The organism is Campylobacter sp. BCW_4319 (assembly GCF_001764435.1).
GTDB classification, from domain to species: domain Bacteria; phylum Campylobacterota; class Campylobacteria; order Campylobacterales; family Campylobacteraceae; genus Campylobacter_D; species Campylobacter_D jejuni.
Genome location: NZ_MKAQ01000008.1, coordinates 1 through 57,671 on the forward strand (window position 1 = coordinate 1; position 57,671 = coordinate 57,671).

The 57,671-nt window shown below is 31.5% G+C and carries 54 protein-coding genes, 2 tRNA genes, 3 rRNA genes and 1 pseudogene (1 of these 60 running past the window's edge); 13 read left to right on the top strand and 47 right to left on the bottom strand.

The window, feature by feature from the left end:
• Window positions 1-151: 151 nt before the first annotated feature.
• The 12 genes and pseudogenes from rrf to AJN56_RS01595 all read right to left on the bottom strand — a co-directional run bounded on the left by rrf (window position 152) and on the right by AJN56_RS01595 (window position 13,997).
• Window positions 152-268 (bottom strand): 5S ribosomal RNA (gene rrf, locus AJN56_RS01545).
• A 274-nt stretch (window positions 269-542) separates the two neighbouring features.
• Window positions 543-3,586, bottom strand: a 23S ribosomal RNA gene (locus tag AJN56_RS01550).
• Between the two features lie 473 nt (window positions 3,587-4,059).
• A tRNA-Ile gene (locus AJN56_RS01555) sits at window positions 4,060-4,136 on the bottom strand.
• Window positions 4,137-4,144: 8 nt separating this feature from the next.
• A tRNA-Ala gene (locus AJN56_RS01560) sits at window positions 4,145-4,220 on the bottom strand.
• 102 nt (window positions 4,221-4,322) lie between these two features.
• Window positions 4,323-5,835 (bottom strand): 16S ribosomal RNA (locus AJN56_RS01565).
• Together the 16S, 23S and 5S rRNA genes with 2 tRNA genes alongside form the textbook arrangement of a ribosomal RNA operon.
• 510 nt (window positions 5,836-6,345) lie before the next feature.
• Window positions 6,346-6,474, bottom strand: coding sequence for a hypothetical protein (locus AJN56_RS08845; RefSeq protein WP_254969475.1), 129 nt, complete (start codon window positions 6,472-6,474; stop codon window positions 6,346-6,348).
• A gap of 33 nt (window positions 6,475-6,507) precedes the next feature.
• Window positions 6,508-8,034 (bottom strand): ShlB/FhaC/HecB family hemolysin secretion/activation protein, encoded by a 1,527-nt coding sequence (locus AJN56_RS01570; protein ID WP_070246363.1) that lies wholly within the window; start codon window positions 8,032-8,034, stop codon window positions 6,508-6,510.
• Between the two features lie 112 nt (window positions 8,035-8,146).
• Entirely contained in the window at window positions 8,147-9,058 is a 912-nt protein-coding gene (locus AJN56_RS01575) for a hypothetical protein (protein WP_079460644.1), read from the bottom strand.
• A gap of 499 nt (window positions 9,059-9,557) precedes the next feature.
• Entirely contained in the window at window positions 9,558-11,003 is a 1,446-nt protein-coding gene (locus tag AJN56_RS01580) for a hypothetical protein (protein WP_009882410.1), read from the bottom strand.
• Window positions 10,972-11,406, bottom strand: coding sequence for a filamentous hemagglutinin N-terminal domain-containing protein (locus AJN56_RS01585; RefSeq protein WP_002854810.1), 435 nt, complete (start codon window positions 11,404-11,406; stop codon window positions 10,972-10,974). Before AJN56_RS01585 ends, AJN56_RS01580 begins: the two co-directional genes overlap by 32 nt.
• 11 nt (window positions 11,407-11,417) lie before the next feature.
• On the bottom strand, window positions 11,418-13,346 hold the full coding sequence (locus tag AJN56_RS01590; protein WP_002869375.1) for a hypothetical protein: 1,929 nt from the start codon (window positions 13,344-13,346) through the stop codon (window positions 11,418-11,420).
• Window positions 13,276-13,997: pseudogene (locus tag AJN56_RS01595) on the bottom strand (hypothetical protein). The gene AJN56_RS01590 and the pseudogene AJN56_RS01595 overlap by 71 nt, the downstream one beginning before the upstream one ends.
• A 332-nt stretch (window positions 13,998-14,329) precedes the next feature.
• On the opposite strand from AJN56_RS01595, the gene AJN56_RS01600 reads away from it, so the two are divergent.
• A complete protein-coding gene (locus AJN56_RS01600; protein ID WP_002867836.1) occupies window positions 14,330-15,085 on the top strand; it encodes a basic amino acid ABC transporter substrate-binding protein in 756 nt (251 codons plus the stop codon).
• A gap of 23 nt (window positions 15,086-15,108) precedes the next feature.
• Here AJN56_RS01600 and AJN56_RS01605 read toward each other — a convergent pair whose 3' ends face one another.
• The 7 genes from AJN56_RS01605 to AJN56_RS01635 are packed head-to-tail and all read right to left on the bottom strand — an operon-like array spanning window position 15,109 to window position 21,541.
• Window positions 15,109-15,747, bottom strand: a complete 639-nt coding sequence (locus AJN56_RS01605; protein ID WP_002781807.1) for an HAD family hydrolase — start codon at window positions 15,745-15,747, stop codon at window positions 15,109-15,111.
• Window positions 15,744-16,733, bottom strand: a complete 990-nt coding sequence (locus AJN56_RS01610) for an ABC transporter ATP-binding protein (protein ID WP_002776579.1) — start codon at window positions 16,731-16,733, stop codon at window positions 15,744-15,746. Before AJN56_RS01610 ends, AJN56_RS01605 begins: the two co-directional genes overlap by 4 nt.
• Before the next feature lie 3 nt (window positions 16,734-16,736).
• Entirely contained in the window at window positions 16,737-17,516 is a 780-nt protein-coding gene (locus AJN56_RS01615) for an ABC transporter permease (protein WP_002781812.1), read from the bottom strand.
• Window positions 17,517-18,356, bottom strand: coding sequence for an ABC transporter permease (locus AJN56_RS01620; protein WP_002869026.1), 840 nt, complete (start codon window positions 18,354-18,356; stop codon window positions 17,517-17,519).
• Entirely contained in the window at window positions 18,353-19,162 is an 810-nt protein-coding gene (locus AJN56_RS01625; RefSeq protein WP_072224772.1) for an alkaline phosphatase family protein, read from the bottom strand. The genes AJN56_RS01620 and AJN56_RS01625 overlap by 4 nt, the downstream gene beginning before the upstream one ends.
• Complete coding sequence (locus tag AJN56_RS01630) at window positions 19,159-20,484, bottom strand: esterase-like activity of phytase family protein (RefSeq protein ID WP_002869028.1); 1,326 nt, start codon at window positions 20,482-20,484, stop codon at window positions 19,159-19,161. The genes AJN56_RS01625 and AJN56_RS01630 overlap by 4 nt, the downstream gene beginning before the upstream one ends.
• A gap of 10 nt (window positions 20,485-20,494) precedes the next feature.
• A complete protein-coding gene (locus AJN56_RS01635; RefSeq protein ID WP_002869029.1) occupies window positions 20,495-21,541 on the bottom strand; it encodes an ABC transporter substrate-binding protein in 1,047 nt (348 codons plus the stop codon).
• A gap of 116 nt (window positions 21,542-21,657) precedes the next feature.
• Here AJN56_RS01635 and corA point away from each other — a divergent pair, with 116 nt between their 5' ends.
• Entirely contained in the window at window positions 21,658-22,641 is a 984-nt protein-coding gene (corA, locus tag AJN56_RS01640; protein WP_002869030.1) for a magnesium/cobalt transporter CorA, read from the top strand.
• A gap of 20 nt (window positions 22,642-22,661) precedes the next feature.
• Window positions 22,662-23,204 (top strand): molybdopterin adenylyltransferase, encoded by a 543-nt coding sequence (mog, locus tag AJN56_RS01645; protein WP_002842823.1) that lies wholly within the window; start codon window positions 22,662-22,664, stop codon window positions 23,202-23,204.
• On the opposite strand, the gene AJN56_RS01650 is transcribed toward mog, so the two are convergent.
• The gene (locus AJN56_RS01650) at window positions 23,201-23,386 is read right to left on the bottom strand and encodes a hypothetical protein (protein ID WP_002825403.1); all 186 of its coding nucleotides are present in this window, start codon (window positions 23,384-23,386) and stop codon (window positions 23,201-23,203) included. The two genes, mog and AJN56_RS01650, sit on opposite strands and share 4 nt — an antisense overlap.
• A 127-nt stretch (window positions 23,387-23,513) precedes the next feature.
• On the opposite strand from AJN56_RS01650, the gene AJN56_RS01655 reads away from it, so the two are divergent.
• Genes AJN56_RS01655 through AJN56_RS01675 form a run of 5 tightly spaced genes read left to right on the top strand, consistent with a single transcriptional unit; the run spans window position 23,514 to window position 27,452 of the window.
• Window positions 23,514-24,701, top strand: a complete 1,188-nt coding sequence (locus tag AJN56_RS01655; RefSeq protein ID WP_002857133.1) for a M48 family metallopeptidase — start codon at window positions 23,514-23,516, stop codon at window positions 24,699-24,701.
• Complete coding sequence (locus AJN56_RS01660) at window positions 24,698-25,513, top strand: HemK/PrmC family methyltransferase (RefSeq protein ID WP_002855085.1); 816 nt, start codon at window positions 24,698-24,700, stop codon at window positions 25,511-25,513. The genes AJN56_RS01655 and AJN56_RS01660 overlap by 4 nt, the downstream gene beginning before the upstream one ends.
• 12 nt (window positions 25,514-25,525) lie before the next feature.
• Window positions 25,526-25,996: a DUF4149 domain-containing protein gene (locus AJN56_RS01665; RefSeq protein WP_002869031.1), complete on the top strand. Its 471-nt coding sequence runs from the start codon at window positions 25,526-25,528 to the stop codon at window positions 25,994-25,996.
• Window positions 25,997-26,034: 38 nt separating this feature from the next.
• On the top strand, window positions 26,035-26,784 hold the full coding sequence (gene flaC / locus AJN56_RS01670; protein ID WP_002854849.1) for a flagellin C: 750 nt from the start codon (window positions 26,035-26,037) through the stop codon (window positions 26,782-26,784).
• 35 nt (window positions 26,785-26,819) lie between these two features.
• Complete coding sequence (locus AJN56_RS01675; RefSeq protein ID WP_002855231.1) at window positions 26,820-27,452, top strand: YggS family pyridoxal phosphate-dependent enzyme; 633 nt, start codon at window positions 26,820-26,822, stop codon at window positions 27,450-27,452.
• A 12-nt stretch (window positions 27,453-27,464) separates the two neighbouring features.
• Here AJN56_RS01675 and dnaE read toward each other — a convergent pair whose 3' ends face one another.
• The gene (gene dnaE, locus AJN56_RS01680; protein WP_002856846.1) at window positions 27,465-31,067 is read right to left on the bottom strand and encodes a DNA polymerase III subunit alpha; all 3,603 of its coding nucleotides are present in this window, start codon (window positions 31,065-31,067) and stop codon (window positions 27,465-27,467) included.
• A gap of 192 nt (window positions 31,068-31,259) precedes the next feature.
• On the opposite strand from dnaE, the gene AJN56_RS08575 reads away from it, so the two are divergent.
• Window positions 31,260-31,502: a SelT/SelW/SelH family (seleno)protein gene (locus tag AJN56_RS08575; RefSeq protein ID WP_257406500.1), complete on the top strand. Its 243-nt coding sequence runs from the start codon at window positions 31,260-31,262 to the stop codon at window positions 31,500-31,502.
• A gap of 12 nt (window positions 31,503-31,514) precedes the next feature.
• Here the strand turns inward: AJN56_RS08575 and AJN56_RS01685 are convergent, their stop codons facing one another.
• From AJN56_RS01685 to AJN56_RS01770, 18 genes are all read right to left on the bottom strand, one after another.
• Window positions 31,515-31,844 (bottom strand): ArsC/Spx/MgsR family protein, encoded by a 330-nt coding sequence (locus AJN56_RS01685; RefSeq protein ID WP_002854966.1) that lies wholly within the window; start codon window positions 31,842-31,844, stop codon window positions 31,515-31,517.
• Entirely contained in the window at window positions 31,841-33,181 is a 1,341-nt protein-coding gene (locus AJN56_RS01690; RefSeq protein WP_002857190.1) for a class II 3-deoxy-7-phosphoheptulonate synthase, read from the bottom strand. The genes AJN56_RS01685 and AJN56_RS01690 overlap by 4 nt, the downstream gene beginning before the upstream one ends.
• Window positions 33,182-33,204: 23 nt before the next feature.
• Window positions 33,205-33,618 carry a hydroxyisourate hydrolase gene (gene uraH / locus AJN56_RS01695; RefSeq protein ID WP_002852246.1) on the bottom strand — a complete coding sequence of 138 codons (414 nt, stop codon included), beginning with the start codon at window positions 33,616-33,618 and terminating at the stop codon, window positions 33,205-33,207.
• A gap of 132 nt (window positions 33,619-33,750) precedes the next feature.
• A complete protein-coding gene (gene rplS, locus AJN56_RS01700) occupies window positions 33,751-34,107 on the bottom strand; it encodes a 50S ribosomal protein L19 (RefSeq protein WP_002854824.1) in 357 nt (118 codons plus the stop codon).
• A gap of 10 nt (window positions 34,108-34,117) precedes the next feature.
• Window positions 34,118-34,822, bottom strand: a complete 705-nt coding sequence (gene trmD / locus AJN56_RS01705; RefSeq protein WP_002868040.1) for a tRNA (guanosine(37)-N1)-methyltransferase TrmD — start codon at window positions 34,820-34,822, stop codon at window positions 34,118-34,120.
• Window positions 34,819-35,358 carry a ribosome maturation factor RimM gene (gene rimM, locus AJN56_RS01710; RefSeq protein WP_002855099.1) on the bottom strand — a complete coding sequence of 180 codons (540 nt, stop codon included), beginning with the start codon at window positions 35,356-35,358 and terminating at the stop codon, window positions 34,819-34,821. The genes trmD and rimM overlap by 4 nt, the downstream gene beginning before the upstream one ends.
• Window positions 35,351-35,593, bottom strand: coding sequence for a KH domain-containing protein (locus tag AJN56_RS01715; RefSeq protein WP_002852144.1), 243 nt, complete (start codon window positions 35,591-35,593; stop codon window positions 35,351-35,353). The genes rimM and AJN56_RS01715 overlap by 8 nt, the downstream gene beginning before the upstream one ends.
• A 2-nt stretch (window positions 35,594-35,595) precedes the next feature.
• Window positions 35,596-35,823: a 30S ribosomal protein S16 gene (rpsP, locus tag AJN56_RS01720; RefSeq protein ID WP_002852274.1), complete on the bottom strand. Its 228-nt coding sequence runs from the start codon at window positions 35,821-35,823 to the stop codon at window positions 35,596-35,598.
• A gap of 64 nt (window positions 35,824-35,887) precedes the next feature.
• The gene (gene ffh, locus AJN56_RS01725) at window positions 35,888-37,225 is read right to left on the bottom strand and encodes a signal recognition particle protein (protein WP_002854913.1); all 1,338 of its coding nucleotides are present in this window, start codon (window positions 37,223-37,225) and stop codon (window positions 35,888-35,890) included.
• Between the two features lie 67 nt (window positions 37,226-37,292).
• Complete coding sequence (locus AJN56_RS01730; protein WP_070246365.1) at window positions 37,293-38,045, bottom strand: RluA family pseudouridine synthase; 753 nt, start codon at window positions 38,043-38,045, stop codon at window positions 37,293-37,295.
• Window positions 38,026-39,183, bottom strand: coding sequence for a lipid IV(A) 3-deoxy-D-manno-octulosonic acid transferase (waaA, locus tag AJN56_RS01735; RefSeq protein ID WP_002854826.1), 1,158 nt, complete (start codon window positions 39,181-39,183; stop codon window positions 38,026-38,028). The genes AJN56_RS01730 and waaA overlap by 20 nt, the downstream gene beginning before the upstream one ends.
• Window positions 39,180-39,896 carry a zinc ribbon domain-containing protein gene (locus AJN56_RS01740; RefSeq protein ID WP_002856929.1) on the bottom strand — a complete coding sequence of 239 codons (717 nt, stop codon included), beginning with the start codon at window positions 39,894-39,896 and terminating at the stop codon, window positions 39,180-39,182. Before AJN56_RS01740 ends, waaA begins: the two co-directional genes overlap by 4 nt.
• Window positions 39,897-39,905: 9 nt before the next feature.
• Entirely contained in the window at window positions 39,906-40,631 is a 726-nt protein-coding gene (locus tag AJN56_RS01745; RefSeq protein WP_002854814.1) for a Nif3-like dinuclear metal center hexameric protein, read from the bottom strand.
• Window positions 40,618-41,481, bottom strand: a complete 864-nt coding sequence (gene glyQ / locus AJN56_RS01750) for a glycine--tRNA ligase subunit alpha (protein ID WP_002852069.1) — start codon at window positions 41,479-41,481, stop codon at window positions 40,618-40,620. The genes AJN56_RS01745 and glyQ overlap by 14 nt, the downstream gene beginning before the upstream one ends.
• An 11-nt stretch (window positions 41,482-41,492) precedes the next feature.
• A complete protein-coding gene (locus AJN56_RS01755; RefSeq protein WP_002852251.1) occupies window positions 41,493-42,029 on the bottom strand; it encodes a DUF3972 domain-containing protein in 537 nt (178 codons plus the stop codon).
• Window positions 42,030-42,038: 9 nt separating this feature from the next.
• Window positions 42,039-42,533 (bottom strand): 5-(carboxyamino)imidazole ribonucleotide mutase, encoded by a 495-nt coding sequence (gene purE / locus AJN56_RS01760; protein ID WP_070246367.1) that lies wholly within the window; start codon window positions 42,531-42,533, stop codon window positions 42,039-42,041.
• Window positions 42,534-43,787, bottom strand: coding sequence for a peptidase U32 family protein (locus AJN56_RS01765; RefSeq protein WP_002869033.1), 1,254 nt, complete (start codon window positions 43,785-43,787; stop codon window positions 42,534-42,536).
• Window positions 43,784-44,479, bottom strand: coding sequence for a hypothetical protein (locus AJN56_RS01770; protein WP_002858514.1), 696 nt, complete (start codon window positions 44,477-44,479; stop codon window positions 43,784-43,786). The genes AJN56_RS01765 and AJN56_RS01770 overlap by 4 nt, the downstream gene beginning before the upstream one ends.
• Window positions 44,480-44,681: 202 nt before the next feature.
• Between AJN56_RS01770 and glnA the strand changes: the two genes are divergently transcribed.
• Window positions 44,682-46,112 carry a type I glutamate--ammonia ligase gene (gene glnA, locus AJN56_RS01775; RefSeq protein ID WP_002854995.1) on the top strand — a complete coding sequence of 477 codons (1,431 nt, stop codon included), beginning with the start codon at window positions 44,682-44,684 and terminating at the stop codon, window positions 46,110-46,112.
• A 66-nt stretch (window positions 46,113-46,178) separates the two neighbouring features.
• Here the strand turns inward: glnA and flgG are convergent, their stop codons facing one another.
• The 5 genes from flgG to AJN56_RS01800 form a co-directional block, all read right to left on the bottom strand.
• The gene (gene flgG / locus AJN56_RS01780; protein ID WP_002852142.1) at window positions 46,179-46,970 is read right to left on the bottom strand and encodes a flagellar basal-body rod protein FlgG; all 792 of its coding nucleotides are present in this window, start codon (window positions 46,968-46,970) and stop codon (window positions 46,179-46,181) included.
• Window positions 46,971-46,998: 28 nt separating this feature from the next.
• A complete protein-coding gene (locus AJN56_RS01785; RefSeq protein WP_002868838.1) occupies window positions 46,999-47,811 on the bottom strand; it encodes a flagellar hook-basal body protein in 813 nt (270 codons plus the stop codon).
• A gap of 155 nt (window positions 47,812-47,966) precedes the next feature.
• Entirely contained in the window at window positions 47,967-49,079 is a 1,113-nt protein-coding gene (ftsZ, locus tag AJN56_RS01790; RefSeq protein WP_002852071.1) for a cell division protein FtsZ, read from the bottom strand.
• Between the two features lie 15 nt (window positions 49,080-49,094).
• Entirely contained in the window at window positions 49,095-50,483 is a 1,389-nt protein-coding gene (gene ftsA, locus AJN56_RS01795) for a cell division protein FtsA (protein ID WP_010790823.1), read from the bottom strand.
• Window positions 50,480-51,970 carry a peptidylprolyl isomerase gene (locus tag AJN56_RS01800; protein WP_009882372.1) on the bottom strand — a complete coding sequence of 497 codons (1,491 nt, stop codon included), beginning with the start codon at window positions 51,968-51,970 and terminating at the stop codon, window positions 50,480-50,482. The genes ftsA and AJN56_RS01800 overlap by 4 nt, the downstream gene beginning before the upstream one ends.
• Window positions 51,971-52,128: 158 nt before the next feature.
• Here AJN56_RS01800 and rsmH point away from each other — a divergent pair, with 158 nt between their 5' ends.
• On the top strand, window positions 52,129-53,067 hold the full coding sequence (gene rsmH, locus AJN56_RS01805) for a 16S rRNA (cytosine(1402)-N(4))-methyltransferase RsmH (protein WP_079263990.1): 939 nt from the start codon (window positions 52,129-52,131) through the stop codon (window positions 53,065-53,067).
• Window positions 53,067-54,005 (top strand): hypothetical protein, encoded by a 939-nt coding sequence (locus AJN56_RS01810; RefSeq protein WP_002854858.1) that lies wholly within the window; start codon window positions 53,067-53,069, stop codon window positions 54,003-54,005. Before rsmH ends, AJN56_RS01810 begins: the two co-directional genes overlap by 1 nt.
• Here the strand turns inward: AJN56_RS01810 and AJN56_RS01815 are convergent.
• From AJN56_RS01815 to pta, 3 genes are all read right to left on the bottom strand, one after another.
• Window positions 53,993-54,484 carry a hypothetical protein gene (locus AJN56_RS01815; protein WP_002857178.1) on the bottom strand — a complete coding sequence of 164 codons (492 nt, stop codon included), beginning with the start codon at window positions 54,482-54,484 and terminating at the stop codon, window positions 53,993-53,995. The two genes, AJN56_RS01810 and AJN56_RS01815, sit on opposite strands and share 13 nt — an antisense overlap.
• A 70-nt stretch (window positions 54,485-54,554) precedes the next feature.
• Window positions 54,555-55,742, bottom strand: coding sequence for an acetate kinase (locus tag AJN56_RS01820; RefSeq protein ID WP_002868841.1), 1,188 nt, complete (start codon window positions 55,740-55,742; stop codon window positions 54,555-54,557).
• 13 nt (window positions 55,743-55,755) lie between these two features.
• Entirely contained in the window at window positions 55,756-57,261 is a 1,506-nt protein-coding gene (gene pta, locus AJN56_RS01825; RefSeq protein ID WP_079263991.1) for a phosphate acetyltransferase, read from the bottom strand.
• A gap of 89 nt (window positions 57,262-57,350) precedes the next feature.
• Here pta and flgH point away from each other — a divergent pair, with 89 nt between their 5' ends.
• Window positions 57,351-57,671: the 5' end (the start) of a flagellar basal body L-ring protein FlgH gene (flgH, locus tag AJN56_RS01830; protein WP_002864738.1), read on the top strand. It continues 378 nt past the right edge of the window; only the first 321 of its 699 coding nucleotides appear in the window; the start codon lies at window positions 57,351-57,353; its stop codon lies beyond the right edge, outside the window.

A 57,671-nucleotide genomic window follows, 5' to 3' on the forward strand; every position in this document is an offset into this window, starting at 1 on the left:
TTCCAAACCCCTAAAAACACCCTATTCTCTCTAAAAACCCTAACCAGTAACAAACTCTTTTTTTAAACACGATTCTAAGCACCATCTAAAACAACAATAAAAATAAACATAGGATTTATATATATAAAGTAAGTAATGAAGACATTTAACAAGTCCGCAATGAGCTACTTTCCCCCTGCCAGTAAGGCGTAGTATCATCACCCACGATGTGCTTAGCTTCTTGGTTCGGGATGGAGCAAGGCGTTTCCACATCTGTATAATCACGGACATTGTTATTTAAATATTCTTTGAAAGATTGAATTTAAGAATAAAGCTTAATCTTTTTATTTCTTTACTTTTTTCTTTATTCTCTTTCTTCTTTTGTTTTTCTTTATTTTTTTCTTATCTTTTATCTTTGATAAGTTTTTATATAGAATACTTAAAAAACAATGTTAAGAGCAAGTTCTAATACAAACTCTACTTGAAAGATTTCTATTAAACTCTAAATATTATCTATATTCAAAGCTTTCTTAAAAACCTTAACAAGGAAGTGATGCTTTATTAAAGATAAGCCAAACGCTCTATTAGTACTGGTCAGCTAAAGGACTTTCATCCATTACACACCCAGCCTATCAAACTAGTAGTCTTCTAGAGAGCTTAGAGAAGATTCATCTTAGAGTTGGCTTCACGCTTAGATGCTTTCAGCGTTTATCCTTTCCAAACTTAGCTACGCTGCGATGCTCTTGGCAGAACAACAGCTACACCAGTGGTTTGTTCAACCCGGTCCTCTCGTACTAGGGTCAAATCTCTTCAATCTTCTTACGCCCACGGCAGATAGGGACCGAACTGTCTCACGACGTTCTGAACCCAGCTCGCGTACCGCTTTAAATGGCGAACAGCCATACCCTTGGGACCTGCTCCAGCCCCAGGATGCGATGAGCCGACATCGAGGTGCCAAACCTCCCCGTCGATGTGAGCTCTTGGGGGAGATCAGCCTGTTATCCCCGGGGTACCTTTTATCCTTTGAGCGATGGCCCTTCCACACAGAACCACCGGATCACTAAGACCGACTTTCGTCTCTGCTTGACTTGTATGTCTTGCAGTTAAGCTGGCTTATACCTTTATACTCTATGAACGATTTCCAACCGTTCTGAGCCAACCTTTGTAAGCCTCCGTTATTATTTGGGAGGCGACCGCCCCAGTCAAACTACCCACCAGACATTGTCCCACTTGAGGATAACTCAAGCTGGTTAGCTACCCAAATAAGAAAGAGTGGTATCTCAACAATGGCTCCTATACAACTGGCGTCATATACTCAAAGCCTCCCACCTATCCTGCACATTCTTATCCAAATAGCAGTGTCAAGCTGTAGTAAAGGTCCACGGGGTCTTTCCGTCTTGCCGCGGGTAGGAGGAATTTTCACCTCCACTACAATTTCACTGGATCCCTCTTTGAGACAGCTCCCATCTCGTTACGCCATTCATGCAGGTCGGTATTTAACCGACAAGGAATTTCGCTACCTTAGGACCGTTATAGTTACGGCCGCCGTTTACTCGGGCTTCGATCAAGAGCTTCGCTAATGCTAACCCCATCAATTAACCTTCGAGCACCGGGCAGGCGTCACACCCTATACATCCTCTTACGAGTTAGCAGAGTGCTGTGTTTTTGGTAAACAGTCGGGAGGGACTCTTTGTTGTAAGTTTCTTCGCTTTCGGAGTAAATCCTAGTACGAAGCTAACCACACCTTATACCGAAGATACGGTGCTATTTTGCAGAGTTCCTTAAAGAGAGTTCTTCCACGCGCCTTAGAATACTCATCCCACCCACCTGTGTCGGTTTACGGTACGGGCAACATTAGCTAAACTTAGAAACTTTTCTTGGCTCGACGGCATCAGGGGTTCTTCTATCCATCCGAAGACTTCAAAAAGCCTTTCAGTTCTCGGAGTATTGTTATACGGATTTGCCTGTATAACCTCCTACGACCTTAGACTAGCACTTCCATCCGCTAGCCCCCTTAGCCCTAAGCGTCCTTCCATCGCACACTAATGTTGGTATTGGAATATTAACCAATTTGCCATCGTCTACCCCTTTCGGACTCGACTTAGGACCCGACTAACCCTACGATGACGAGCATCGCGTAGGAAACCTTGGGTTTACGGCGTTAATGATTCTCACATTAATTATCGCTACTCATGCCTGCATGCTCACTTCTATTCGCTCCAGCACTCCTTACCGGTATACCTTCGACGCAAATAGAACGCTCTCCTACCACTTGCACACAACTTAAACTACTTAACTTTAGCCTAAGAATATTTTTACTGATTTTACTAAGTTTTATTTCTATCTTTACTCTATAAAAATCAGTAAAAATATAACTTAGTTTCTCATATTCTAAACTTAAATAATCTAAGTTGTGCGCAAGTCTACAGCTTCGGTACTTACTTTAGCCCCGTTATATTTTCCGCGCAAAATCACTAGACCAGTGAGCTATTACGCTTTCTTTAAAGGATGGCTGCTTCTAAGCCAACCTCCTGGTTGTTTAAGTAACTTCACATCGTTTTCCACTTAAGTAAGATTTAGGGACCTTAGCTGGTAGTCTGGGTTGTTTCCCTCTTGACGACGGATTTTATCACTCGCCGCCTGACTGCTGTGATTACATATAAGGTATTCGGAGTTTGATAGGGTTTGGTACATTGGTGTATGCCCTAGCCCATTCAGTGCTCTACCCCCTTATATTACGACACAACGCTATACCTAAATATATTTCGGAGAGAACCAGCTATCACGAAGTTTGATTGGCCTTTCACCCCTATCCACAAGTCATCCCGGGGCTTTTCAACGCCTATGGGTTCAGTCCTCCACTAGTTCTTACACTAGCTTCAACTTGCTCATGGATAGATCACTTCGTTTCGGGTCTGCAGCATCTGACTAAGCGCCCTATTCAGACTCGCTTTCGCTACGGCTTCGCGTTTGCTTAACCTTGCCAGACACCACAACTCGCAGGCTCATTATGCAAAAGGCAGTCCATCACACTGTATTGCTACATAGTGCTCTGAATGATTGTAAGCAAATGGTTTCAGGTTCTATTTCACTCTGATCACCTCAGTTCTTTTCACCTTTCCCTCACGGTACTTGTGCACTATCGATCTGGTATTAGTATTTAGGGTTGGATCGTGGTCGACCCGGATTCAGACAGGATTCCTCGTGTCCCGCCCTACTCAGGATACTGCTAGCTAAGCTTTGTTTTTCGCATACGGGACTATCACCCTCTATGGCTATACTTTCCAGAATGTTCTGCTAAACTCAGCTCTTGCACATTGCAGTCCTACAACCCCCAGTGCAAGCACTGGGTTTGCCCTCTTGCGCTTTCGCTCGCCGCTACTGACGCAATCTCTATTGATTTCTTTTCCTGAGGGTACTAAGATGTTTCAATTCCCCTCGTTCGCTCCTATATAGGTAATGTATATCTCTATACATTGGGTTGCCCCATTCGGAAATCTACGGATCAAAGCTTCTTGACAGCTCCCCGTAGCTTATCGCAGTCTAGTACGTCCTTCATCGCCTTTACCAGTCAAGGCATCCACCATTCGCTCTTAGTAGCTTACCTTTTTTACCTTTTATTATTGATTCTAAAACGCATCACTTCCTTGTTAAAGTTTTTATGATAAGACTTCTTTATCTTAAGACGGAAAGCATTCAAACACTTAATATAAAACTAAATGATTTAGTCTCAACTAAGCTGTGAGTTTGAAACTTGTCTTTAGTAGTAATAACTAAAGAAAAGATAAATAGGTTTTATCCTTTAACAAGTCCTGTAAAATTGTTTTTATTAAAACTTGCTTGTGACTCTTAACAATGATAATTAAAAAGAACATTAGGTTTAAAACCTAAAGGAAGTATATATATTAATATAATCATTATAAATATAAATACATAATGTATATGTTATTTATATCTATCTAAAGTATATTCTTTTATAGCTAAAGATAAAAATAAATCTAAGTATTTAGAGTTTATATATTTAATCTACTTTATATACTTGCTTTAGATTTTAAAGCTTCTTTATTCAAATCTTTTTTATGGTGGGCCTAACAAGACTTGAACTTGTGACCTCACCCTTATCAGGGGTGCACTCTAACCAGCTGAGCTATAGGCCCTTAATAAATGGTGGAGAATAGCGGGATCGAACCGCTGACCTCCTGCGTGCAAAGCAGGCGCTCTCCCAGCTGAGCTAATTCCCCATAAACAATTAGCTTTATCATCAATCTTTGAAATCTAAACAAGAATCAATTGAGTTTATATATTGAAGTAATAGTTGTGAGACTTATTACTTTGTACTCTAGAAAGGAGGTGATCCAACCGCAGGTTCTCCTACGGTTACCTTGTTACGACTTCACCCCAGTCGCTGATTCCACTGTGGACGGTAACTAGTTTAGTATTCCGGCTTCGAGTGAAATCAACTCCCATGGTGTGACGGGCGGTGAGTACAAGACCCGGGAACGTATTCACCGTAGCATGGCTGATCTACGATTACTAGCGATTCCGGCTTCATGCTCTCGAGTTGCAGAGAACAATCCGAACTGGGACATATTTTATAGATTTGCTCCACCTCGCGGTATTGCGTCTCATTGTATATGCCATTGTAGCACGTGTGTCGCCCTGGGCATAAGGGCCATGATGACTTGACGTCGTCCACACCTTCCTCCTCCTTACGAAGGCAGTCTATTTAGAGTGCTCGGCCGAACCGTTAGCAACTAAATACGTGGGTTGCGCTCGTTGCGGGACTTAACCCAACATCTCACGACACGAGCTGACGACAGCCGTGCAGCACCTGTCTCTAAGTTCTAGCAAGCTAGCACCCTCATATCTCTATAAGGTTCTTAGGATATCAAGCCCAGGTAAGGTTCTTCGCGTATCTTCGAATTAAACCACATGCTCCACCGCTTGTGCGGGTCCCCGTCTATTCCTTTGAGTTTTAATCTTGCGACCGTACTCCCCAGGCGGTACACTTAATGCGTTAGCTGCATTACTGAGATGACTAGCATCCCAACAACTAGTGTACATCGTTTAGGGCGTGGACTACCAGGGTATCTAATCCTGTTTGCTCCCCACGCTTTCGCGCCTTAGCGTCAGTTGAGTTCCAGCAGATCGCCTTCGCAATGGGTATTCTTGGTGATATCTACGGATTTTACCCCTACACCACCAATTCCATCTACCTCTCCCTCACTCTAGACTATCAGTTTCCCAAGCAGTTTAATGGTTAAGCCATTAGATTTCACAAGAGACTTGATAATCCGCCTACGCGCCCTTTACGCCCAGTGATTCCGAGTAACGCTTGCACCCTCCGTATTACCGCGGCTGCTGGCACGGAGTTAGCCGGTGCTTATTCCTTAGGTACCGTCAGAATTCTTCCCTAAGAAAAGGAGTTTACGCTCCGAAAAGTGTCATCCTCCACGCGGCGTTGCTGCGTCAGGGTTTCCCCCATTGCGCAATATTCCCTACTGCTGCCTCCCGTAGGAGTCTGGACCGTGTCTCAGTTCCAGTGTGACTGATCATCCTCTCAGACCAGTTAAGCGTCATAGCCTTGGTAAGCCATTACCTTACCAACTAGCTGATACTATATAGTCTCATCCTACACCGAAAAACTTTCCCTACTCAACTTGTGTTAAGCAGGAGTATAGAGTATTAGCAGTCGTTTCCAACTGTTGTCCTCTTGTGTAGGGCAGATTAACTATACCTTACTCACCCGTGCGCCACTAATCCACTTCTAGCAAGCTAAAAGCTTCATCGTTCGACTTGCATGTATTAGGCACGCCGCCAGCGTTCACTCTGAGCCAGGATCAAACTCTCCATAAAAATTATAGATAGTTTAATCTTTTTCTTCAAAGAAAAAGTTATGAAAGATTAAAAGAAAAGCTTTTAATCTTTTTAATTATTAGATTGAATAGATTTTACATAATTGCTTATGCCTAAATCTTTATCTGGCTCAATCGATCACTTATTTAGATTTCAAAGATTGACTAATAAGATTTGAATAACAATACTAATTTAAAAGAACAAAACAAAAAATCATTTTTAAAAGAAAAGTTTTTAAATTAAAAAACAAGATTTATAAAAAAGCTTTTAGTTTATAAAATAAAAACCAAAAGAGTTAATTTATAAAATCTACTAAGCTAGTGAAACTTTATAATTTAAAAGATTTTAAGTCCTTTTTTTCAAAAAAGGAAATGAAAGTATAACCAATTAAACTTAAAAGGGGATTAAATAAAGGATTAAATAGTATAAATATTTGTGTAAGTATTTATATAAGTATTTGGTGGGTTGAAAAATGGGGGGGGGGTAGAAATTTCTCCAATCACCCCAAAGTTAAAAGTATTTTCCTAGGCTTACATAAACTCTTGATCGATGTTCTCCATCGTGTTTAAACCGATGAACAGCTCTTGCAGCATCCATTTTTACATAAAAATTAGCACTTCTTGTATAGAGTATTTGCATACCCATTGCATCCATAAAATAATGATTTTCGCTTTAATATTCTTTATTTTCATACCAAGAATATCCTATATCATAAAAAGGAGTCAAGTAAAGCCCTTCTAAAGGTGTTTGAAATCTTATTCCTAAGGTGCCAGAAACAACATTATCCGCACTCCCCTCGCCTTCTAAATAAGCACGCACACCATAAGGTCCACCTAAAGACACGGATTCACTACTATCTAAAACAGCACCACCGACAACTTTTTGATAATTGAGTTGAAAAATGTGAGTTAAGCGTTCTTGGAATTGATATTCGTTGCTTAAATTTAAATTCATTTTTCCAAAATTTCCTAAATTTACTCCATTAAACCCAGACGAATCACCATCATTTTCAACATTGCCATATGTAAAATTTAAGGTATAACTTAGGACATTATTCTCCAAACCTTTATAAGTTCCTTCTATGCCTAAATTTACACTATTGCTCGTTTTTTCATTACTTACTAAACCATCAAGATAATAATCTTTAATCTTTTTATGAGTAAAACCCGAAACAAGATATAAAGAATACTCGGTATATAAAAACACGGGATAAGAAAAATTTACCCCAACATTCATAGAGTCCCCATAAAAACCAAGATTTCTATAAATTCCACCAAGAACATAATGTCCTTGAGTTGCAAATGGAGTAATTTTTAAATTTCCTATAAAAGTACTATAATTAATCCCATAATCTATTTGATTTTCATCGCTATCTTGAAGATAAAAATTTAAGTTATCCCCTTGTCTTGCTATATTGTTTAAACTTTGACTCATTCCTGCTCTAAAACGACCCGTTTCTTTAGTCCCATAGTTGTTAGAATATAAAGTTAAAGTTGCACTATCACCTTTGTTTACTTCTATAATAACATCGCTTTCTCCATAACCATCACATGATTGTAAATTAGCATTGGTTTGGATTCCGTATATTTCATTGATTTTGTAAATTTCATTTTCCACATTTTTAGTTGTGATAACTTTCCCTTTAAGATTTTTGTTCAATTTACTCTCTAAAGCATAATCCCTCACACCTGAGTTGTTTTTAATGATTACTTTTCCTAAAGTTCCAAAAGCTATGTTAATTTGCACTTTGTTAGAACTTAAATCTTGCGGTGGTATATAAGCAGTTGCCGAAGGATAGCCACTTACTTGACAATAATAAGCTATAATGTTTGTTATATCTTTTAAATTTTGCAAGCTTAACTCTTGGTTGCGATATTCAGCTATTGCATCTTGAATTTCTTTTTCGCTAATTCTTAATTTTTTAAATGTCAAATCTTTATTATCGATATGCAAAACATACTCTCTTACAAAAACCTTAGCTTCATTTTGATCAGTTTGTGAATTTGTAATATTTGTAGTATTTTGCTCTTTAAAATTTACAGGGCTTTTTTGATTTTTTAATGTATTTTTTAAATTTTTATTTTGTGGTTCATTTGCTTCAGGAGAGCTTTCTATAAGCTCTCTTATTTTATTATTATTTAGCTCTTCAGCATGTGAAAATACTTGCAATAAGACTAAAACAACTAAAATTTTTCTCATTTTTATTTCCTATTTTGCATTTACACAAATATTCATTGTCTTAAAATTATCACTTACAATACAACGCAAACCACTACTTCTAGCATCTGCTTCTCCTATTTCCACTTGATCATCATCTTCTTCTTTTTTTTGCGTCTACTTCGGTTTGAATTTTTATAGGAGCTTCTACAACCTTTTCAGGAATTTCAGGCGGCAATACAGAAGGTTTGTCTGGATCTTCACCCCCTTGTTTATCTGGCTCATAGATAGATATATTTGGTTTTTCTGGCAATGAGGCTAATTTTCCTTTAAAATTAAAATTTCCAGTGTATACTTTACCATCTACATCTTTACCTTCTATAGAAAAACCTTGAGAATTTAGAATTTCATTTTCAAGCTTATAGCGAAATCCTTCATTTCCACTAAGATCCGCAAACTGCTTTTCAAGAGCTTCTTTTTGTTCTAAAAGTTTTTCATATATAGCCCTTAATGTTTCATCGCTAACTAAGCCTGATTCTTTGATTTTTTCATAGTTTTTATTTTCTTTGTCAAGTTGAGCTAAGGCTTCTTGGTATTTTTGTAATTCTTCTTTAAAACTAGCGAAATAACCTTCGCCGGTTTTGATTTTATCCATAGCAGTTTTCTTTTGCGTCCATTTTTCATAAAGATTGGTATAATTTTTATAATTTTGTTCTTGCGAACCTTGCCATAACTTTAAAAATTCTTGTTCTACTCCCGTATCTTTAAACGCATTTAAGAAATTTAAACTTTGAGTGATTTCACTAGCCTCATCTTTTCCTACCACACCCTTACTATCTGTGTAAGTCCAAGTTTTGGTATCAAAATCATAAGTGTATTTTCCATTCATCAAATCATCTAAAATTCTTTGAAGTAATTTTGGATCAAAGTCATTTTTGGATAATACAGGATCTTTAAAATCAGGTACTTCTGGAGTAATTTTTGCATTACCATCATAATAAGAAACATATCCATTGTTATAATCTTTACTAACTACCCCTCCTTGATTCTCTAAAAATCCAACCATTGCTTCATTAATAACTTTATTTTTTATATTATAATCATAAAATTCAAAGCCTCTTCCATGTGCAAGAGCAGAATCATTTAAAATCTCTCCAAAAAATTTACCTTTAACATCATAATAACCAGCGTAAGTATCTCGAGAATTTTTTTCATAGTATACGAAAATATTGTTTGTTTTTAATATTCCATCCCACCAATCTTTAACAAAATATCCCATAAATAAACCTTGGAACATCTCTTTATTATTAGTTCTATATTTTTGAACTTTTATTTTTGTTTCTTTTCCAAATTTCATTTGGATATTATTAAAATTTACATCTCCAACTCTAGAATTAAAAAGCCCCCTAAGAATCCACCTCCAGCATTAAATTCATAATTATTATAATCATTGCCAAACCAGCCACCGACACCATCTCCAGCTTTAGCATAAATTTGCATTTTTTGATCAAAATTAATTAAAATATTTTTAAAGCTAACATAAAGTATATCTTTATTCAGAGGATTTAAAATTCCAATAAATCCACCAGATCCAACATTAAAAGCTTATCTGAAGCAATTCCATCAGGAGTCCAAACATATCCTCTTTTCGCAATAATATCTCCAAAATTTATTAAAGAAATTTTTTCAAAAGAATTAGTTCCATTTATAGCTCCAGCAAAACCTCCTGCGCCAGCATGCTTGACAAAAGTTTTACCATCTGCTTGAACACTACCTATATTTTTTAAATCAATTTGAGAAAAATATGATTTATCTCCAGCATAACCTACAAAACCACCTGCAAAAATATTGCCACCTGTTTCTGAACCTAAAATCGTTACTCCGCCAATATTGTTTAATAAAATATTAGAAAAATTACTACCTTCTGAATAGCCAGCAAAACCACCTAAGTAAATATCAATATACGCACTGCTAAATTTACCCTCTGGCTGTAGTGCGATTTTAGAAAAATTATCTAAACTAATACGATTAAAACTAGAACCACTTTGAGCATAACCTACAAAACCACCACCATAAAGAAATCCATCGGTTCCATTTTTGGAATTTGGGTCAAAGAAAATTAAATCTCCAATATTTTTTAAATGAATATTGCTAAAATCTGCGTTAGAGCTTTGCCCAACAAAAGCTCCTCCAGAATTTGTTTTTCCACTAAATTTCAAACCATCGACATTAAGATTATAAATTTTAGCCTTCTTATTACTATCTTTTCCTTCAACTTTACCAAAAATACCAGTATTCCATCCTTTGTCTGTGTTTTGAGCATTGATAAGTATATTTTTTAAAGTATAATTTCCACCATCAAAATTACCGCTAAAAGCATATTTATTGGCGCCAACAGGATCAATAGCTATTTGCTTTCCATTGCTAGTTAAATATGAAAAATCAATATCGCTCATAAGGCGAATTGTGGTTAAACCGTCTTTAAAAATATCTCCATTGAGTGCATCGCTATTCCAACCATCGGCAAAAAGCTTCCATTCATTAGCATTCATATAATGATTTATATTTTGTCCGTTGTTATAGTAATGCCCTCCTATAGTAATAGCTCTATAAAAATCAACACTATTCTTACCATCATATGATTGTGACTTTATGCTACCAAAATCTCCAAATTGATATTTATCATTTGCAAAACTTGTCATATCCCTTTGCATAAATCCCTCAACAATAGCCGTGCCTTTGAAGCCATCTTTATCAATTTTAATAGTATTTTTATTCTCTTTATCTTTTCCTACACTAACATAAACATAATTTCCTATTAAATGGGCTGTTTTAGCATTAGTTTGCCCATCTTGCCCCGCTAGCTCCGCTCCTACTCCTATTTCAACCTTATTTCCTATTAAAACAATATTATCTGCATTAATCTTTCCAAGATTGATAATATTTCCTTGCTTGCTTACATCAAATGCTGGAGAAAAACTAGCTCCTTGCTTTAAAAAAAGTTTTAACATTCTCATCATTTAAAGGTGTCGTGCTAGCTACAAATTTTCCCGCAGTGATAGTTCCTGTTTTGCCAATCAAAACTCCCATGGGATTAACTAAAAAGATATTGTTATTCCCGCCATTTAAAGCTCCGTTTATCTTAGAAGCATCTTTTTGATAAGCAATGTTTAGGTAGTTTTTACCAGAAGTTGTAAAATTTACACTTTCTCCCTGAGCTATATTAAAACCACCACCCCATTGGATAACATGATTTTGTCCTTTTCCTGTAATCGTTACAGTATTTCCAGAGGTATGGATAGTCCCACTTGTACCATGAGTAAATTTACCTCCTTGTGGTAAAGCATAAGCTTGAGAAAAGAGTAAAGAACTCACCGCAAATGATAAAACTATATGTTTACTCATCTTTTTCATGTTACTCTCCTTTAAAGTATGTTGATATAAATTATTTTTGCATCATCTGAAACTTCAAAGCTAAAATTTACATTTTTCAATGTACTTTTAGCCAACTTTTCTATCTTGTTGTAATTAAATTTATTTTTATTATTTTTCATTTTTTCTAACAAATTTTCTAATTCTTGTTGATTTAACAATCTATTGACACCATCGTAAATTCCAACATCACTTTGTATGAGAATATATTTTCCTTTTGTTGGTTTATTTTTAGTAAGAATTTCCATACTTCCATTTGAAGGAAGATTGATAAGTTTTTCTATAGTTAAGATAGGATTTTTTATTTTATTTGGCAAAATAAAAGTAAAATTTTCAAAGTTATTTACCACTTCTGATTTGACATCTTGAGTATCTATAATCAAACGATTGTTTTTAGAAAAATCTTCTTGATGCGGTAGAATTTGAGTGATTATTTTGCCTTTTTTATTTACTTCATGAAAAACAGAACCAGAAAGCAAATCGATATTTACATCTTTAAAGAAATTTAACTCTCCACCTAAATATAAAGTATTGTTATAAGATTTAAAATTTGAAATATCCGAAGTTCCAGATGGAGCTAAAAATATAGCATCTTGATTTTTATACTCATCTATATTTAAATTAACAAGCTCCATGATATTATCATGAGAATTTGCAGACACTCCAGCTATCAACCCCACATAACCTTGTCTTTTATCTGAGGCAGTACTAAAAACTGTGTTGTTGATGATGATTTTATTAAAAGCACTTTCTTTATCTGCTTTTATGATGCACGAACTTTCCACGGCAGCCGAAGAACAATCTTTAAGCTTTATAAGATTGTTGTTTGCATTTTGAGTTGCTTTTAAAATAATTTTTGAGCCCTTTCCTAAAGAACTCGCTTCGGTTAAACTCTGAATGAGATTATAATTTATTTTATTATTTGAAACATTTTTAGCATTGATCATCAAACTTAAATTTTTAGATGATTTAATATTTTCAAAATTTACTTCATTATTGTTTGATTCATCAGCGATATAGTCTATACCATCTAGCGTAGTTTCACTTGTAATAAAAGCATATAAAGGCAATGAAATAACAGAATCTTTTATACTTAAGGTATTATTATTTGCTTTTCCACTTAAAGTTCTAGCTGCATATACAGTAAATTTATCAGAATAATTTTGTGGAACTTTTTCATAGGTTAAATCATTTTGTATATCAATAATATTAAAATTCGCACCCTCCGTAGCAAAACCTCCGTAAAGATTGTAATAATTTTTTCCATAAAAATTATCACTGATTTTTAAAGGTTTTTTAAGACGAAATACAATTTTATTTCCATTAGCTTCACCATCGTTAGAATACCCACCATAGAGGTTTAACGATGCATGTGTTTTAATGTTTTTATCAAGATGATCTAATGAGTTAAAATGATAAACTTCTATAGAATTTTTCTCTGCATTACCCTGTAATGTTCTTCCACCGTAAATTTCTCCAAATAAAACAGCATCATAAAAAGTTATTTTATTTTGCGAATTTACCATTAAATCTAAATTTAAATTTTTAATTATTACGGAATTTTTACTTACATTGTATTTTTTAAGATTATTTACATCAGCTAAAGCACCTAAAATTTCAAAGGTCGAACGAGCTGTATACTCACCATCTGGCCCATGAAGGACGATATTGGCTGAATCGATAAGAACTTTATTGTTTTGTAAATTAGAATTTATGCCAAAAGCTCCCATTAAACGAGTAATTCTTTCATCATAAATATCCTTACCTTCTTCATCTGAAAAATACTGGAAATTATGAAGGTCAATTTTTGTATTTGACTCTAAGATTAATTTATTGTCTTTAGCTTCACCATCAAAAGCTACAGATCCTGAAATATAAGGAGCTCCATTTAAGGGCAAGGTGTAGATATTTTCTACACCCATTATTGATATAGGAGTTTTCTTTTAAAATGGTTTGATTGTTAAATCCCCCCCCCGCCTGTCAGTAAACGCCGCAGTAATTAAATACTTAAAACGATCGCCTTTTTGAGAATTATTAGGTACTCCACAATCCCCTATGCTTGGTTTGCAAAAATACACAGAAGATAATTCTCCATTTTCTAATATAAGTTTATTATTTGTTGCATTTGTATTTTGAGCATAAGCTGTTACAATAAAAGGTATAAAAGAACTAGGAACGGCTTGAGTATCTGAAGATACGGTTCCTAAAGTGCTAAAAGCTGTTATGATCTCTTCTTTTGAAGTATCCGGAGTTAAAATTTCAAGCTTAGATAAATTTTTATTTCCAGATTTAGGGTTATTATAAATCATAGTTAAATTTGATATAGGGTATTTTGACTTAGAAGCATAGAAATTTTTTCCATTAATTTTTTTAAAAATTTCTGCTTGAGGATCATAAACTTGATTATCCTTAAAAGAATGTTCAGAAATATAAAAAATTTTTCCATCCTTGCTTGTAGCCTGAACCGCCGCAAAACAAACCGAAGAAGATAAAACCACACTACAAACGCCCAATCCAAATTTTGCATTTGTCTTATTTGTAAAAATTTTAAAAATATTAAAATATTTTTTCATCTCATTTCTCACTAAAATAAAATCCTTTTGATTTATCGCAAATTGATTATTTGCAACACTATCCCGTATGTCCTGAGTTGATTATAAAATAAAATATTAATTTGATATTTTATTTTTCAATATTTAAATTTAATGAAAATTTAACAAATTTTATATTAATATATTCTTAAATAAAATTTTATTTTAAATATTAAAAAAATACTTTTATAATTATTTAAATATTATCTAAAAGCACAACATTAATATAACTTTTCTAAAAATTGATCCAGACTTAATTAAATATAAATTTAAAATAAGTATAATTTTAAAACATTTTATATCAAAGGAAAAAAATGAAAAAAATATTAAGCATTGCCCTAGTTGCTTTAGTTGGTTTATTTTTAGGTGCTTGTAGTGATTCTAAAAATAAAGAATCAAATGCAAGTGTAGAATTAAAGGTTGGAACTGCTCCAAATTATAAACCTTTTAATTATAAAGAAAACTCAAAACTTACAGGTTTTGATACTGATTTGGTTGAAGAGATCGCCAAAAAAAATGGTATTAAAATTGTTTGGGTTGAAACCAATTTCGATGGATTGATTCCTGCTTTAAAAGCTGGCAAAATCGATATGATTGCCTCAGCTATGAGCGCAACTGACGAAAGAAGACAAAGTGTTGATTTTACCAAACCTTACTATATGAGTAAAAATCTTTATCTTAAGCTAAAAAACAACGACTCTCTTCAAACGAAAAATGATTTAGAAGGTAAAAAAATAGGAGTTCAACTAGGAACTTTACAAGAAAATACTGCAAAAGCTATCAAAAATGCACAAGTACAAAGCAATAAAGATTTAAACATAGCTGTTTTAGCACTAAAAAACAACAAAATCGATGCTATTGTAGCTGATCAAGATACTGCTAAAGGTTTTTTAGCTGAAAATCCAGAATTGGTAAGTTTCTACCAAGAAACAGATGGAGGAGAAGGCTTTAGTTTTGCTTTTGATAAAAATAAACAAAAAGATATTATTGAAATATTTAACAAAGGCATAGATGAAGCAAAAACTGATGGATTTTATAATACTTTAATTAAAAAATATGAATTAGAATAAGCGTGAATTTTCACGCTTATAGCTTAAAAAGTTAAAATTTCATATTTTCTCTCTTTTGCAATTTTTAAAATTTTTTCATCACCATTACATACAAAGGCTTTGCTAACAGACTCTAGTAAAGGTAAATCATTGATAGAATCACTAAAAAAATAAGAATCTTTCATCCATTTTTCATAATCTTTACCCAAATATTCCTTAAGTCTTAAAACCTTGCCTTCCTTAAAGCTATAAATCCCATAAGCTTTTCCACTAAATTTATCACCCACACGCTCGCATTTTATGGCTATGCTTTCTCTCACCCCCAAAAAAGAGGCGATTTTTCTAACTAAAAATTCAGCCGTAGCTGAAATTATAATACACCTTTGATCTTGATATTTGATTATAAGTTCTTTAGCTTTTTCATAAGGTTTTATATAAATTTTTATAAATTCATCTACTAAAGATGAAATTCTATCTTCATTTTTACCCTTAACACTTTGAAGAAAAAAAGTCATAAATTCATCCATATCAAGCTTTTTTTCTTGATATTGTTTTTGATAAAAAACAATTTTTTCTAAATATTCTTGAGGTAAAAAACCTTTTTCAACACAAAATTTAAGCCAAAGTTTAGCACTATCGCCTTGTATTAAAGTATCATCTAAATCAAATAAAACAAGCTTCATTTTAACTCTTTTGCTAAAGAAAGATTGAATTTTAAAGCGATTTTATCACCTGCTTCATAAGTACTATGAGTGCTAAAATTTAAAGTATCTACCTTAAATTCAATTTCTTGCACTCTAACCCTATAGCGTATGATATTACCTAGCAATGATTTTTCTTTGATCTTAGCCTCTAAGCCTTCGTTAGAAATTTCTATGGTTTCAGGACGCAAGGCTATATCTTTTTTAAAATCGTGTTTTAAACCCAAGCTATCAAGCTCTTTAGGGCTTAAAATATTGTAATTTCCTATAAAGCTAGCCACAAAATGAGATTCTGGCAAAAGATAAAGATTGTTTGCGTTGGAATTTTGTATGATTTTACCCTCATTCATTAAAATAATCCTATCGGATAACTCTAAAGCTTCTTCTTGATCATGCGTTACAAAAATAGTGGTGAGTTCAAGTTCTTTTTGAATTTCTTTAATTTGCACCCTTAAATGCTTACGAATTTTAGCATCAAGTGCCGATAAAGGCTCATCAAGCAAAAGTAAATCAGGTTTAGTCACCAAAGATCTTGCTAAAGCCACTCTTTGCATTTGTCCGCCTGAAAGCTTATGTGGATAAGTTTTAGCGTATTCTTCAAGCTCGACGAGTTTTAACATTTTTTTCACTCTTTTTTCTATGTCCTTTTTATCCATTTTTTTGATCTTTAAACCAAAAGCTACATTTTCAAAAACGTTAAGATTTGGAAAAAGAGCGTAATTTTGAAAAACCATACCTATATTTCTTTTTTGAGGACTTAATTTAGTAAGATCTTTATCATTTAAAGAAATTTTTCCTCCATTAATTTGGCTAAGCCCTGCTATACACCTTAAAAGAGTGGATTTTCCACAGCCACTTGGGCCCAAAAGGGTTATAAACTCACCCTTTTTAGCACTAAAATTAATATCTTCAAAAATAATTTTATCCCCATAAGCTTTTTTAAAATTTTTAATCTTTAAATAAGCCATTTTTTACTCCTTAATCAAACTAGCTATAAAAGTTGTTATAAAAATTAACACAAAATAAACTATTACCAAAGCACTAGAATAATGCCCACTTTGATTTTTGATATTATAAAGATAAACTTGCAAAGTCTCATAAGCACTTCCTACAAGAATATTTGCGTATAAAAATTCGCCTATTAAAAAAGAAAAACTTAAAAAAACTGCCACCAAAATTCCATTTCTTAAATTAGGCAAGACAAGCTTAAAAATCGCTCCCATTAAAGAACCTCCAAGCATAGCATTAGATGCGATGAGTTCATTTAAATTGACATTAGACATAGCATTATCTAAAGCCCTATATATAAAAGGCAAAGCTATAGTAAAATAAGTAAAAATGAGTATCCAAGCTGTGCCTCCTATATTGTCAGCATAAAGTTGCAAAAGCCCCACACAGCTAACTATAGGAGGTACAGCAAAAGGCATGATAATAAGTATATTTACAAAGGCTTTTAATTTTAAAAAATAATAATTTAGCACAAAAACCAAAGGAAAAACAAGAATCACAGAAAGTAAAATACTGCCCACACAAACAAGCAAAGAATGCCAAAGAGCAAGTAAAAATCTTTCGTCATGAAAAAGTTCTTGATACCATTTAAGCGTAAGATCATCAGGCAAAACACTTACACCCCAAGAAGTGGAAATAGAATATAAAAAAGTAGCCATTAAAGGCAAAGCTAAAAATAAAAAAACCAAAAACAAAACTGCATAATGATAAATTTTAGCTTTTAAACTCAAATTTTCATTCATTTAAAGCACCTTAAAATTATATTTTTTAGAAAGGAAATTGGCCATAAAGGTAACAACAAGCATGATAATAGTTATAATGATACTTAAAGCACTAGCCATATAAGGATCAAGATTGATATCGCCTGCGATTAAAGCAGCGATTCTTACAGGAGCGACATTAAAATTTCCCGAACTTAAAGCATAAATAGTCGCATAAGCTCCAAAAGCATTGGCAAATAAAATCACAAAAACACCAAACAAAGCAGGAGCGAGCAAAGGCAAAGCTATTTTTAACCAATATAAAAAATTGCCTCCACCTAACATTTTACAAGCATTTAAATGTGAATTTTCAAGACTTTTAAAAGCTGGAAGCAAAAGCAAGATCGCCAAAGGAATTTGAAAATACACATAAACAATATTTACCCCGAAATTAGCATAAACACTAACAAAAGGCTCTATACCTAAATTCTTCAAAAACACATTAACTACACCATTGCTTCCAAGAACTATAATGAAAGCAAAAGCTAAAGGAACTCCTGAAAAATTACTTATCATAGTATTTAAAGAAAAGAGAAAATTACATATTTTTGATGGAGCTAAAATAAATAAAGAATAGCTCGCCAAAAGCCCTATTAAAAGTCCAAAAATACTAGAAATAAAACTGATTTGTAAAGAATTTATAATGCTTTGTAGATAGAATTTGGACTCAAAAATATGTATAAAATTGGCTAAAGAATAAATTTCATCCTCTTCTACATAAAAAGCATTAAAAACAATCCAAATCAAAGGTGCTATCATAAAAAAAGTAAAAACTATAAAAAAAGGTAAAATACTTAAAAAGGCTAGAAATTTTTCTTTCATTTTTTGGCCTTTAAAATTTCATCATTATATCTCTTATCGTGTTTAAGTCCTAAAATTTCACAGACACTGCCACAAATTTCATCCTGTTTTATCTTGGCATTTTCATACGAAAAAGCACTACCAAAAGTGAAAAAAGGCACTAAAATTTCATCTTCGCTTAAGCCTCCATGACTTTTACCCTCTGTCATACCATGATCGCTTGTGATGATTACATTAATACCTTGTTCTAACCAAGTAGGCAAATACTCAGAAATCAAATTATCAACTTTTTTGGTTTTATTAGCATACTCGATAGAATGTGAGCCAAATTTATGTCCTGCATCATCTATATTCATAGAGTGTATAAGAGTAAAATCTAGATTATATTTGTTTCTTAAATGCTCTCCATCTGCAAATAAATGAGAATCTAAATAATCATCTTCATAATAAAAATGTCCATAAGGTAAAGTTAAATTTTCATCTTCTATGTGGCGATGTAAAGAAGGAATAAATTCTTTTTTATTATAAAGCTCAAAAACCCAATGATAAGCTGCGCCTCCAGCTTTTAAGCCTTGTTCTTTGCAAAGGTCAAAAATGCTTGTTTGTTTTGAAAAACTCAATTTATTATTAATTATCCCACTTAAAACAGGCTTTACGCCTGTTAATAAGCACTCGTATAAAGGACGAGACATACTAGGAAGTTCGCATTCTAAAGAATAAAATTTGCCTAAATTCTCTTTGCAAAGCGCATTTAAATATCCCATATTTATACTAGCGCTTTTACAATTTAAGCCATCAAGCACAACTAAAATAACTTTGGACATCATTTACTCTTTAAAAAATCTTTTACTTCAAGTAAAATAAACTCATTATCATCAGTTTTATTAGGTTCTCTACTTGAAGAATAAGGAAAGTTATTGTCATTTTCTACGACTATATGAGAGTCATCTACTATATCCACACCTTCTATGGTTTCAAAGGGAAAAACAAATTTATCATTTGCCAAAGGCTTTTTAGAAATTTTATTTCTATCTTTAATATTTAAAAGATCTATATAAGAAATTTTTTGAGCTTCATGAGTTTTATCATCTAATTTAACCTTATAAATTCTTTTAAATTGAGCTACATTATTAAAACAATGCTTAGTATCTTCACCTTCTTTGCAAGCCTTATCTTTAGTGCCTTCTTTTTGATCTCTTTCTATGATGATGCCGTATTTATCATCTATCATATTAAAATCACCTATGGAATGGCTTTTATCTTCTAAGAAATATTTATAAGTTTTTCCAGTGAATTTTTTATTTTTTACATCAAATTCTATGATTCTTAGATATTCTTTACCTTTTTCATTCTCATAAGCGTTGTTATTATAAATGCTTCCTTCTAAAAGCAAATAAAGTTTAGAACCATCTTTAGAGCTTGCCATAGCTTCAAAGCCTTTAGAACGCTTGATATTAAATTTCTCATTTTCTCCATCAGGCTTATCGCTAAATTTTAAACTTGGATTATCAGGAGAAATAAGTTTTTTACCCTCCACATACACATCAAAAACTTCTTTCAAATTCCCATTCTTATCAAAATGAAGCAAATAAGGACCAAATTCATCACCTATATAAAATTCATCATTGATAACCTGTATACTCTCAGTATCAAAATCAGCCCCACTTAAATACCTTTCTTTGGTTGTTTCGGTGGTTATAGGATAGGGGTATTTTTTATCACTATCTTTAAAAAAAACTGTTTTTAAAAGTTCGTATTTTGAGTTTTTAAAATCAAATTTAAACTCGTGAGCATAAAGCATAGAATCATAAGAATTATACTTTTTACCCAAGCCATTATCGCTAATTACCCAAAAAACATCTTTTTTTGGAATATATTTTATCCCACTATGTCCTTGTATAGGTTGATTTTTAAAAGGTAAATAAAAATCTGTTTCCCTGTTTCCCTTAGATTTAAAAGTTCCAATTTTTTCTTCTCTAGTGATATTTGCAAATTTCCCATAAGTTTTAAAAAAATCAGGAGCATCCTTAGGAGGTTTTACTGTACTTTTAGAATCTATGATAATATGCCCTGCTAAATTGGCCTCATACTCTTGAACTCCAAATAAAACACTGCAAAGCATAGCACTTGTTAAAATAACCTTTTTCATCCAATCTCCTTTATTTCATATCCACTATAACTTTTTCTTGCCAAAGTTGTGGTAATTCTTTAGTGCTTTTTTCCCAAGCTTTTTGATCTTTGATTGCTCTTGCATTTTTGTATTGCTCACTTGGTAAAAGTTTGGCTTTTATATCATCTGGCAAGATAATATGATCAATTCTTATTGGCCTTGCATAACCTTTTGCTAGATTGATTTGTCCTTTATCAGAAAGTATAAACTCACGGGCTAATTTAGCCGTATTTGGATGTTTTGCGTATTTATTGATAATAGTTGTATAACCCGAAATAACACTACCATCAGCAGGGATTAAAACTTCATAACGATCTTTGCCCACTTTATCTCTATAGCCTAAACCATTAAAATCCCAAACTAAACCCACTTCAACTTCACCTTTTTCAAGATTGGCTATACTTACATCATTATTTACAAGTCTTCCTTGTTTGGCTAAAGTATTAAAAAAAGCTAAAGCAGGACTTAAATCTTTTTCATCCCCGCCTAAGGCATAATTAGCTGCTAAAACTGCACTCACAGCTTGAGCTGCTACACTTACATCACCCACGGTAATTTTATAATTTCCCTTAAGCAAATCTTGCCAAGTTTTAGGTATATCTTTTACTACATCTTTATTGACTATAAAAGCTATGGTTCCTGTATAAGCTAAAAGCCAATTTCCATCTTTATCTTTAGCCCAAGTTGGAATTTGATCCCAGTAGCTTGTCTTAAAAGGCTGAGCTACTCCTTGTTTAACTGCTATCTCTCCAAAAGAAGCTCCTACATCCCCTATATCACCGCTTGCATTTTTCTTTTCGGCTTTAAATTTAGCAATTTCTTGAGCTGAACTCATATCTGTATCGCTATGTTCTATGCCATAAAGATTTTTAAGATCTGCCCAAGTATCCTTCCAATTTGCCCAAGTATCAGGCATAGCTAAAGAATTTACCCTACCTTCTGCTTGCGCAGCTTTAATCAAATTCTCATCAATAGCTTGTGAATTTGAAAACAATAAGGCAACAAGACCTAAACTTAAGAAAAATTTCTTACTCATTTTTTTCCTTTCAAAAAATATTTTGAAAATTTAATGAGTTTTAGAAACATTTTAGAAACAAGTTAATTTTTAAGCAAACAAGGTTATAATTTTAAAGTCATAAACAAGGAGCGATCATGCTTTATATTTATATCAAAACTCAAAATGCTTTAGTTCAAAGAATCAATTTTAATCTCGATAGTCAAGAACTACCACAAAATATTTTATGGATTGATTTACTTCATCCAAGTGCAGCAGAAATTGCTTTTATATCAAGTGAATTTAATCTTGAGTTTCCTACAAAAGAAGAAAGGGAAGAAATAGAGCTTAGCGCAAAATATTGGGAAGATAATGCGACAATAACCATCAATGCTCATTTTTTAGTAAGAGATCTTAAAAATAATGAAGAGGATAGGAATTTAATCAAGCTTCGCACAGAAATTGTTACTTTTGCTACCGCTAAAAATATCTTATTTACTATAAGATATAACGAATTTAGCACTTTTGAAGAAATTCAAGCAAGGATTTTAGCTAGTCCAAAGAATTTTGAAGATGGTTTTGATATTATTGATAAAATGTTTGAAGTGCGCGTTGAAAAAGATGCGGATTTACTAGAATGGATAGATAAAGAAGCAAGACGCTTAAGAACAAGTGTTTTAGAAAAAAAAGATGAATATAGTTATGATGAAATGCTAAAGGATATTTCAAGTTTGCAAGAGCTTAATATGCGCGTAAGAGATTCTTTGTTTGATAAGCGTCGCGCTATGACTTCTTTGCTAAAAAGCGATAAAATCGATAAAGATATAAAACAAAATCTCACTATAGTTTTAAAAGACTTAAATTCTTTGGTTGAATTTAGCGTTTCGCAACTTAATATCTTAGATAATATCCAAACCATTTTAGCCAGCCAAATCAACATAGAACAAAACAAAATCATTAAAATTTTCACCGTTGCAACTGTTGCCATGATGCCACCTACTTTAATAGGAACTGTTTATGGTATGAATTTTAAATTTATGCCCGAACTTGAACTTCACTATGCTTATCCCATAGTGCTTGGCGTGATGGTAATTTCTATCATTTTACCTTTGGTTGTTTTCAAGAAAAAAGGATGGTTATAAAAATTTATTAAGGAGAAACAATGGATACAATAAACATAGGAATTTTAACCCTAAGCGATAGAGCAAGTAGTGGCATATACGAAGATAAAGCCACTGCTGAAATTGAAAGAGTGTTAAATTCATATATAAAAAATGATATTATTTATCATAAAGAATTAATCCCTGATGATTATGATTTGATCATTAAAAAATTACTTTATCTAGCAGATGAAAAAAAATGCGATTTGATTGTTACAAGCGGAGGTACAGGTCCAGCACTTCGTGATGTAACCCCAGAAGCCACGGAAGCCGTGTGTGATAAAATGATGCCAGGTTTTGGAGAACTTATGCGCTTAGAAAGTTTAAAATATGTCCCAACAGCTATACTTTCAAGACAGAGTGCAGGAATTCGCAATAAATCTTTTATCATTAATTTACCAGGAAATCCTAAGGCTATAAAAGAATGCCTAGAGCCTGTTTTTCCGGCTATACCTTACTGTATCGATTTGATAGAAGGTGCTTATATAGAAGCAAATGATGAAGTTATTAAGGTTTTTCGCCCTAAGAAAAAATGTCAAAATTAAAATTTATTAGCTCTGATAAGTCTGCTTAATTGTCTAGCAAGCAGACTTGCCGAAGCTTCATCTTTGCTTATCTTTTGCACTTTATTTTTAAACTTACAAAGTCTGTCATCTAAAATCACATCATTGATTGGAATTTTAGGCTTTTCTTTTTGTTTTTGTGAAATCTTTTTCTTAAAAAACATTCTTTAATCCTTTTTTTATAAATATACACCAACTTAGTTGAAAAGAATATTATTTTAGATTTTAAACTATTAACTTTATTTCATTATTTTAAGCTAGAATTCGCAAAAAACCAATCAAGGAAAAATAATGACTTTAATTGCAATTTTATGTCTTTACACAGCACTTTTATCTTGGATTTCCTATGCTCAAATTCGTTTCTTAGAAAGAGAAAAAGACAAACAAGCTCAAATTTTAAGCGAAAAAGACTATCAAAATGCAGCAGATATTGCCATCGAAAATGAAAAATTTAAACTATTTTCCAATTTTTATAATTTAATCATCAGTATTGCATGGATAGGTTTTGGATTTTTATACCTTAAAGAATTACTTATCTTAAACAACACTCGTTTTGAAAATACTTTATTTTTATTATCTTTTTTAATAATCACAAGTATTTTAAATCTACCTTTAAGTATTTATGAAAGTTTTATCAAAGATAAAGCCCATGGTTTTTCAAATATGACTGTAAAACTTTTTATCAAAGATACTATGAAAAGTCTTATTTTAACTTTAATATTTGGATTTTTAATCCTTTATGCTTTGCTTTTTTGCTATGATTTTTTTGGAACTTTTTGGTGGATTGCAGCCTTTATTTTTGCCTTTTGTATTATAGTGATTATAAATCTCATCTACCCTACCTTAATAGCACCTATTTTTAATAAAATGGAAAAACTAGACGATGAAAATTTACTGAAAAAAATCAGCTCTTTAATGAAACAATGTGGGTTCAGTGCAAATGGGGTTTATGTTATTGATGCAAGCAAAAGAGATAAGCGTTTAAATGCTTATTTTGGTGGACTTTTTAAAAGCAAAAGAGTGGTGCTTTTTGATACATTATTAAAAGCCTTAAATGAAAGAGAACTTTTAGCTGTTTTAGGACACGAGCTTGGACATTTTGTTCATAAGGATATTATCAAAGCTTTATTTAACGGCGCTATAACTATGTTTTTACTTTTTTTTGTTTTTGCAAATTTACCTGAATTTGTTTACTTAGAAAGTCATCTAGAAGGAGTAAATGGCGGTGTGTTCGCTCTTTTATTTATCTTTGCAAATATTTTTAGCTTTTTAATCTCTCCTATGCTTAATGCCTTAAGTAGAAAAAATGAATTTGCAGCCGATCAACACGGAGCTAAAGTTACAAGCAAAGAAGATATGAAAAATGCATTGATAGCTCTAGCAAGAGAAAATAAAGCTTTTATAAAAACAAGTAAAATATATACATTTTTTTATCTCAGCCATCCAAGTATTAGTGATAGAATCAAGGCTCTTTCTTGACTATAAAAAATGCTCTTATGGAAGCTAAATCTAGCTTAAAAGGTTATGAAAATGAAGCAGTATTTATACTTTGCGAATATCTAAAAAAAGATAAAGCTTGGTTATTTTTAAACCAAGATATACAAATAGATCATGAACCTTATTTTGAGCTTATAAGGCGTTTTAAATCTGGAGAACCTTTTGAATATATATTTGAAAAAGTAGATTTTTGGGGATTAGAATTTAAGATAAAAAAAGGCGTTCTAATCCCTCGCTACGATAGTGAAATTTTACTTTTTCAAATTTTAAATTTATGCAAAAAAAATACTTTTAATGGGATTTTAGAAATAGGATTTGGAAGCGGAATTTTAAGCATTGTTTTAGCCAAAGAACTTGGGTTAAAAATCACAGCCTGCGATATCAATCCCAAAGCCTTAGAATTAGCTTTAGAGAATGCCAAATTACACAAAGTCGATCACTTGATTGACTTTAAACTTTGTAATTTTAAGCAAATTAAAGAAAATTATGATTTTATTTTTTCAAATCCGCCCTATATTAAAAATTCATATCCTATAGATATTTGGGTGCAAAAAGAACCCAAAGAGGCTTTATTTGGCGGAGAAAAAGGATATGAAATTCTAGAAGAAATCATACATTTTTCCCTTGATAAAAAAGTTAAATTTTTAGCTTGCGAATTTGGCTATGATCAAAAAGAAATTTTGGAAAAAATTTTATATCAAAATAATTTCATTGTTGATTTCTTCAAAGATGAACAAGATTATAATCGTGCTTTTATAGCTAAATTAACAAATATGCGTTATGATAAAAAATAAAAGGAGAAACTCTTGAAAGCTGTTAATTTATTTTTACTTGCCTCCATCATAGGGGTTGAACTCATACTAGGAATAGTTGTTGCACCAACAATTTTTTTTCCTCAAAATCTTATAGGAGAAGGAGTGTTGAGCCATTTTCACAGTGGCTTAATGATGACGCAAATTTTTATTAAAATGGGATATTTGCTGATTTTTGTTTCAGTGGTTAATTTTTTATATGAAATTTATTCTCTTATAAAAGATGAAATGAAATTTCAAATAAAATTTTCAAAATTTATGCTGAGTTTGCTTATTTTGATTTTAAGCTTAATATTTGTTTTTTATTTTACTAATACCATAATTGAACTCCAAAACTTAGGCGAAAACGCTACAAAAACTCAAGAATTTATCAGTATCCATAATGCAAGTGAAGTGGTGATTAAAATCATCTTAATAATGCAAGTTTTTTTATATTTCTTAAGCTTTAAAATAGCAAAAAAATGATAAAATACTAAATAAATCCAAAAGAGAAGGAGTAGGCCATGATGATCTCTGATGCAACTATGATGCAACAAAATTATTATTTAAATAATGCACAAAAAGCTAGCGATAAAGCTTTAGAAAATATTGCAGCTGTTCGCGCAATAAGTGGAGTTGATAGTGCTAATTTAGCTATTGCTGATTCTTTAAGATCTCAATCAAGCACTATAGATCAAGGTGTCGCAAATGCTTATGATGCTATAGGGGTTTTACAAATTGCAGATGCTAGCCTTACCAATATCTCTCAAAGCGCAGATAGACTTAATGAACTTTCAGTAAAAATGAACAATGCTGCACTTAATGATTCTCAAAAAGGAATGCTAAGAACAGAAGCAACACGCATACAAGAATCCATCAATGATTCTTTTAATAATGCAACTTATAATGGAAAAAATGTCTTTCAAACTATGAATTTTGTAGTAGGTAGCGGAACTGAAACTACAAATTTAAATCCATTAGCAACAGGTGGATTAAGCATAGATAATCAAGATAGTATTACAAATTTTATGGATCAACTTGGAAGTTTAAGAAGTGAAATAGGCTCAGGTATCAATGCCATTACATCAAATATTAATGCAAGTGTTCAAAATAGCATCAACTCAAAAGCAGCTGAAAATAATTTACTAAATAATGATATGGCAAAAAATGTTAATGATTTTAATGCCAATTATCTAAAAGAAAATGCTGCTGCTTTTGTTGCTGCGCAATCCAACATGCAGCTTCAAAGCAAAATTGCTAATTTATTACAATAATATAAGCCCTAAATAGGGCTTATTTCTTTATCAAAATGACTTTAGAGCAAATTTTAGAAAAAACCAAAAACGTTCGTCTTGTAGCCGCAAGCAAGTATGTCGATGCAAGTATAATTGAAAAGCTTTTTGATCAAGGTATAGTAGAATTTGGAGAAAATCAAGTCCAAGCTCTAGCACAAAAAAAAGAAAATCTTGATGAAAAAAAACTAGACATAAAGTGGCATTTTATAGGAACGCTACAAAGCAACAAAATCAATCTCTTAATCAAACAAAAACCTATATTATGGCACTCTTGCAATGGTATTAAAATAGCTAAAGCTATGGACAAAAGACTTGATTATAAATTAAATACTTTATTAGAAATCAATAGTGCAAATGAAAATAGCAAAAGCGGTCTAGATCCAAATCAAGCTGTAGAAGAATATTTACAAATACAAGAAGAGTGCTCTAATCTAAATCTTTGTGGCGTAATGAGTATAGGCTCACACAGCCAAGATAAAGAAAGTATTATAAAAAGCTTTGAAACTACATTTAAAATTTATGAAATTCTTCAAAAACATGGGGCTAAGATTTGCTCTATGGGGATGAGTAATGATTTTGAAATTGCTATAAAATGCGGATCCAACTTGGTAAGACTCGGAAGCATTTTATTTAAAAATCTTAAGTAAGAACAATCTTACTTAAGCATATTTATTAGAAATTTCCTCTACTATACTATCAGAGATAATAAAATCTGTATGATAAAGCAAGCAAGATCCCGCACTAATAACTTTTAAAACAAGTTTTTTATTATTTTTTTCATTAGGATTATGTGCATTTCTAGCAATTTCATGAATTTCATAGATTAATTCTCTATTCAATCTTGTCAAATCTAGCTCTATGATATTTTTTTCAAATTCCTTAGGTTCTGCGGTAAAATGATTTTCTTCTTTATTTTTAAAATCTTTTTTTGCTCCAAATTTTTTTATAGCTTTAATCTCGCCATCTTCAAGACTTTGCAAATCTTTAATTGCTTTTAAAAAAAAGCTAGGCTTCTCCCCTCCCTCAGCTTTAAATCCCAATACAAAACCATAGGCATTATTTTTTAAATTTTCATCTTTGATGATGTTTTCTATTTCTTCCACATTGCTTTCAAATACAGTAGCATCAAACGAAGAATAATAATCCAAAATTTCAATTCTACCATAACGCTTATTATTTTTACTCATCATGGATTTGAAATCTTCAATTTTACCTATACTTAAAATTTCTCCATTGTTTTTTAAACTTTCAAAATCTAAACTTTTAACATAATCTATGGCATTAATTTGTTCATAAAATCGATCTAAAGGATGGCCTGAAACATAAATTCCTAAAATTTCTTTTTCATATCCTAATTTTTCCATCACTTCAAATTCTTCATTTTTGGGAGTAAAATTTACTTGAACACCTGAAGTTAATTCCTCTTCACCAAAAAGAGAACTTGCAGCATTTTTTCTTACTTCAGCCATTTTACGCGATGCTTCGCTAAGATTTTCCATATTATCAAACAAAGCTTTTCTAGTAAAACCAAACTCATCAAAAGCCCCTGCCTTAATAAGACTTTCTAATGTTCTACGGTTTATTTTGGTAGGATCTATCTTACCTAAGAAATCATTAATATCCTTAAATTCTCCATCTTGTCTTGCTTCAAGTAAATTTTCAACTGCAGGAATACCCACACTTTTTATAGCCCCAAGTCCGTATATAATAGCATCCTTGCCATCTTGCTCTAAAGCACTAAATTCACGGATCGCTTTGTTAATCGATGGAGGTAAAAGTTTAATATTCATTTTTTTCATCTCATCAATATAAACAGCAATTTTATCCACATTGTTTTCTTCGCTTGTTAAAAGTGCTGCCATAAATTCACTAGGATAATAAGTTTTTAAATAAGCTGTTTGAAAAGTAATCAACGCATAAGCCGCAGAGTGAGATTTATTAAAACCATATCCTGCAAATTTTACGATAAGCTCCCATAAATCCTCAGCTTTTGCTCTATCATATCCTTGTTTTTCTGCTCCATCTGCAAAATCAGTTTTAAGCTTTTTCATCTTCTCAGGATCTTTTTTACCCATAGCACGACGCACTACATCAGCACCTCCTAAAGAAAAGCCACCTATAATTTGAACAATTTGCATAACCTGTTCTTGATAAACAATAACCCCATAAGTAGGTTCTAAAACCTTTTCTAAACTGTCAAAAGGATATTCTATACTTTTTAAACCATGCTTTCTGTCGATAAAATCATCAAGCATTCCTGATTCCATAGGGCCTGGACGATAAAGCGCAAGAACCGCAATGATATCTTCAAAACGCTCTGGTTTTAAGCGTGCATTTAAACTTTGCATACCGCCTGATTCGATTTGAAAAATTCCCAAAGTATTTCCACTTTGTATGGTTTTATAAACTTTGCTATCATTTACATCTATAGTTTCCCAAATAATGTCTTTATTGTAACGCTTTTTAATAAGCTTGATCGCATTATTGATTACTGTTAAGGTTTTAAGACCTAAAAAGTCAAATTTTATCAAATCCACATCTTCTAAATGATCTTTAGAATACTGCGTTACCAAATGTCTTTCATCATTTTTACTTTGTCTAAAAAGCGGAGTTTTCTTCCATAAACTTTCATTAGAAATTACAACACCTGCTGCATGCATACCCGCATTGCGATTTAATCCTTCTAAAGCTCTTGCATACTCCCAAACTTCAGGACCTTTAGGATGACGATCGATAAATTCTTTGATTTTAGGTTCTTTTTCATAAGCAGCATCAAGAGTGATTTTAAGCTCTTCAGGCACAAGTTTAGCAAGCTCATCAGCATCTTGAATACTCATATCACAAACTCTAGCCACATCACGAATCACCCCTTTAGCCAAAAGTTTACCAAAGGTAATCACCTGTGCAACTTTATCTGCTCCATATTTATCAATCACATAGTCAATCACTTCAGCACGTCTGTCTTGACAAAAATCCACATCAATATCAGGCATGCTCACACGCTCAGGATTTAAAAAACGCTCAAAAAGTAGACTATAAGGAATAGGATCTAAATCCGTAATCCTTAAACAATAAGAAACCAAACTTCCTGCAGCTGATCCTCTTCCAGGGCCTACTGGAATACCTTTATCTTTAGCCACTTTAATAAAATCATGAACAATAAGCATATAACCTGAAAATTTCATATTTTTAATGATGTTAATTTCTACTTCAAGTCTTTGTTTGTATTCTTCATGCTTGCTTTCATCGATAAATTTTAATCTCTCTTCAAGTCCCTTTTTGCAAAGTTCTTCAAAAACTATGTCATCATTATCAAAGCTAAATTCTTTTGTTTCTTCAGGTAAGATAATATTATGATCTTTAGCATATTCTCTTGTAAATTTAAAATTCGGTGGAGTGGGATTGCCAAGATTAAGATCTAAATTACATTTTTGTGCGATTTCTTGTGTATTTTCTATAGCTTCTGGAATATCTGCAAAAAGCTCACTCATTTGCTCAGGGCTTTTAACATAAAATTCATGCACACTATGACGCATTCTATCAGGATCATTAAGTTTTTTTCCCATAGCTATACACATAAAAACCTCATGGGCAGCCGCTCTTTCTTTGAAAGTATAATGCGTATCATTTGTAGCAATAATTTTTATATTTAATTCTTTAGAAAGTCTGATAATATCATCATCTATCATTCTTTGGTCGCCTATACCATGACGCATGATTTCAAAATAAAAATCATCTTTAAAAACTTTTTTATACCATAGCGCCGCTTCTTTTGCTGCTTCATAGCCTTTTGCACCAAAACGCACATTTCTTTCACTATAAGTATTTAAGTGCCAATTTACTTCACCTTGCAAGCAAGCAGAAGAGCAAATAAGACCTTCGCTATGATCTTCCAAAAGCTTTTTATTGATACGCGGATAATAATACAAACCTTTAATATAACTTTGAGAACTTAAATACATTAAATTTTGATATCCGATCTCATTTTTTGCATACAAACAAAGGTGAAAACGCTGACGAGAACTTTTATCATCTAATTCATCGTGATTATGTAAATACGCTTCCATACCAATGATAGGTTTTAAACCTTGTGCTTTCATTGTTTGATAAAAATCAATTGCCCCAAACATATTTCCATGATCTGTCATAGCCACACTTGTAGCACCCTGCTCTTTTAAAGTCAAAGCTAATTCTTTAAGCTTATTGGCTCCATCAAGCAAAGAATATTCTGTATGTAAATGCAAATGTGTAAATTGACTCATTTTCTTCCTTTAGTTTTTTAAGGCTTATTTTAATTTTGATAAAAATTATAAATTTTTCTCGCTGAATTTGAAAGAAATTGGCCCTAAATTTCAACTTAAATTTGATAAAAAGGCAAAAATTCAGCCAAAATAAACTATAATAAAATCTAAGATTTTAATCTTAATAAAATGAACTTTTCAAAGGATGAAATGATGAAAGTAAAAATTGCTTATTGCAATCTTTGAAATTATCGCCCACAAGCTGCAAGGGTTGCAGAAGAACTACAAAGCGATTTCAAAGATGTTGAAGTAGAATTTGAAATTGGCGGCAGAGGTGATTTTATCGTTGAAGTAGACGGAAAAGTTATCTTCTCTAAAACACAACTTATTAATTGCGAAAGCGAAAGATTTCCATATCAAAATGAAATTAATCAATTAATAAAAAATAGAGTGTAATCAAACACTCTATCATAACATTTTCTCATATTCCTTACCAATATATATGTTTTGCTCATACTCGATAATAGGACGCTTAATACAACTTGGATTTTCTAATACAATTTTTTCAAGTTCTTTTTCATTTAAATTTTTAACTTTTTCTTTGTTTAAACCAAGTTTTTTAGAAGTTAATCCAGCAGTATTGATAAGTTCTTCAAAAGATTTTTGTTTTAACCATGTGTATAAAATATCTTGATTAATCTTTTTAATATCCATAAAATCAAACACAATGCCTTTTTGTGTTAAAGCATCCATAGCTTTTTTTACAGAATTGCAATTTTTAATACCATAAAGTTTCATTTTCTAGCCTTTTTTACCAAATCTGCGATTAAAAAAGCAAGTTCTAATGCTTGATCCGCATTAAGTCTTGGATCGCATTGAGTCTCATAACGATCTTCCAAGCTTTGAGCAGTAACATTGCTTGCACCACCTGTACATTCTGTTACATCTTTCCCAGTCATTTCAAGATGCACCCCACCTGGATAAACTCCTTCGCTTATTGCAATCTCAAAAAAAGATCTCACTTCTTGCATGATTTTATCAAACTCACGTGTTTTAAAATTACCTGCTTTTACTGTATTTCCATGCATAGGATCTATGCTATATACTAAATTTAAACCTTCACTTTTAAGTTTAGAGAAAATTTTTGGCAAATTATTGATAATTTTATCTGCACCCATGCGGATAATAATATTTAATCTTCCTTCTTCATTATTTGGATTTAAAACATTTGCTAAAGCTATGATATCATCTGCACTTGCACTAGGTCCTATTTTAACCCCTAAAGGATTTTTTACTCCTCTTAAAAAATGTACATGAGCTTCATCAAGCGCTCTTGTTCTTTCACCTATCCAAAGCATGTGAGCTGAACAATCGTAAATTTCTCCACTTAAACTATCCACTCTAGTTAAAGCTTCTTCATAAGGCAAAAGTAAAGCTTCATGTGAAGTATAAACACTAACTTCTCTTAGGCTTGGAGTATTACTTGTATTAATCCCACAAGCTTCCATAAAAGCTAAAGCTTGTGAAATTTTTTCACTGATATCAGTATATTGCTTATGGAGTTCACTCTTTTTTAAAAAACCCAAATTCCAACGATGTACTTCATGCAAATCTGCTAAACCACCCTTAGCAAATCCACGTAACAAATTTAGCGTTGTTGCACTTTGATAATAAGCTTCAAGCATTCTATGTGGATCAGGAATGCGTGCTTGTTCGCTAAATTCAAAACCATTAATAATATCACCACGATAACTAGGAAGACTTATACCATTTAACTCTTCAAAATCACTACTTCTTGGCTTAGCAAACTGCCCTGCAATACGACCAATTTTTACAACAGGACATCCACCGGCAAATGTAAGCACTATAGCCATTTGAAGTAAAATTTTAAACATATCACGGATATTTACAGCGCCAAAATTTTCAAAGCTTTCAGCACAATCTCCACCTTGAAGTAAAAAAGCTTCTTTTTTACAAACTCTTGCTAAAGACTTTTGAAGATTTCTCACTTCTCCAGCAAAAACCAAAGGAGGAAGCTTCTCAAGTCTTGCTAAAACTCTATTCATTTCCTCTTGATCTGGATAGATAGGTTGCTGTTTTATAGGATAGTTTTTCCAAGAATTCTTAGTCCACATGGTTTTTTCTTTCGTTTTATTTATCAGCTTCCTCTATAAGTTGAATAACCAAAAGGAGAAAGGGTTATTGGAACATGATAATGTTTTTGATCTTTAGAAAGCTCAAAACTTACCTCTACAAAAGGATAAAAAGTATTTATTTTGTGTGATGTGTAATAGTCTTTTGTGAAAAATTTAAGCTTATAAATTCCAAAAGCCCTATTTTCAGCTTTTTCATATGGTAATAAATCTCCTATTCTACCATTTTCTTCGGTAAATTCTTCACTTACTTTTTTCCACTGTTGATTTGCTTCCAACTTATAAAGCTCAACTTTTACTTTAGGAGCAGGTTGTCCAGAAGTAATATCCAAGACATGAGTACTTAATTGATATTCAGTAGCACTCAAAAACATTGGCACGCTTGCTAGTATTAATAAAGTTTTTTTAATAGAAAACATTTTCTCTCCTTGTATAATATTTACAAGGAATATTATACAAGAGTATTATTAATAATTAAAATCAAATAATAAAAATTATAAATTAATTATAATTATTTAATTGTTAGGCTTATAATAAAAAATAATTATAAATTATTTTTTAAGCTCTTTAATACGCGCTGCTTTACCGCGTCTATCTCTTAAGTAGAATAATCTTGCACGGCGTACACGACCACGACGCAAAACAGTAATACTTTCTAAACTTTCACTATAAATAGGGAAAATTCTCTCAACGCCAACATTATTAGCGCCCATTTTACGCACGATAAAAGTTTCACTTACTCCATTACCTCTTCTAGCAATACAAATACCCTCAAAATTTTGGATTCTTGTTTTATCCCCTTCTTTGATGCGAATTGCAAGCTTTAAAGTATCACCAGCACGAAAATCTGGAACATTTTTACCTTCAATTTGTTTTGCTTCAAATTGTTCTATATATTTATTTTTCATAAAAAATCCCTTATTTTTTGCGTTCATGCTCTAAAAATAAATCTGGACGAAAAAATTTCGTTTTGCAAGACGCCAAAGTAGTTTTTAAACTTGCAATTCTAGCGTGATTACCCTTTAAAAACTCTGAAGGAGTATAAAATTTTTTATTTTTTTTCTCAAAAATAAAAGGTTTTGAAAAAGCAGGCGCTTCGAGTAAATTATTTTCAAAGCTTTCTTCTTCCAAACTTTCCATATTTCCTAAAACCCCGTTAACATTTCTTAAAATCGCATCACACATTACAAGCGCAGGTAATTCTCCTCCTGTTAAAATAAAATCCCCTATGCTAAAAACTTCATTCGCAAAAATTTCAAGCACTCTTTCATCTATACCTTCATAGCGCCCGCATACAAAAACTATATGTTCTTTTTTACTTAAGCGTTTGGCGTCTTTTTGATTAAAGGTTTTACCACTTGGATTTAAAAAAATAAAATAGGGATTTTCTTTTTTTTCTTGAATACTTCTTAGCACCTCATACATAGGTTCAGCTTGCATCAAAAGTCCAGCTCCACCACCTATTTTATAATCATCGACTTTATGATAAGAATTTTTAGAAAAATCTCTTGGATTATAAAAATTAAGTTTGAAAAGTTTTTTTTCTTTTGCTCTTGCAAGTATAGAATCTTGAAAGTAAAATTCCATAAGATTAGGGAACAAAGAAACGAAGCTAAATTTCATGAATTTTCTAAAATTAAAAAAGCATCTTGCGTACAAAAAATCTGTCGTTTTTCTATATCTATATTTTTAACAAATTTATCTAAATATGGAATAAAAAATATTTTAGGATATTTTTTTTCAACCCATTTTTCATCACTTTGAATTTCAAATAAATAAGAAGCTCCAGTTTCCAAGATATCAATCACTTTACCTAATCTTTTATCTTCTTCAAAAACTTCACACTCTAAAATATCAAAATAAAAAAACTCATCTTTTTTTAATTTACAAGTTTGTCTGCTTTTCTCGATACTCTGAAAAAGAATAAGATTAATTAATTCTTTGGCCTTTTCTATATCTTCATAATTTTCAAATAAAACAGTAGAATTGCTTGCATTATAATGCTTAATCTTTAACATTTCTTTGGTGTTTTTTATAAAAAAAGTAGCATCTTTTTTAAATTGAGAAGAAAAGTCGCTCAGGTTATGCAATTTTACATAACCCTTAAGACCCACAGTTTTACCAAGTTTTGCAACTTGAACAAAATCTTTTTCACTCAAGTGCTTTTACCGTTACTCTATAAGAACTTGCATCCTTGCTCTTATAAGCAGAGATTACGGTTTTTATAGCATTGATCATTTTTCCATTTTTACCTATAAGCTTACCTGTATCAACCTTATGTGCAAAAAGAACAATCTCAAAAAAATTTTCACTTAATTCAATTTTTTGAGTATCAATCTGTTCAGGATAATCTGCAATTAATTTTGCGTATTCTCTAAGAAAATTCTCTACCATGATTATTTGCTAGTGATAGAAGCAACTTTATCGCTAAGTTTTGCACCAACACTTTTCCAATAAGCTAAACGCTCTGCATCAACTTTAATTACCTCAGGTTCTACCATAGGATTATAATACCCAATACTTTCTATCCAACCACCATCACGACGTTTTCTACTGTCTGTAACTACAATACGATAAAATGGTCTTTTAGTTCTACCCATTCTTGTAAGTCTAATAACTGTCATTTATACTCCTTAAAAATTAAAAATTTTATTTATAGATACTATAAAAAGTATTTATAAATAAAATTTAAAATTGCCTTCTAGCTTGACTCATCATCTGTGTTAAACTTTCCATTCCTTTTTTACCTGAAAATCTTTTTGCAAGCTTTGCTGCATTGCTAAATTGTTTTAAAAAACGATTGACTTCTACCTGAGAAAGACCTGCTCCCTCTGCTATACGACGCTTTCTAGCATTATTTAATAAATCAGGATTTTCTCTTTCTTTTGGAGTCATTGAAGAAATCATTGCTTTAATGCGTATGATTTCTTTAGAATTATCCAAATCTATATCTTTTACCGCATTTGCCATTCCGCCAAGTCCTGGTATCATGCCGATTAAAGATTTCATACTTCCCAATTTTTTAATACTTTCCATTTGATTAAGAAAATCATTAAAATTAAACTCCCCTTTTTTAATTTTTTGATTGAGTTTTTTAGCCTCTTTTTCATCAATAATCGCAGCAGTTTTTTCAGCTAAAGTTGCCAAATCACCCTCACCCATAATACGACTTACTATACGATCTGGTATAAAAACTTCTAAATCTGCTACTTTTTCACCCACACCAATAAATCTTAAAGGAATACCGATTTGTTTTGCTATACCTAAGGCTACTCCACCTTTAGTATCTGCATCAAATTTTGATAAAATTACCCCGCTGATACCTAAAACTTCATTAAAACTAGCCGCAGTCTTAACCCCATCTTGACCACTCATTGCATCAGCAACATAGAAAATCTCATCAGGATTTAAAACATCCTTAACTACTTTTAATTCATTCATCAAAGCCTCATCTATAGCCAAACGTCCAGCAGTATCCACAAGCAAAACATCCACCATAGAACTTTCAGCCTTTTTTAAAGCCTCTTTAGCAACCCTAATAGGATCTTTTTCATTTTCTATAAAGAAAAGTTCAATTTCATTAGCTTCACAAAGTTGTCTTAGCTGCTCCACTGCCGCTAGACGCTGTAAATCACAAGCTGCAACTAAAACTTTTTTATTGCGTAATTTTAAATAATTTGCAAGTTTGATAGTGCTTGTAGTCTTACCGCCCCCTTGCAAACCTGCCATTAGAACTACTGTTGGGGGTTTAGAAGCAAAAACAAAACCTTGATTTTTGCCATTGACACTTAAAATATTTTCTAAATTTACTTTAATGGCATTTAAAAATTGTTTTTGACCTATTCCGTTTTGCTTTACATCTTCTTCTATCAAAGTCAAAAGCTCTTTAGTTACCTTATGGTGAACATCTGCTTTTAAAAGAGCTTTTTTTAAGGTTTCTAAAGCGTTCTTAAGTGCTTTTTCATCATCAACAAAACGTAATTTATTAATCGCTGATTTAAAAGATTCGCTAACTAACTCAAACACTTTATCACCTTTCTATAAAATTTTTAAATTAAACCTTGCATTATACAAAATTTTTTCTTAAATGGCTTTAAAAATCTAAATTTTTTATCTCAAAGCCAACTTTTGCAAAACTATTATCTAGCTCAGCCTTAAAATAATAATCAAAAATTTTAATTTCATAACTATGTAAATACATTCTATCGCTTGAAATTTTAGCATATTTTTCATCACCTACAACGCCATGTTTTATAAATTTAGCATGCACTCTGATTTGATGAGTTCTACCTGTTTGAATGACTATTTTTGTTAAGGTTTTTTTTGACTGCATCATAATAGGAGTAATGATGCTTAAGGCACTTAAACCATCTTTTGAAACTTTACTTAACGCCCCGCCTTTTGCTTTTATGGTAAAAATAGGCTCATTCACTTCAACCTCTTCAGCCAAAACCCCATCTAAAACCGCAATATAACTTTTATAAACTCTATGTTTTTTAAATTCTTCTATACAAAGCTTTCTAAAATCTTCATCTTTGCAAAGCAAAATCACACCGCTTGTTTCTTTGTCTAAACGATTTAAAAGCTTGGCATTAAATTTTTTCTCCAAGTCTTCGCTCACATAAGCATAAGGTTTATTAATAGCAATAATCTTATCATTTTCAAAAATAATTTGAGGATTTTTGGTTTTTATCACATTAAATCTTGCCTTATCGCTCATCAAAGCTCTAGCAACCACAACTTTTTTTCCATGTGAAAAAACACAACCCTTATCAATCAAATCTTTAGCTTCACGATTTGAAATTTTTTCTTGCAAAGCTAAGAGTTTATAAGCTTTTTCTTGCATCAATTCCCTTTTGTATGGTCTGTATAATAAGATCTAAATTTTCTTTTTTGGAAATTTTAACTTTTAAATTTAAATAATGAATTTTATCATTTAAATCTTTTAAATTTTCGCAAAAATATACATTTTCTACTTCTTCAAATAAAGCCTTTTGATTATGAATAAATTTCCCACTGATTAATACATTGTCAAAATATGCCACTTCTATAGGATTGTGTCCTCCTATGCCTTCTATGAAAGAACCTCCAAGCACAACAACATCAGAAATTGCATAAAAATTTACAAGCTCTCCTAAAGCATCTAAAAGCAAAATTTTTTTAGCAAATTTCTTATTTTCATCTTTTAAAGAACTAAATTTTTCAAATTCCAAACCTTTGTTTAAAAGCAAATTTTCAACTTCTTTAAAACGCTCAGGGTGTCGTGGGGCGATAATGAGTTTTTCATTTTCTTCTAGTTTAAAATGATCAAGCAAAAGCTCTTCTTCGTCCTTATGAGTACTGGCAAAAATGATAAGTTTTTCTTTGGGCTTGGTATAAATTTTATTATTTTTAATTTCTAAATTTGCCTTAATATTTTTAAAAATTTTAACATTTTTAGCTCCCAAACTTTCAAGTCTTACTTTATCTAATTCACTTTGAGCAAAAACTTCATCAATATAAGAAAAAATTTTTTTATAAAAAAAAGAAAATCTTTGATAAGAATGATAAGATTTATCAGATATTCTTGCATTAAGCAAAATAATCTTAGTTTTATAAATGTGTGCCATGAAAACAAGCATAAGCCAATATTCTGCTTCAAAAATTACCAAAACCTTACAAGGCTTAAACCAAAAAGGCAAAAAATTTTCAAAAGCAAGATAATTTACCTTTTTACAAAATTCTTTTGCATATTCAAAACCTGTTTGAGTAATAGTAGTTATTCTTGAATCAAATTTCAAAACCAAAGTTTTAATACTTCTTACCTCCCCGTAAGAACAAGCATGAAAATGTACATCAGCTTTTTCTTGATGTAAATTTTTATAAAGAAAAAATCGGGATTTTAAACTAGTTTTGTATTTGGATTTTAAAAAAGAAAGCAAAAGAATAAAGACGGCACAAAATAAAAATGCCGCCCAAGTTAAAAAATAATAAAAAAAGATCAATTTTGTTCTTCTTGCTCTTTATAAAGAATTCTTCCACAATGAGGGCAAGTTACAATCTCTTCACCTTTTACAACAGACAGATAAGTCTTATCGTAAATTTTCATAAAACATCCATAGCATGCTTGTTTTTTAACAGGAACTACAGCAGTATTTTTCGCCCATTTGCGAATTTTTTCATAAAAACTTAAAACTTTTTGATTCATCTCGCCCACAAGTTTGGTTTTTTTATCATAAACACTCATTCTATCTTTTTCAAGAACTTCCATTTCAGATTTAATGCTTACTCTAATCTCATTAATATTTTGCTCTTGTTTAATTTTTTCTTCTTCAAGTTCTTTTTTATAAGTTTCTTTATTCTCTAAAATTTTATCCAGTCTTACAATTTCATCATTTGCAGCGTCTAATTGCTCTTTTGCAATATCTTCTTCAATTTTTAAAGCATTAGCTTCTTTTTCTGTTTTTACTGCACCACTTTTTTTAGAAAGCTCTTTAATTTTTGCCGAAAACTCAGAAATATGAGCATTATTTTGTACTTTTTGATTTTCTATATCTTTGATTTCTTCATCGATTTTTTCTAAATCTGTGTTGATTTTTCCTATTTTTAACTCAGCATCTTTTAAAGTCCTATTAATACTGTCTATTTTTGGTTCATAACTATCAATTTCTTGATCTATTTTTGATAAAAGCACTAATTGTTCGAGATATTTATTCATTTATTTTCCTTAAAAATATTGAAATGGATTTTTTGAAACTGTTATTATAACTTGTAGCGGCAAATTTTTCAAGTCTTTTGCTAAACATTGAGAAAAATATCTCTCACTTTCAAAATGACCCAAATCAATAAGACTGATTTGATTACTAAGCGCCTCTAAAGCTTGATGATATTTAAAATCTCCGCTTAAAAAACAATCCGCATCTACTTTAGAAATTAAATCCCCGCCACTTCCAGTACATATAGCAATACGCTTAATGTCTTTTTTACCACAATTGCTTACACGTAAAATTTGTAAATTTAACTTTTTTTTCACCCAGTCACACAAAGCTTCAAAAGATATAGAATTTTCTACATAAATTAAAAATTCGTCTTTAAAAGAAATTTTAAAACCTAAAATTTCTTCCGTAAAATAAATATTTAAATGACTTAAATCGTAATTTGTATGCATGCTGATTAAAGAAATATTTTTACAAATCATTTCTTTAATAAAAGCTCTAGGATAAGTCTTGTCATATAAATCTTTTAAACCTTTAAATATCAAAGGATGGTGTGTGATAATTAAAGAATTTTCACTCGCTTCTTTAATGATATTTTCATCAATATCTAAGCTTAAATAAACAGTTGAAATTTCACTATCCCTATCTCCAAGCAAAATTCCACTATTATCCCATGATTCTTGGATATCAAAGGGACTTAATTGATCTAAAAAATTATAAATTTCACTCAGCTTCATTTAAATTTTTCTTATAAATTTCAGCACAATTTTTTGAAAGTTCACGAATTTTTAACATATAATCTTGTCTTTGTGCTACAGAAATTGCTCCTCTTGCATCTAAAAGATTAAAAGTATGTGCAGCAAGCATACAATAATCATAAGCAGGTAAAGCTAGTCCTTGTTCTAAAATATTTTTACATTCTTTGTAAGAATTTTCAAACTGCTCATTTAAGATCTTAACATCACTTACTTCAAAATTGTATTTACTAAATTCATATTCACTTTGCTTATGCACATCTGCGTATTTAATTTTTTCTCCATTAAATTCACTCCAAACTATATCATAAACATTATCAACATTTTGAAGATACATGGCTATTCTTTCAAGACCATAAGTAATTTCAGCACTTACTAAATCTACTGCTATACCGCCAACTTGCTGAAAATAAGTAAATTGAGTGACTTCCATACCATCAAGCCATACTTCCCAGCCTAAACCCCAAGCACCCAAACTTGGACTCTCCCAATTATCTTCAACAAAACGAATATCATGACTTTTTAAATCAAAACCCAAATTTTCAAGACTTTTAAGATATAATTCTTGGATATTATCAGGACTAGGTTTAATCAAAACTTGAAATTGATAATAAGCACCTAAGCGATTAGGATTTTCACCATAACGTCCATCAGTAGGCCTTCTACTTGGAGCCACATAAGCAGCTGCCCAAGGTTTTTTTCCTAAACTTCTTAAAAAAGTTGCTGGATGAAAGGTTCCTGCACCTGCTGGCATATCATAAGGTTGCATAATCGCACAACCTTGCTCTTGCCAATAATTTTGTAAATTAAGTATCATTTGTGAAAAAGTCATTGTATCTCTCTTTATTGCTCCATATTTTCAATAGGTTTTTCTAAATTTTTATTCATTTCCAAATCAGGCTCTGTCTTAGCTCCAAAAATTTCTGCGGTTTTACTCCACATTAATTTATATTTACGCTTGAGAAATTCTATCTCTTCACGCGCATGTTTTAGCTCATTGTTTAAGGTTTCTATAGTTTTTCTATCTTCATCATAAAGTTCTTGCATAGAATAAAGAGCGTCTTTTAAAAATTTATTCTCATTTTTTAATGCTTCAAGTGTTTCATCTTTAGCATCTAAAACTTTTTCATGCAAATTTAAAATAGTTCCTATTGTTTTTTCAACAAAACTTTCTCCTGCTAAAGTCATTGAATTTACCATTGCAGTTTGAGATTTTGCAGAACTAGGTACTACACTAAAAGTACCTTGATGAGCTTCGATGTAAATTTTACCCTCTTCTTCTTTAAAATTTAAAGCCCCATTGGCCATCATACCCTTAACCACATCTTCATTTAAATGCACAAGTTTACAAAATTCTTCAAGTTCAAGATAGGTTTGCATTTTTATCCCTTATAATAAAACTTCTACTTCTTTTGAATCAGATACAAGTTTTTTTTCTTTTTCAAGACGATCTTCTTTAAGCTTTTGTGCTAAATCAACATCATAAATAGCTAAAATTTGCATAGCCAAATAAGCAGCATTGATCGCTCCAGCCTTACCAATAGCTAAAGTTCCTACAGGAATTCCACTAGGCATTTGCACCGTAGAAAATAAAGAATCCATACTTGCAAGATTGCTTCCTGACATAGGCACTCCCAAAACAGGTTTTGTTGTATAAGCTGCAACAGCTCCAGCTAAATGCGCTGCCATTCCAGCTGCTGCTATAAAAACTTTCGCACCTTTTTCTTCAGCATTTGCAATATACTCTTTTGTTCTTTTTGGACTACGATGAGCTGATGAGATGATAAGTTCATACTTTACCCCAAAACTTTCTAAAGTTTTAATAGCCTCTTTCATAGTCTCATAATCACTCTTGCTTCCCATTAAAATAGAAACAAAATTCATCTATATTTCCTTTCTTAAAAAACTTAATGCACTGATTTTATTTGGTAATTGGATTTCATGTTCATTGCCACTATGAATTTCGCTAAATTCTTTATTGTTTTTAGCAATGAGTTTTTTAAACTCTATAAAATATTTATCCTCTTTTTGATAAATTTTACCTAGTTCATTATCGCAAGTTTGAATCACATCGCCTAAAGGGGCTAAAATTTCATAAGGCGTGTTTAAAACGATTTTCCCTTTACATTTAAAAAAGCTTCCATCTTCGCTTATAGCATGCACTTGATGAGAACCTTCTTCTATGCTTGTATTATGATTTTGCGTGTCGGTTTTTTCCAAAGGACGCGAAACAAGATAGCCATCTGTAAAACCACGATTTTTAAGTGTAGCAATCTCTTTTTCATACTTACTTGACTCAAATTTACCCTCTAAAGCATCTTGTATGGCCATTTTATAAGTCCTTGTTGTAAGCGCAACATAATATTCGCTTTTAGTACGCCCTTCTATTTTAAAAGCACTGATACAATTTTCTTGCATGATTTTTTCTATATAAGAACAAAGATTTAAATCCTTAGAATTAAACACATGAGTACCATTTTCATCTTCTTCTAAACGAAATAAAGTACCATTTTCTGGATTTTTAGCATAAAGCTCATAATTAAATCTGCAATCATTTGCACAAGATCCACGATTGCTCATTCTTCCACTTTGCACAGAGCTTATTAAACAACGCCCTGAATAAGCAAAACACATAGAACCATGCACAAAAGCTTCAAGTTCAATATCGCAATTTTCTTTTAAAGCTTTAGCATCTTTAAGTCCTAATTCTCTCGCAATTACAACCCTTTTAGCACCCATATCCTTATAAACTTGAGCATCTAAATAATTTAAAATATTTGCCTGAGTAGAAACATGTAAAGAAATTTCAGGTGCAAGCTCTTTAACAAGACGCATAGCGCCAACAGAAGCTACGATAAAAGCATCAGGTTTCATCTCACGCAATTTTAAAATATGTCTTTTTAAACCTTCAATTTGAAAACTCAAATGAAAACCATTTAAAGTAACATAAATTTTCTTACCACGCTCATGAGTATATTTGATAGCTTCTTCAAAACTTTCATAATTAAATTCTCTTGCAGTGCGTGATCTTAAAGAAAAATTATTCACACCTGCATAAACCGCATCTGCACCATAAGCTAAAGCAATTTTTAATTTTGTGAAATTTCCTGCAGGAGCTACTATTTCAGGAATGATCATTTTTGCCCTAAACTTGCAATTAAAGCTTCTATATCATCATTACTTACAACATCAGCAGTACTATCACCTTCAATATGCACTGCAGAACTTACACGTTTTTTATCATCAATTTTACCTTCAAATAAAGAACTCATATAACGGCTTAAAGCACGCATTACATTAATAACACGTTCGATTTTTTGACGATGTATATCTTGATACTGCATTGCATCCATTGCCATCATCACTTCATCTTGTCCGCTTTGAAGATTTCCGACAATCTCCTTAGAACTTTTTTTAGCTTGATTGTTTAATTCTAAAACTTCACTGAAACTTTCCACATTAGGAAATTTTTCATTAAGTTTAGAAAAAATATCAATATTTTTTTCTATTGCTTTATTTATTTCTTTGAGTAAACTTTCAGAATCCGCAAAAAAATTATTAATACTTTCAAGCTTATCCATCATTTCCGTTGCTTTAAGCTCGCTATCTTTTGTAACATCATCTAACTGATGTACAACTTTATGCTCCTGATTTGGTGGGGGTGGTGGCCATACTACACTAGGATTAGGTTTGTAATCGGCTATTTTGACATCTTCTAACATCAAAGCATCTTCTTCGGTATTCGATTCTTCGGTTTTTACCTCTGCTTCTGTCTCTGAATCAAGATCAACATCACCATTCATCAAAGCATCAAGCTCTTCTTGAGTCATTTTTTTCCCTTTTTTAAATCTAGATTTTCAATAATTGCTTAAAATTATAATCAATTTTATCTAAAACAAAAATATAAATTTTTATTTTTTAATCTTTTTAAATTAAATTTTTAAATTTATTAAAAAAAATATATTAATTAAATCTTAATTAAAAATTTTATGATATAATTTTATAAATTTAATTACATAAAGGAGTAAAAATATGGGAAAATTTGTTAATAATATAGATGATTTTTTCAAATTTTGCAAACAAAATGAAGTGCTTTTTGTTGATTTTCGTTTTACAGATATGATAGGAACTTGGCATCATATTACCTATAATCTTCATGCAATCAATGAAGAAACATTTCAAACTGGCATTCCATTTGATGGAAGCTCAATCCATGGATGGCAACCTATAGAAAAATCAGATATGATTTTAAAACCTGATGCTCAAAGTGCTTTTTTAGATCCTTTTACGGCTGATCCTACTATCATAGTATTTTGTGATGTGTATGATATTTACAAAGGACAAATGTATGAAAAATGTCCAAGAAGCATAGCAAAAAAAGCAATGGAACACCTTAAAAATAGTGGCATAGCTGATACTGCTTACTTTGGACCAGAAAATGAATTCTTTGTTTTTGATAGTGTAAAAATAGTTGATACTACTCATTGTTCTAAGTATGAAGTTGATACCGAAGAAGGAGAGTGGAATGATGATAGAGAATTTACCGATAGCTACAATACTGGACACAGGCCAAGAAACAAAGGTGGATATTTTCCAGTTCAGCCAATTGATTCTTTAGTAGATATTCGTTCTGAAATGGTTCAAACCCTTGAAAAAGTAGGTCTTAAAACTTTTGTTCATCATCATGAAGTTGCACAAGGACAAGCTGAAATAGGAGTAAATTTTGGCACGCTTGTAGAAGCAGCTGACAATGTTCAAATTTATAAATATGTTGTAAAAATGGTAGCTCATTTAAATGGCAAAACTGCCACTTTTATGCCAAAACCTTTATACGGAGATAATGGCAATGGTATGCATGTTCATATGAGCTTATGGAAAGATGGAGTAAATTTATTTTACGATAAAGATGGATACAGTGGACTTAGTCAAACTGCTATAAATTATATAGGTGGAATTTTAAAAAATGCTAGAAGTGTTGCAGCTTTTACAAATCCAAGTTCCAACTCTTACAAAAGAATAGTTCCTGGCTTTGAAGCTCCTTGTATTTTAACTTATTCTTGTCAAAACAGATCAGCAAGTTGTCGCGTTCCTTATGGCATAGGTAAAAATTCAGCTCGTATAGAAATTCGCTTCCCTGATAGCACTGCTAATCCTTATTTAGCTTTTGTTAGTCTTTTAATGGCAGGTCTTGATGGAATCAAAAATAAAACCATTCCTGTAGGTCCTATGGATGAAAATTTATTTGATCTTACTCTGGATGAAATACGTGAAAAAGGGATAGAGCAATTACCACATACTCTAAGAGGAAGTTTAGAAGCTTTAATCCGACATAATTCTTATTTAAAACCTGTAATGAGCGATATTTTTATCGATGACTATCAGCATTTAAAATTTGAAACACAAGTTTGGCCAGTAGAAGCTCGTCCAACTGCTTATGAATTTAAAACTTGCTACTCTTGCTAAAAATTTAATGGCGTTTAACACGCCATTAAACTAAAAAAGAATTAAAAATTATTTATTTTATATCAACTATCGCTTAAGCTGATTTACAATTCCTAGCATATCATCACTTGTTGTAATTGCCTTAGAACCCGCTTCATAAGCCCTTTGTCCTGTGATAAGATCTGTCATTTCTTCAACAAGCTGAACATTACTAAGTTCTATAAATCCATGTCTTATTGTTCCAAGTCCATCTTGTCCTGCTATACCCGCAACAGGTGCACCACTTGCTCCTGTTTCAAGATAAAGATTATCACCCATAGAATGAAGACCCGCTGGATTTATAAACTGAACTAGCTCCACTTGGCCAATTTGAGTTTCTTGTTGCTCCCCTGGTAGCATTACAGAAACGGTTCCATCTGTAGCAACATTAATTGCTGTTGCGCCTTCAGGTATTGTCATTTCAGGTAAAAGTCTATAACCATCTGAATTTACAATATTGCCTTCATTATCTTTTGTAAATTGCCCATTTCTAGTATATCCTATAGTGCCATCAGGAAGTTGTATTTGAAAAAACCCATTACCTGCAATAGCCATATCAAGACCATCAGTACTTGTTGATTTTAAATTTCCTTCAGTAAAAACTTTAGTTACCGCTGTTGGACGCACACCCACACCCACTTCTATACCCGAAGGAGAAAGAGTAGTAGCTGAAGTTGAAGTTCCTGCATACTTCATAACTTGATACATAAGATCAGCAAATTCTGCGCGACTTTTCTTAAAACCTGCTGTATTAACATTGGCGATATTATTTGAAGTAACATCAATTTGTGTTTGCTGCGCTACCATTCCCGTAGCAGCAGTATGAAGTGATCTCATCATTTTCAATCCTTTTTTATTTTATTTTAAATTATTTAACAGTTGCAAGCTTATTGATAGCTTCTTGATTTAAGTCATCCATATGAGCTGTCATAACTTTTTGATACATTTCTACCATTCTGTTTGCTTCAATCAGTCCTACCATTTCAGTAACTGGATTAACATTTGATCCCTGAGAAAAACCTTGGCGAATAGCATTGGAGTTTTCCAAATCTCTAATGCGGGTTAGATCATCTATTTTATAGACATTATCCCCATCTTTTTGCAAAGCTCTTATATCATCTACTTGTGCTACAAATAATCTTGCATTTTGAGCTCCATCAACCTCAATGCTTCCGTTTTTATCAACGCTAATTTGAACAGCACCATTAGGAATGCGTATGCCAGCATTCTGAGGATTATTAAAATAATCACTACTTAATACCTTGTATCCTTGCTTATTTACCAAATAACCCTCATCATCAAGTTGAAAATTTCCATCTTTAGTTAATCTTACTTCTCCATCTTTGGTTTGAACCAAATAAAAAGCATCTTCTCTAGTCATTGCCAAATCCAAAGGATTGTTTGTGGCCTTTAAAAAACCTAGGCTAAAATCCGTATATTCTTGAGAAACTTGTGGGATTCCATCTATTGTAGTATTTACAAAACGAGATGCATCTCTTGTGTGATTTTCTATAGGCAACTCATCCTGAGTTTCTTTAAAAATCCTTTTAAAACCTGCAATAACCACATCATCTCTTTTGTATCCGCTTGTATTAATATTGGCAAGATTATTAGTAATCACATCAAGTTTATTAAACTGAGTTACCATTCCGCCAGTTGCTTGATAATATCCATTTTGCATATTTTCACCTATAAAATTAAGATTTTATAGCTATAAAAGCAAAGAGTGTTCCAACTTTTAAAAACAAAGAAAAATAAATATTTGAAAGATTATTAGGAGAGAATTTTAAACTATAAAAAGCAAGATTTGACTCAATCTTGCTTTAAAAATCAATTTTAATCCATTTGACGACGCAAGAAAGTTGGTGTTTCAATTTGCGCCATTATCTCTTCATCGTAACCACCGCTTACCTTTTTAAGACTTAAATAAGGATTTTTCTTAGAAGCTTGAGCTTCTTCGGTAGATTTTTTAGCTACTGTATCTTTATCTTCAAACCCTGTCGCAATAATAGTCACTTCAACTCTATCTTCCATGCTATCATCTGTGGTAGAACCAAAAATAATCTTAGCATTTTCATCAACAATTTCTTGTATACTATTTGCTGCTGCTGAAATTTCAAACAAAGAGCAATTAGAACTTGTTTTAAAATGTAAAATAACTCCCTTGGCACCTTTAATATCCATTCCATCAAGCAAAGGAGATTCTATAGCGTTTGAAAGAGCCTCTTCTATAGCATTTTCACCACTAGCACTACCAACACCCATAAGTGCGAGTCCGCGATGACTCATGATGGTTCTTACATCCGCAAAGTCAACATTAATATCTCCATTATCAAGCAAGATAGACACCATACCTTTTACAGCACGAGCTAAAATATCATCAACCAATCTAAAAGCATCTTTAATGCCTGCTTTTTTATCAATAATGCTCAATAATTTTTCATTTTGAATTACAAGAATAGAATCACTTTCTTTTTTAAGCTCAAGGAGACCGCTTTCAGCAAGTTTTTTTCTTTGTTTTCCTTCGAATGCAAAAGGCATAGTTACAACAGAAACAGTTAAAGCTCCAATCTCTTTAGCTGCTTGTGCAATAACTGGAGTTGCACCCGTTCCAGTACCTCCACCAAAACCTGAAGCAATAAATACAATATCACTTTGACTAAGACTTGCTTTTATTTCTTCAAAACTTTCTCTAGCACTTTCTGCACCTACTTCAGGAAGCATACCAGCACCTAAACCTTTAGTTTTTTTCTCGCCAAGTTGAATTTTAGTTTTTGCTAATGAAATTGAAATAGCTTGTGCATCAGTATTTGCTGCAATTAAATCAAGATCATTTAATCCCATTTTAACCATATGGTTGATCATATTACCGCCACCGCCACCGCAGCCTATAACCTTAATTTTTGCACCTTTATTATGTTGCATTTCTTCTACTAAAAATTCACTCATAAAAATTTCTCCTTGTTAAAATTGATTCATAATTTTATGCCAGATATTTGAAAAAACGCTAGGTTTTTTTTCTTTTGGCTCTTTAAAATCTAATTGTTCTTGTATTGCAATTGTATCATTTTCTTGCAAATTTTCATCAAAAAAATCAGATTTTATTTCACTTTCTGCATCTTTTTGCAAAACAATATCTTGTTTAATTTGACGATTAAAATTTTCAATTTCCCCTTTATATCTTAATTTTTCATTAGAATCAAGTTCATAAGGCGTAAAATACCCCGCTCCATATAAACAAAGTCCTATAGCACAAGTATTTTCAGGATCATTAAAAATTTCACTAAAACCAGTAATCAAATCTTTTCTTGCAGTAGCTAGTCTAACTGAGCGATTATCAAATGTTGCAGGAGCTAGCTCATCAATACCTGCTAACTTAGTCATTCCACCTGTTAAAACAACTCCACCGCCTATAGCATTGGCATAACGATTATCACTTAAGATTTTTGCCAAAATCATCAAAGTTTCTTCCGCTCTTGCATAAATTACGTTTGAAATAATATCCAAAGAAACTTCATTAACCTTTCTTTCATCACCCATTGAAGGAATTTGTATAAGGGTATTAGGCTGTTGTGAAAGAGCTGCATAACTAAGCTTGATTTTTTCTGCTTCTTTTAAAGGTGTATGCAATGCCATTGATAAATCTTGGGTGATATTAATCGAGCCAATTTGCAAACAATCATTATATCTAATTGAATTTCCAGTATGAACAACCATATCACAAATCGCTCCACCCATATCAATCAAAACAGCACCTAATTCCTTTTCGCTATCATCTAAACAAGCTATAGCTGAAGCATATCCTGAAAGAACTATATTATCCACTCTTAAATCAGCTAATTCAACTGCTTTCTTAAGATTTTTAATATGAGATTCTTGTGAAATCACTATATGGGTTGAAACTTCTAAACGATTGCCACTCATTCCCAAAGGATCATCAACATGTTCAAGATCATTAACCTTAAAATTATAAGGCAAAACATGGATAATTTCATAACCACTTGGTAGATTGGCAGTATGCTTAGCTGTACTTACAGCACGATGAATTTCTTTAATGCCTATTTCATGATTTGGAATATTAACAACACCTATGCTATCAACGCTTTTAGTATAAGCACCTGATATAGACACCACAACCTTATCATAATGAACTCCGCTCATCATCTCAGCACTTCTAACAGCTTCTTCAATAGATTTAGAAGCAAGCTCTATATTGGTAATGGCACCTTTTTTAACCCCGTTGGTTTTCGACTTGGAAAAACCAATAATTTTTAATCCATCTTCATCTTTTTGAGCAATAATGGCACAAGTCTGGGTTGAGCCTAAGTCAATTCCTAATATATTCAAAATCAATTCCCTTTATAATAAATTTTTATCGGATATATCTTTTTAAGTTCATCAACAAGTTCTTGCTTAAGCTCATTTGCTTTTAAATTTCGCAAATTTTGTTCAAGCATAGTTTTGTATTGTTCAAATTTATCGGAGTTCATATCTAATTTTTGTTTATTTATTTTATATAATATTGCTTTATTGTCATTAATGATCACATAAGAACTATTTTGATCGGTATTAAATACATTCATCAAAAAATAAGCAAATTCAGAATCATTTAATATCTTATCACTAAGCTTTACACTCTCGCGAGAACTATCTCGACTTACAAAGCCTATATCATCGCCTTTAAAATTTACTAAACTATTTTTAGCTTTTTCTTCTAAATTTTTTCTAGCTTGTTCGCTTAAATACATAGGTAAAACTTCTTCTCTAGCTTCTTCAAAAGTTTTATTTCTTATAGGATCTACTTTATTTAGTTTAACTATGATATATCCGTTATTATAAGGTGCTGGTCGTAAAACATCTCCATTTTTAGCTTTATTCAAAAGATCAATTGGATAATAAACATCAGATTCACTAATATTTTGATCTTTTTGAAAATTATCTTTCCCGTTTTTTAAATCTAAAAATTTAGCATTAGCCACATTCTTTAGTTGCATTAAGGCGTAATCTTTAGCAACTTCATTTTTAGCAGACTGAAAATCCATCACTTTACCTGCAAAATCTTTATATTTTAGTTTATTTTCATCTTGATTATAAAATTTTTCTAATTCTTTGTCGTCAATTTTCTCATTGCTAACTGACAAAAAATAAGTTGAAATTTCATATATTTTTTTAGTTTTATAATCTTCTTTATGTTCATCCCAAAGCTTTTTTAAATCCTCTTCATTAATCTTAATATTTTTTTTGTCATAATCAATTTTTGCAATACTTAAAGCATCTTGCATGAAATAACTAGAAGCTAACATTTTTAATTCTTCATCTTTGCTAGGAATATTAAAAATTTGATTAAGTTTATCGGTAATTACTTCATTTGCAAGTTGTGTTTCATAATCTTTTGGAGTTAAATTATTGGCATTTAAAAGTTCATAATAAATTGTTTTGTTAAAATCCCCTGTAGGATCTTGAAATTCTCTAGTATTTGCAAGTTTTTGTAAAATTTCATTCTCGTTTACGCCAATACCCAAATCTTTGGCAAAATTTAACAAAAGCTTATCTTCAACAAGGGAGCTTAAAGCTATATTTTTAATGCCTAGTTGCTCAGCATTTTCTGGAGTTAAAGCACCGTTGCTAATTTGATTATAATAACTTAAAATTTGTCTATATCTAGTATCAAATTCGCTAAAACCTATCTTTTCATTTCCTACGGTTGCAACACTCGAACTTCTATTGAGATTAAAATCATAAGCACCCCAACCTAAAAAGCCGGCGCCAACAAAAGCTATAGTACTAACCCATATAGTAACAACAAGATATTTTTTGTGATGTTGCATCCAAGTAAGCATATCATTCCTTGATTAAATTTAGACTAGATATTGTATCGTAGAAGTGTTTAAGTGGAGTTTAATTATAAAATTTTTACCAAAAAATATTTGTTCTTTAAATTTTATGATTTTTACAATGAAATTTAGTTATAATTATAGTTTATAAAAATTTATTAGGATTGATTTTGGAAATTCCTCATATCCCAGTTTTGCTTAATGAAGTTCAAGAGATTTTTAAAAATCTTAAAACAGGTTATTTTTTAGACTGCACTTTAGGATTTGGCGGACATAGTGAAGCTTTGCTTAAAAATCATCCTGATCTTAAATTCATTGCTTGTGATCAAGATCAACAAGCTTTAGAATTTTCTAAAAAACGTCTTAAAGATTTTCACAATAGGATAACTTTTGTACAAAGTAATTTTAGTGAAGTTTTAGAAAAAATTTCACATAAAGAAGAATTAAGAGGTATTTTAGCAGACATTGGAGTTTCTTCATTTCAACTCGATAATAACGAAAGAGGTTTTAGTGTAAATTCTGACTTTTTGGATATGAGAATGAATCAAAACTCCAAAATATCGGCTTATGAGATTATTAATACTTATACAAAAGAGCAATTAACTTCCATTTTTAAAGATTATGGAGAATTGCACGATGCACATTTTATTGCTGAAAAAATTTGCCTAGAAAGAAGTAAAAATCCAATCAAAAGCGCCAAGGAACTTTATCAAATCATAGGAAAAGGCAAACAAAATCATAGAAAAATTTCCAAAGCCACTTTAGCATTTCAAGCCATTAGAATAGAAGTAAATCAAGAACTTAAAGTGCTTAAAGATTTTCTTGGGCGTTTAGAAAATTTAAAACCAAAAAATTGCATTTTAGCAATCATTAGTTTTCATTCTTTGGAAGATAGAATAGTAAAAAATTTTTTCAAAAAATGGTCAAAAAACTGCATTTGTGATGAAAAAATAATGCGTTGCGAATGTGGAAATAACCATAGCCTAGGGCAAATAATAACCAAAAAAGCTATAAGTGCAAGCAAGGAAGAACTTTTAAAAAATTCTCGCTCTAGTTGTGCTAAAATGCGGGCTTTTTATTTTAATAATTTGGACAATAAATAATGCTAGAAGATGATTTTATAAAAGAACGCCAAAACATACGCCAAAAAATGCTGAAATTTTCTCGCGCCATAAATCAAGGCAAACCGCTTGATGATGATTTAAGAGATGAAATTTCTAGCGATGATATTTTAAGACGTCGTTTTAAAAAAAAGACTCCTAATAAATTCTTAGAAGAACTCGATGAAGAGTATGAGTCAAAACATACTAAAAAATCAAATATATATTTAAAAGAAGATCTGATCAATGTTAAATTAGAAGAAAAGCAATCTCTTGCTAAAAAATTTTTTTCCAAAATGAAAGAAAGGAAAAAAGAAGAAAATAAAAAAACTAAAAAGATTTTTTCGTTTGGAAGAAAAAAAATAAACGAGATAAAAAATATTCAAACCAAACCAAAAATTCAAACAAAAAATGATCAAAACCCTATCCAAGATAAAAAAGAAAAAAAAGAATCTATAAAATCTATAGAAAAAATTCAAAAAACTGAACCTAAGATACAAAATTCTCAAACTATAGAAAAACGATCTGATATTAAAAAACAACCCGATATTAAACAAAGTTTGGAAAATTTACAAAAAAAAATAACACCACAAGAAAATAAACAAGAACTTCCAAAATCATCTAATCAAGCTCAAGAAAAACAACAAAATGATGAAGATGCTCAAAAGGCAAAAAATGTTTTACTAGAAGGCTTCTCTAATGCCACCAAAGAAGATAGAAACCTAAATTTCAATCATCTTCTTTTTGCGGCTTTACTTGTTAGTTTTGCGTTATTTTTATTTGCTCCACAAATTTATATCAGAAATCAAATTTATTATCTTAGTAGAGAAATTGCTACATTAAGAACAGAAGAAAGTGTTTTAAACGAAGAAAATAAAGACTTAAAAAGAAGACTTGAAAATATGCGATTTCAAAATCAAATTTTAGATTATCTAGAATGAATAATCTTATCTAAAACATACTGCTCTAAATTTGCTTTTGGAATTTCTTCTTTTAAGGCTTCCTTATAAATTTCACCTGCCATTATAGAGTATTTTTCATAAGCAAAATAAGGGAAATGCAAAGCCCAGGCTTTTTGTATTATTTTTTTTGAGATTATTTTACGAGTATAAACTTTAAAAATATCATATCCTATAAATACACAAGCAGTAACCATAACAGCACTCACTATGCTTATATGAAAGTCAAGTTTTGTTAAAAAATAATGAGTAATTAAAAGCAATGGCAACAAAACCACAGCACAAAAAACACCAAAATAAATATAAGAATTTAGAATTTTGAAATTAAAATTTAGCTTAGAAGGATCTACAAGCATACCGTCATTAAAAAGTGCATTTGCCTCTAATAAATCCTTCACTAAAACAGGTTGTTCTGATACTTTAAATAAAAAACGAAGGCTAAATTCTTTAAATTTTTTCATAATCCATGCTTTATTTTTTAATTAAAATTTTATCTAAACAAAATTAATTTTTACTAAATATAAACCTCTTTCAATTGCTTATTAATTCTTCTGTAATTCTAGCGATTTCTAATTCTTCATCTGTAGGAATAACAAGCACTTTAACTTTAGAATTTACATGATTTATCATTCTTTCGCCTGAAATCCTTTGTTTGTTAAGTTCAAAATCTAACTCGATACCAAGATGAGCTAATCTCTCGCATACTTTTTGTCGAACCAAACTATCATTTTCTCCTATACCACCAGTAAAAATAATAGCATCGGTTTTTGGTAATATAGCGAAATAAGCTCCTATGTATTTTACAAGACGATAACAAAACATATCAAGAGCCAAGCGTGCTTTATCATTACCTTGTTCTATCTCTCTTTCTATATCTCTAAAATCATTATAACCACAAATTCCATATACTCCGCTTTTTTTATTCATTAGAGTATCTATTTCTTCTATAGTTAAACCCTTAAGATGACTAATAAAAGGTAAAATAGCAGGATCTATATCTCCACAACGCGTTCCCATAATAAGTCCTTCAAGCGGAGTAAAGCCCATAGAAGTATCCATACTCTTACCTTTTTCTATAGCACATACACTTGCACCATTTCCAAGATGAGCAGAGATGACATTTAATTCATTTTGATCTTTTTGAAGAAATTTTGCCGCTCTAGAACTAACATAAGCATGAGAAGTCCCATGAAAACCATATCTTCTAATATTATGCTTATCATAAAAATCATAAGGCAAAGCATACATATAAGCAAAATCAGGTATAGTGCGATGAAAAGCTGTATCAAAAATAGCTGCATTAGCAACACTAGGTGCAGCTTTGATCATTGTTTTTATACCTGCTAAATGCGCAGGATTATGCAAAGGAGCAAAAATACTAACCCTATCTATCTCTTTAAGAACATAGTCATCTACTAAACAATGCTCGCTTAAATTTCTTCCCCCATGAACTATACGATGACCGCAGCCATCAAGCGCATTTAAATCTGCTAAAATTCCTGATTCTTTAAAAAGCTCATTAACTATACTAAGGCCTTCTTCGTGATTATTTATTGTTAATTCTCTTTCAAAACTTTCATTATTTAAAGTATTTTTTAATACAACCTTTGAATTTTGCTCTCCAATTTTCTCTACTAAGCCACTCGCTTTAACGACTTTATTATCAAAAAATTTAAATTTAATCGATGAAGAACCTGAATTTAAAACTAAAATTTTCATTTATCATTCCTTTCTATTGAGCTTGTATTGCACTTAAAATTACAGTATCTACAATATCATCTACCAAACATCCACGACTTAAATCATTAACAGGTTTTTTAAGACCTTGCAAAATAGGACCGATTGCTAAAGCATTAGCAGTTCTTTGAACTGCTTTGTAACAAATATTTGCTGCGTTAAGATCAGGAAAAATATACACATTTGCATGACCTGCTATCTTAGAATTTGGCATTTTCTTTGCTGCAGTTTTTGGATCATAAGCGCAGTCAAACTGCATAGGACCATCTATATTCAACTCAGGATATTTTTCTTTAGCAATCTTTAATGCTTCTTTTACAAGATCTACGCTTTCTCCTTTACCGCTATCACCACTAGAATAAGAAAGCAAAGCTATTCTTGGTTCAAGTCCAAAAGATTTAGCAGTCATAGCACTTACATAAGCACTAGTTGCAAGCTGTTCGGCAGTTGGACTTGGATTTACAGCACAATCAGCAAAAGCTAAAACTTGATCTTCAAGCCCCATAAAGAAAATTCCTGAAACGGAACTAATACCTTCTTTGGTTTTAATAAGCTGTAATGCTGGGCGAATCGTTTCAGCTGTAGTAGTTGATGCTCCACTAACCATAGCATCAGCTTTTCCAGTATGTATAAGCAAAGTTCCAAAATAAGTTTTATCCTGAACTAGCATCTTAGCCTCTTCTAAACTCATGCCTTTAGATTTTCTTGCTTCATAAAGAATAGAAGTAAATTCTTGATTATATTCTGAATTAAGTGGATTCATAATTTGCATAGCACTTAAATCAAGACTTAATCTAGTAGCATCTTGTTTGATTTTTTCTTCATCGCCCAATAAAATAAGATCAACAACTTTACTTTTTAATAAAATTTCAGCAGCTTTTAAAATTCTCTCATCATTACTTTCTGGTAAAACAACAGTTTTTTTATTTTTTACGCTTTGTTTAATCAATTCATATTTAAAACGATGCGGAGTTATAAAATCATACTCTTCAAGCTTTTGCACTTCTTCAAAATTAAAATTTTCATTAATCAAAACATAATTACGACCATCTAGGGCATGATCGAAATATTTTTGAGCTATAAGTTTATCTTCATCGTTAATAATAGCAGCGATAGGGGTATTAAGATTTTTAGCTAATTTTATACTAAGATCAAATCCATCAAGTATTCCAAATTCGCAAAAACTATTTACAAGCACAAAATCGTATTTGCGTTTTAACTCTTCGTATTCTTCTAAAATAACATTAAAAAAATTATGAGGATCTTTGCTAAATTCCTCCATTGCTTCTCTAAAGGTAAAACCATAGGCGCTTTTTACAGTTTGATTGATATTAAATTCTTCCAACCAACCTTGTAAAACAGGGACGCGATGTATGTATATTACAGGGCAATAAATTGCGATATTTTTGTAAATTTTGCTATAATTTTTAAGCAAATTTGTACTAATAATAGTATTTAACTCATCACTTCTAGATCTCATCAAATAAAGATTTGCCATCATTTTCTCCTTGAATTTATAAATGTGGAACACTCTTTGCTTTTTCTAATTTTAACAAAGAAAAATAAAAATTCATATTTTAAAGGACGAAAATGAAAAAAGTTTTATTTTATGTGTTACCGTTTGCATTTTTTGGTTGTTCTGCAACGGTTGATCCGCAAATTTCAATGAAACCACCTGCTTATGTAGAAGAACTTGCACCAAAACAAAGCAATAATGTAGAAAGTGCACCAGGATCGCTTTTTGGCAAAGGGGATAATCCTTTATTTTCAGATAAAAAAGCTATGAATGTAAATGATTTAGTTACAGTTGTTATACAAGAAAGTACCACTCAAAGCACACAAGCTAATAAAGCAACAAGTAGAACTAATACCTCAAATTTAGGCGGAGGTGCTTTAACAGGAAGTTCAGGA

Coding starts and splice junctions, on each gene's coding strand:
- glnA (WP_002854995.1), top strand. CDS start 44,682: ATGGGAAAATTTGTTAATAATATAGATGATTTTTTCAAATTTTGCAAA.
- AJN56_RS01785 (WP_002868838.1), bottom strand. CDS start 47,811: ATGCAAAATGGATATTATCAAGCAACTGGCGGAATGGTAACTCAGTTT.
- AJN56_RS01810 (WP_002854858.1), top strand. CDS start 53,067: ATGCTAGAAGATGATTTTATAAAAGAACGCCAAAACATACGCCAAAAA.
- AJN56_RS01765 (WP_002869033.1), bottom strand. CDS start 43,787: ATGATCATTCCTGAAATAGTAGCTCCTGCAGGAAATTTCACAAAATTA.
- AJN56_RS01740 (WP_002856929.1), bottom strand. CDS start 39,896: ATGAATAAATATCTCGAACAATTAGTGCTTTTATCAAAAATAGATCAA.
- AJN56_RS01590 (WP_002869375.1), bottom strand. CDS start 13,346: ATGGGTGTAGAAAATATCTACACCTTGCCCTTAAATGGAGCTCCTTAT.
- AJN56_RS01635 (WP_002869029.1), bottom strand. CDS start 21,541: ATGAGTAAGAAATTTTTCTTAAGTTTAGGTCTTGTTGCCTTATTGTTT.
- corA (WP_002869030.1), top strand. CDS start 21,658: ATGCTTTATATTTATATCAAAACTCAAAATGCTTTAGTTCAAAGAATC.
- dnaE (WP_002856846.1), bottom strand. CDS start 31,067: ATGAGTCAATTTACACATTTGCATTTACATACAGAATATTCTTTGCTT.
- ftsZ (WP_002852071.1), bottom strand. CDS start 49,079: ATGAGTGAATTTTTAGTAGAAGAAATGCAACATAATAAAGGTGCAAAA.
- AJN56_RS01580 (WP_009882410.1), bottom strand. CDS start 11,003: ATGTTAAAACTTTTTTTAAAGCAAGGAGCTAGTTTTTCTCCAGCATTT.
- glyQ (WP_002852069.1), bottom strand. CDS start 41,481: ATGACTTTTTCACAAATGATACTTAATTTACAAAATTATTGGCAAGAG.
- purE (WP_070246367.1), bottom strand. CDS start 42,533: ATGAATTTTGTTTCTATTTTAATGGGAAGCAAGAGTGATTATGAGACT.
- pta (WP_079263991.1), bottom strand. CDS start 57,261: ATGATGGCAAATCTTTATTTGATGAGATCTAGAAGTGATGAGTTAAAT.
- AJN56_RS01800 (WP_009882372.1), bottom strand. CDS start 51,970: ATGCTTACTTGGATGCAACATCACAAAAAATATCTTGTTGTTACTATA.
- rpsP (WP_002852274.1), bottom strand. CDS start 35,823: ATGACAGTTATTAGACTTACAAGAATGGGTAGAACTAAAAGACCATTT.
- AJN56_RS01630 (WP_002869028.1), bottom strand. CDS start 20,484: ATGAAAAAGGTTATTTTAACAAGTGCTATGCTTTGCAGTGTTTTATTT.
- AJN56_RS01610 (WP_002776579.1), bottom strand. CDS start 16,733: ATGGCTTATTTAAAGATTAAAAATTTTAAAAAAGCTTATGGGGATAAA.
- AJN56_RS01655 (WP_002857133.1), top strand. CDS start 23,514: ATGACTTTAATTGCAATTTTATGTCTTTACACAGCACTTTTATCTTGG.
- rplS (WP_002854824.1), bottom strand. CDS start 34,107: ATGAAAAATAAATATATAGAACAATTTGAAGCAAAACAAATTGAAGGT.
- trmD (WP_002868040.1), bottom strand. CDS start 34,822: ATGAAATTTAGCTTCGTTTCTTTGTTCCCTAATCTTATGGAATTTTAC.
- AJN56_RS01690 (WP_002857190.1), bottom strand. CDS start 33,181: ATGTGGACTAAGAATTCTTGGAAAAACTATCCTATAAAACAGCAACCT.
- AJN56_RS01755 (WP_002852251.1), bottom strand. CDS start 42,029: ATGCAAACCTATCTTGAACTTGAAGAATTTTGTAAACTTGTGCATTTA.
- AJN56_RS01620 (WP_002869026.1), bottom strand. CDS start 18,356: ATGAAAGAAAAATTTCTAGCCTTTTTAAGTATTTTACCTTTTTTTATA.
- AJN56_RS01815 (WP_002857178.1), bottom strand. CDS start 54,484: ATGAAAAAATTTAAAGAATTTAGCCTTCGTTTTTTATTTAAAGTATCA.
- AJN56_RS01745 (WP_002854814.1), bottom strand. CDS start 40,631: ATGAAGCTGAGTGAAATTTATAATTTTTTAGATCAATTAAGTCCCTTT.
- flgG (WP_002852142.1), bottom strand. CDS start 46,970: ATGATGAGATCACTTCATACTGCTGCTACGGGAATGGTAGCGCAGCAA.
- AJN56_RS01605 (WP_002781807.1), bottom strand. CDS start 15,747: ATGAAGCTTGTTTTATTTGATTTAGATGATACTTTAATACAAGGCGAT.
- AJN56_RS01675 (WP_002855231.1), top strand. CDS start 26,820: ATGACTTTAGAGCAAATTTTAGAAAAAACCAAAAACGTTCGTCTTGTA.
- AJN56_RS01650 (WP_002825403.1), bottom strand. CDS start 23,386: ATGTTTTTTAAGAAAAAGATTTCACAAAAACAAAAAGAAAAGCCTAAA.
- AJN56_RS01575 (WP_079460644.1), bottom strand. CDS start 9,058: ATGGTTGGATTTTTAGAGAATCAAGGAGGGGTAGTTAGTAAAGATTAT.
- AJN56_RS01820 (WP_002868841.1), bottom strand. CDS start 55,742: ATGAAAATTTTAGTTTTAAATTCAGGTTCTTCATCGATTAAATTTAAA.
- AJN56_RS01730 (WP_070246365.1), bottom strand. CDS start 38,045: ATGCAAGAAAAAGCTTATAAACTCTTAGCTTTGCAAGAAAAAATTTCA.
- uraH (WP_002852246.1), bottom strand. CDS start 33,618: ATGTTTTCTATTAAAAAAACTTTATTAATACTAGCAAGCGTGCCAATG.
- AJN56_RS01625 (WP_072224772.1), bottom strand. CDS start 19,162: ATGATGTCCAAAGTTATTTTAGTTGTGCTTGATGGCTTAAATTGTAAA.
- AJN56_RS01615 (WP_002781812.1), bottom strand. CDS start 17,516: ATGAATGAAAATTTGAGTTTAAAAGCTAAAATTTATCATTATGCAGTT.
- AJN56_RS08845 (WP_254969475.1), bottom strand. CDS start 6,474: ATGCAAATACTCTATACAAGAAGTGCTAATTTTTATGTAAAAATGGAT.
- AJN56_RS01685 (WP_002854966.1), bottom strand. CDS start 31,844: ATGAAACTTTATGGTATTAAAAATTGCAATTCTGTAAAAAAAGCTATG.
- mog (WP_002842823.1), top strand. CDS start 22,662: ATGGATACAATAAACATAGGAATTTTAACCCTAAGCGATAGAGCAAGT.
- AJN56_RS01585 (WP_002854810.1), bottom strand. CDS start 11,406: ATGAAAAAGATGAGTAAACATATAGTTTTATCATTTGCGGTGAGTTCT.
- AJN56_RS01715 (WP_002852144.1), bottom strand. CDS start 35,593: ATGGTAGAGAATTTTCTTAGAGAATACGCAAAATTAATTGCAGATTAT.
- AJN56_RS01570 (WP_070246363.1), bottom strand. CDS start 8,034: ATGAGAAAAATTTTAGTTGTTTTAGTCTTATTGCAAGTATTTTCACAT.
- AJN56_RS01770 (WP_002858514.1), bottom strand. CDS start 44,479: ATGACTCAAGAAGAGCTTGATGCTTTGATGAATGGTGATGTTGATCTT.
- flaC (WP_002854849.1), top strand. CDS start 26,035: ATGATGATCTCTGATGCAACTATGATGCAACAAAATTATTATTTAAAT.
- AJN56_RS01600 (WP_002867836.1), top strand. CDS start 14,330: ATGAAAAAAATATTAAGCATTGCCCTAGTTGCTTTAGTTGGTTTATTT.